Source organism: Haloarcula marina, from assembly GCF_024218775.1.
Lineage (GTDB): Archaea > Halobacteriota > Halobacteria > Halobacteriales > Haloarculaceae > Haloarcula > Haloarcula marina.
Map to the genome: position 1 here is coordinate 1 of NZ_CP100405.1, position 56918 is coordinate 56918.

Genomic DNA, 56918 nt, shown 5'->3' on the forward strand with positions numbered 1-56918 from the left:
ATCTGGCTGTACTTATTGGCTATACTGTTCAGCTATACTGTATAGCTGGACCGTCTGACTGAGTTTTATAGTCCGTCGGTACAACGAGATTGATATGCTGGCCTTCACGACGTACTCTGAAGCAGGCGGCGTCGGAAAATCGACACTGGCGGCGAACCTCGCCGTCGCCGACGCCCGAGACGGACGAGACGTTCTGGTCATCGACCTCGACCCGCAGGAAGCGTCGCTTTCGTACCTGCTGGACGTCGACGACGACCGGGACGACAGTTCCGCCGACTCGCTGGTCCGACATCTAGTCGAACGTCCGCGCGGAGCGTTCGACGACCTGATCGAAACGAGCGAAGGCGTCGACGTCATCCCGGCGCACAACAGTCTCTCGATGCTCGGGAAGCACCTCCAGCGCCGCGAGGAGGAGGCCAACGATTTCGGCGAGAACTGGAACCGGAACGTCCAACTACTGCGCGTTCTCCGCGAGAACGACGTGCAGGAGCGCTACGACACGCTCATCATCGACCCGCCTGCGACGGCCGACGTCAAACTGTACAACGCGATTCATGCGACCCGCTCGCTCGTGGTCCCCTTCGAACCCAGCGGGAAGGGGTTCAAAAGCGTCGACGGCCTCGAAGATCTGGTCCCCGGCCTCGAAGAGAACCTCGGCATCAACGTCGGCGTCCTGGCCATCGTTCCGAACAACTTCTCGGGGACGAACGACCAGCGAGATATGCTCCGAGAGATTCGGTCGAAGGGGTACGACGTGCCGGTAATACTGAATCAGCGTGGCTCGCTGTTCGAAGGCTGCTGGCGACAACAGTGCTCGGCGTTCACCTACATCGAAGAGCACCGGGACCGAGAGCGCGAGTACGAACTCGAAACGCTCGAAAAACTCCAGACGCTCGCGAAGGAACTCCGGACGACTGCGGAGGCGACGGCATGAAATCCGGAACGGGCGACGACCCCTTCGCCGACGACAGCGAGGACACTGCCGCAGACAACAACGCTCGTTCAAGCGATGGCGCGTCGGAGGCACTCCAGACGCCGACGGAGACGGCTAGCGAGGAACGTCGACGGCCCGACACCCAAATCTCGGAACTGCCGTATAAGTACCGCCGCGACAGTGTCAAAGAGGCGCGCACGCAGCAGCCGATGTTCCTGCAAGATTCCACGGAGGACCTCATCGAAGAGACGCTCGACGAGATGGAGGCCGAATTCGACGAGTCCGTCTACAAAACCGACGTGGTGGAAGCGATGCTCGTCGCCGGGGCCGAAGGAGCCTCGCCAGCCGCGGTGTTGCGCCGGTGGGGCTACGGGATGAAGAACCGGTAGGCCGCCGTCCGTTTTGTAGCCCTATCGGTCTATCCACGGTTCCGAAATGGCGGTTTTTGCCGGTCGACGTGATAACTATGCGCCAACGGAGAGTATCTGCGCACGAAATAGTCATCGAAGGGTAGGTTCGGAGTGAATTGAGCTTTTGAGGTACATGTGAGTTGAACCCGCAATTATAGCGATGAAAATCCAATTTCGAATACAAAGATCGATGTGTGGTTACCAATACGATGGCGATAGCGAGGACCGACGTATCGCTTGTCAGCGCTCGGCGGCAGAGGTACTGACTGTCGTGCTGTCGCGGCGGTGCAGTCAATCCTTATGCAGGATCATCGACGGACTTCTCTCGTTCCCGTCGATTAGGACGGTGCCGTGCAGGAATTATTACGATTTTTTATGCATATATTGTCTACATAAACACCTGTAATTATCCCCCTCTGTCGCTTTGGTGATGGGGTCCCAACGTCAGAGTGAAATGAGCATGAACGAATCGACAACCGAGACGCGCACCGAGACGACAGACATGAAGTTCTACCTCCCCGCAACAGCGCTGCCGCCGAACCTCGACCGCATCGAGGCAGTCGTCGAAGATCTCTTCGACTTCCACGGCGTCGTGCTGATTCCGGACAGTTACAACAAGTAGACTCCGTCCTACTCGTTCCGTTCTTGCGGTCGAGACCTCTATTTTGACCCCGTCGGCGAAAATCTGCGCAGTTTGCGGCCAAACGGAGCTACCGATTCCTGACCCGGCGACCCTGTGCCTTCAGCAACGCGACGAGGTAGCCGAGTCCCGCCCGTGCGTTCTTGGTCCGTAACGCCGAGACAGCACCCAACAACCCCATCGGCTCGCTCTTCCGCTGTGCCTCGCCGAGCGCGCCGAGTACCGTATTCATACCCTCGACAGCGTCGTCGTCCAGTTCGAGCGCCGAGAGCGCCTGTGCGGTGTCGACGAGTGCCGCGAGGTCGCCACCCCGCTGGAGTTCCAGCACCACGTCCAGCGCGTCGACGAGGTCGCTCCCGTTGTCCTCCAACATCGTCGCCAGTTCCTCGACCTCCTCCGACGAGAGCGATTCGGTGAACGCCGTCGCCACCGTGGCGAGGTCGTCGACGTGGCCCTCGCGCTGGAGGTCGACCACGGTTTCGAGCGACGCCGAGAGGTCGTCCGCGTCCTCGCCAAGTTGGGTCGCGAGCGCCGCCGCTTCCGCCGTCGAGAGGCCGTCAGCGGCTTCGACGAGATTCGCCGCGGAGTCGGTGACGTGCTGTACCTCGGCCTCGTCGGCGCTGGCGGCGACGAGAATCGCCGTCGTGAGCGCGTCGTCCAGTTCGTCGCTGCTCTGGACCAGCGCCGCCAGTTCGTCGCCGCGTTCGGCGAGGGCCTGCTCCAGCGCGGCCCGGCCCTCGTGGTCGGTGGCGTCCTCGCGCTCGCCGTTGGTGGCCGTCGTCGGGTAGGACTGCTGTGGCTTCGCCATCTCAGTCGTCCCCCGTGGTCGTCTCGGCGGCGGGTGTGGTCGGTTCCGCTTCGGGTCCGGCCGCCCGCAATCGGACGGCGGAGACCTTGAACTCTGGCGTCGCCGCAGACGGGTCGAGGCGTTCCTCGTCGGTGAGTCGGTTGACGGCGCTTTCGGCGAAGTGGATGGGGACGAAGACGTTATCGGGGCCGACGCGGTCGGTCACTTGGGCCGGGACGACCACTTCGCCCCGTCGGGATTCGACGGTGACGAGGTCACCGCTCTCGACGCCGAGCGACGCCGCAGTGTCGGGATGAATCTCGACGAAGTCGCTGGGCGTGTACTGCATGATACCCTCCTCGCGGTGCGTCATCGTCCCGGTGTGGTACTGATAGAGGACCCGTCCGGTGGTCAGGGTGAAGGGGAACTCGTCGTCGGGGGTCTCGGCGGGTTCGCTGTAGCCGATACCTTGGAGGTTGGCCTTCCCGTTATCGGTGTTGAACTCCTCAGCGTAGAGCCGTTCGGTCCCGGGATGCTCCTCGTCCCAGCAGGGCCACTGGAGGCCGCCGTTCGCCTCGACGCGGTCGTGGGAGACGCCGCCGTACAACGGCGTCAGCGAGTTCACCTCGTCCATTATCTCGGCCGTGTCGGCGTAGTTCCAGTCACGCCCCATCCGGTTGGCGAGGTCCTGCAGAATCTTCCAGTCCGGTCGGGAATCGCCTTTCGGCTCCATCACCTGCTTGACCATCTGGACGGTCCGGTCGGTGTTGGTGAACGTGCCCGTCTTCTCGACGAACGAGCAGGCCGGGAGCACCACGTCGGCGTACTGGGCCGTCTCGTTGACGAACAAGTCTTGCACGACGAGGAATTCGAGGTCTTCGAGCACGTCCTCGGCGTGGTTGACACCGGGTTCGGAGAGCGCGGCGTTCTCGCCGATGATGTACATCCCGCGGATGTCGTCGTCGTCGGCCGCGAGGAACATCTGGGTGGTGTAGTAGCCGTACTCGCCGGAGATGTCACAGTCCCACGCCTCCTCGAACTTCGCGCGAATCTCGTCGTCAGCGATATCCTGATACCCCGGGAAGTTGTCCGGGAGCGGTCCCATGTCGCCGCCCCCGCCCTGGACGTTGTTCTGGCCGCGGAACGGCGAGACGCCCGCGCCGGGCTTGCCGAGGTTGCCGGTGATGGCCGCGAGGTTCGCCATCGCCATGACGTTCTCCGTGCCGTGGGAGTGTTCGGTCAGGCCGAGCGTCCACCCGAAGACGCAGGCGTCGGCGTCGGCGATTGTCTCGGCGGCCGACGCGATTTCCTCGTGCGGGACGCCGGTGACTTCCTCGACGCGTTCGGGGGTGAACTCCTGCACGGACGCCTTCACGTCCTCGAACCCGGTCGTGCGTTCCGCGACGAACTGCTCGTCGTGGAGGTCGTTCTCGATGATGTACCGGGTGATGCCGTTAATCCAGACGGCGTCGTAGCCGGGCTTGACCTGACTGTACTGGGTCGCGTACTCGGCTATCTGTATCTCCCGCGGGTCGAAGACGAGGAGGTCCCCGCCGTCGCGGACGTTCTGCTTGATGCGGGTCGCCAGCACCGGATGGGCCTCCGTGGTGTTGGACCCCGTCAGGAGGATGCAGTCGGCGAGTTCGAGGTCCTCGGTACTGATGGACGCCGCGCCGTAGCCGTACGTTTGTGCGAGGCCCGCGACGGTCGAAGAGTGACAGAGGCGGTTGCAGTTGTCGACGCTGTTCGTGCCGAGTACCTGCCGGGCGAACTTGCCCATCAGGTAGTTCTCCTCGTTGGTCGCCTTCGAGGAGGCGATGAGCGAGAGCGCCTCGCCGCCGTACTCATCCTTGATGCTGCCCAAGCCCTCGGCCACGCGAGCGAGGGCCTCGTCCCACGTCGCCTCGCGGAACTCCCCGTTCTCGTCCCGCACCAGCGGCGACGTGAGGCGGTCGTCGGAGTTGACGAAATCGTAGCCGAACTTCCCCTTCACGCAGGTGGAGATGCCGTTGACCGGCGCGTCTTCCTCGGCGGTCGGGCGGGCGGCGAGAATCTCTTCGCCGTCCGAGTAGAGGTCGAACCGACACCCGACGGCGCAGTACCCGCAGGTCGTATCGGCGACGTTCAACTCTTCGAGGCGCTTATCGCCGATGGACTGGGCGATTTCGAACAGTTTGCCCTCCGAGAGGGTGTCGGCGGCGACGCCCTCCGCGACGTGTTCGACGTTCTGTAAGGCCTGTTCCTTGGCCTGTTGCATGTAGCCAGCGACGCCGTCTAGCTCGTCGCTCACGGCCACTCACCTCCCTCGAATCCCGCCCACCCGTCGTCGGCTACGTCTTCGGCGGCGGGCGCGTTCGGCGTCGATCCGTTCGCGCTCGGGTCGCCGGATTCGCACCGGTCGGCGTCGCGTTTCTTCGGCGTCATCGGTCCCTTCGACCGACCGCTGCTCTCGACGGATTTCCCGATACTGTTCTTCTGGGTGAAGCCCGGCAGTGGAATCGTGGTCGCGTCCTCGATGCCCTTCTCGACGAGCGACCCGGTCGGGCACACCGTCGCGCAGTGTCCGCACGAGACACAGGTCGAGTCCTCCATCGTCTCGGCGTCGCTCTGGAAGCCGATACGAGTGTCCTGTCCGGACCCCTCCATCCGGAGGACGCCCTCCACCTGCACGTCGTTGCAGGCATCGACGCAGCGGTTGCAGAGAATGCACTTGTTGCGGTCTATCTGAATGAACGACGACGTGTCGTCCAGCGGTTCGTACTCCTCGCGGTCGTCGAGGACGCCGTATCGCGGTTCCTCCACCTCCTCGTCGATGGCGGCGTCCTGCAGTTCACACCGACCGTTCTTGCCGCAGGTCGTACACCGGAGGTTGTGGTTCGACAGCACCAAATCGAGATTCACGTCCCGGGCCTCGGCGGCCGCCTCCGCGTCGGTGCTGACGGCCATCCCGTCCTCGGCGGGATGGCTACAGGCCGGGACGATGCCGTCCGCCTCTGTCTCGACCATACAGGTCCGGCACTCGCTTCGCGGGCCGATTTCCTGTCTGTCGTAGCTACACAGCGCCGGGACGGAGTCGGCTGTGTCGACGGCCTCGACAGCGTCGAGCAGCGTCGACCCGGCCGCGACGGTCACCTCGACGCCGTCGACGGTCACGGTCGCCCGGTCCGGCCCGCCGACCGCGGGGTCGGCCGCGGTACCCGGTGCGATGTCCTCTGTCAGCGGCGGCGCGTCCTCGTGTGCGTGGTCTGAACTCATATCATGTCACCTCGACTGTCTCCGGACAGCTATCGGTCGGACAGGTCCCGTCGGCGTGGGCCTGCAACTCCGCTTCGAACTCCGCGAGCGCGGTTCGGGCCGGTCGGCCCGCCTCGACGCCGAACGCGCAGATGCTCGATGTATCCATCACTCGGACCAGTTCCTCGATGTCCTCTGGGGCGTACGACCCGTCGTAGATGTCGCGCAGCAGTTCCGCGAGTTGGGTCGTCCCCTCCCGGCAGGGGACACAGCGACCGCAGTTCTCGTCGGCCGCGAACTGCGCGCGCTTCCCGACGAACTCCAGCACACAGCGGTCGGCGGCGAGAATCTGCACCGTCCCCTCCGTTCCGAGGTCTGCGTCGGTGAGCGGTTCCGGGGCGATGCTCACATCGAGGTCCCGCGTGAGACCGCCGAATCGGCCGCCGACACAGGCCGCTTTGAACTCGCCGTCGACAGCGACGGCGTCGACTGCGTCCGCCAGCGTGGCCGACGCCGCCAGTTCGACCGTCACTGGCGCGGCGACGTCGCCCTGTACGGTCACTGCGCGGGTCGCGTCGGCGTCGCCGTCCCGCAACGACGCCGATAGCTGTGCCAGCGTGCGCGGCGTGTGTAACACCGTCGGCTGACCGTGCAGACCGACCGACTCCGGCCCCGGCGGGCGGATACGGGCCTCCAATCGGTGATTACCTTCGACGGCTTCGAGGGCCATCGTCGGCTCTGCGGCCCGGTATTCGGCCGGACCGGCGACCACATCGATTGCTGGCGACCCCTCTGGATGCTCGGCGGCGGCCTCGCGGACCGTCTCGACAGCCCGTTCGTCGGCCGTCGACGCGTAGACGATGACCGCCTCGGCCCCGACGCAGTCGGCGACGGCCGTCGCACCGTCGAGCACGTCGTAGGGTGCGCTGGCCAGTAACAGGGCGTCCGCCGGGTTTCCGTGGCCGTTGACGACAACGGCGGGGTCACCACCCGTATCTCGGACAGTTTCCCACGTAGGTGTGAGTGGCGTGTCTTGACAGATATCTCCCCATCCGCGCCCGTGGATGGCCTCGCCCGCCGCCAGTACCGCGTCCGGGCCGGGGTCGCCGAATCCGCCCGCCGCCTCGTGGTCCGCGGGATTCGTGGGGCGTCGCCATCCGGCCCCGCCGAGCATTCGTCGTCTGTCACCGCCGAGTCCCGACAGGTCGACCGCCGGGAACCGCGCCGTGTCGGGGTCGTGTTCGGCGACGGCGTCAGGTTCGGCCGCTCGAACGTCGGACCCCGCCGCGACGCTGGCGACGATTGTGTCCATCTCGGCCGTCGAACACGCCGTGTGGAACGCCGTCTCGTCGCCGTCGGTCACCGTGACTAACGGTTCGAGCGCCGGGACACCGGTCGACCCGACCTCGACGGCCCGTACGTCGGCGTCAGCGGCCACCGACAGGAGGTCTGGGGACGACCCAGCGCCCGAGATTCGTATCGTCGGTCCCTCCGCTGCGATGATGGATGCCATTTGGTATCGTGTCTTTGAACGCGGTCTGTCAGCGGCTTAAATCATCGGGTCGTCCCCGTCTCGGCGGGTATCGAGCGGTTCCGAGTCGTCGTCGATGCGCCCGTTCGCTGTGGTGACTCGGAATCTCCCCACCTGGCTGTGCGACCACCGCCACAGCATGTCGGCGCAGTGAGTGGTTGTGTTCCGTTCCCGATGGTCGGCGGAGACGAGTCGGGGGCGCTGTCGTCGCTCGCGGCGACGGCGGCGCTGTCGAACACTGCTCGGTGACTGTGCCGTCGCGGTACGCAAAAGGGTGCCGTGGAGACACCATAACAGACGGGCCCCGCGGTATGGGCTACGACGCTCACGGGGGTCCACTGGGACAGACGCGGGACCGATACAAAAGCCCTCGTCGGGAGATGTGAACCGGTTTATCCGTCCACCGACGGACCGACTGGGACCGACCGGCGAACCCCGTCGGCCGCCCTCACTTAACGACACGGACCAACCCGCGCGACGTTTTATGATGGTCCGGCGAGTAGTTGTCAGCACGATGGAACGTTCAGGCCCCGCGAGCCATCAGTCTGTATCGACCGCACCACGACCGACGCAGTGTCCCGCCTGCGGTGCCGCACTGGAACACCGGGCCGGGACCGGCATCTGTACCGCCTGCAACTGGGTCCGGCGGTTTCCCGCCGACTGAGGCCCACACCGTCCGACGGTAACGCTCACCCGTTTCGCTTGCGCTCCTGGGTCGGGTGCTCGCTGACGTAGACCTGCGTGTCGTCCGGTACGTCGTCGGTGACCCACGAGTTCGCACCGATACTGACGTGGTCGCCGACGGAGATGGCCCCGAGGACCTTCGTCCCGGCCCCGATGACGACGTGGTCACCGATGTCGGGGTGGCGCTTGTACCCCTTCTTCAGCGCGTGTTCGTCGCCCTCGTCCTCCTCGAAGTGCAACGCCCCGAGAGTCACGTCCTGATAGATGCGGACCCAGTCGCCGACGGAAGTCGTCTCGCCGATGACGACGCCGGTGCCGTGGTCGACGAAGAAGTGGTCGCCGATTTCGGCCCCGGGGTGGATGTCGATGCCGGTCTGGGTCTTCGCGTACTCGGTCAGTTCGCGGGCGTACTCGCTCGCGTCGGCCTCGTAGAGCGCGTGCGCGACCCGCTGGACCAGAATCGCGAGGAAGCCGGGGTACGAGCGGATGATCTCCATGTAGGTCTTGGCCGCGGGGTCGCCCTTGTAGGCGGCTTCCACGTCCTTCTTCAGGGCCGTCCGGATGGCGGGCAACTGGTCGAGGACGGCCGCGACGGTGTCGGCCGGGTCGCCGTCGGCGTACGGGCGCATCCCCGCGTAGAACAGGCCACCGAGGTCGTCGAGACACTCGAGCACCGCCAGTTCGTCACGAACGAGGTCGACCGCGTTCCAGCACGTCGGGAAGAACACCTGTTGGAGCAGGTCTATCTCCGTCCGCCTGTGCTCGCGCCGGGGGAATTCCGTGGGGGACTGGGAGGGGAACGGCTCCTCGTCGGCTTCGTAGGCCTGGAACAGCCGTCGGTGCGCGTCGCCCGTGTAGGTGTACTTCATACTGATACTACCAGGCGAGCGGTCTTAGTTCGGCCGCCCGCCCCCGAGTGACACCGTGGCATAGTTATTTGTCGATCCGTGCCCACATTTCGGTCATGAACGGCGAGTGCTACTTCTGCCACGGGTTAGTCCTCGCTGGCGAGTCCGAGGACATCGTCCTCGACAGCCACGCCGACCACGACGTGTTCCTGCATCGACAGTGCGCGGTGGGCCACAACGTCGTCGAACAGCGGGCGGGTCCGTCCGGCGACCTCGAAATCCTCTGCCCGGAGTGCGGCGAGGTCGAAGTCCGCTAAGCGAGGTCGACCCCGACGCCCGACTGACGGCTCGCCGCCTTGACCGTGTTGTACAGCAACATCGCGATGGTGAGCGGCCCGACGCCGCCGGGGACCGGAGTAATGGCGCCCGCTTTCGCCTTGGCGCTCTCGAAGTCCACGTCGCCGACCAGTTCGTACCCTTTCTCCGTGTCGGCATCGACGCGGTTGATACCCACGTCGATGACCGTCGCGCCTTCTTTGACCATCTCGCCGTCGATCATCTCGGGGACGCCCGCGGCGGCGACGAGGATGTCGGCCTCCCGGGTCTTGGCCGCGAGGTCGTCGGTCCGGGAGTGACACACCGTCGTCGTGGCGTTCCCACCGTCGCCGTACTGGATGAACAAGTTCGCCATCGGCTTGCCGACGATGTCCGACCGACCGACCACGACGGCCTCTTTCCCCTCGGTCTCGATACCTTCGGCGGCCAGTATCTTCTGGACGCCATGGGGGGTGCAGGGCTTGTAGCGGGCGTTGCCCGCGACGAGACGGCCGACGTTTTCTGGGTGGAACCCGTCCACGTCCTTCTCGGGGTCGATGCGCTCTAAGACGGCGCGCTTCTCGACGTGGTCCGGGACGGGCATTTGGACCAAGATGCCGTGGACGCTCTCGTCGGCGTTCAGGTCGTCGATACGGTCGAACAAGTCGTCCGCGGGCGCGTCCGCGTCGATTTCGTGGTGGCGGCCGTCGATGCCAAGGTCGTCGCAGGCCTGCTGTTTCATCGAGACGTACGTCTCGCTGGCCCCGTCGTCGCTCATCAGGACCGTCGCCAGTCCGGGCTGAACCCCCGCATCACGCAGTGTCTCGACCGACGCCTGTACGTCCGCTTCGATATCGCTCGCTATCGCGTTGCCGTCGATTATCCGAGTCATTGTCTGGTGGGTCGGTGGCGCGAACGGGTCGCTCGCGACGCTCGCGTGCCGAGGGTCACCGCTGGTCGCACCACCGGACTGGTGCCCACCAACACACCCGCCGGTCATAGGTGCCGACAGGGAATAACAAACCCATTGAAGTGCCGGTGTGTGTTCGTCCCGGATTTCCGACTGTTCGTGCGACAATCACCGTCGTATCGGGCCATTTAGCAAACCTACGCAAGGTTTTTATCGATATCGACGCGAGAGTTTACACGACAGTTACCGGGACTTCTCGGTCCCGGGGGACACACCAACAGATGAACGACATCGCGGTCGTCACTGAGCGAGCATCGTTCGCCGACACGGCCGGGGCCGCCCCGCCCGACGCGCGGGTCCCCGTCGAAGTCCGCGTCACCGTCTCGGACCCGTTCGAGGCCTATCGCCGGGTCCGGAACCGCGAGGACGACGGCGTCTACTTCGAAACCACCGGCGGGCAGTCCGGGTGGGGGTACTTCGCCGTCGACCCCGTCGAGCGAGTGCGGGTCGGTCCGGACGCGACGGCGCGAGGCGACCACGGCCCCAGTATCGGTGAGATAGACGCCCTCCTCGACCGCGAGGAACTCGTCCGCGGCGACTGCGAGGTCCCCTACCCCTGCGGCGCGTTCGGCTGGCTCTCCTACGACGTGGCGCGGGAACTGGAGGACCTCCCCGACACGACGCGCTCTGACGGACTACCGCGCCTCCAACTCGGCGTCTTCGACTGCGTGGCCGCGTGGGAGGAACCACACGATGGCGACGTGACGCTCCGCGTCACCGCCTGTCCGGTCGTCGGGGAGGACCCCGAAGCGGCCTACGAGACAGGGGTGGAGCGGGCCACCGACCTCGCCGAGCGAGCGGTGGACGGCGACCGCGGCGTCCGCTGGGAGCCGACGGCGGCCCGACAGGCCACCTTCGAGAGCGAGTGCGGCGAAGCGGCCTACGCCGAGCGCGTCCGACGGGTCAAGGAGTACGTCCGAGACGGCGACACGTTCCAGACGAACATCTCTCATCGACTGGTCGCGCCAGCCTCGGTCCACCCGGTCGACACCTTCGCGGCGGTCCGTCGGGTCAACCCCGCGCCGTACTCCGCGCTGCTGGAGTTCCCGGGCGTCGACCTCGTCAGCGCCAGTCCGGAACTCCTGCTCGACGTGGACGGCGACCGCCTGCTCACCGAACCCATCGCTGGTACCCGCCCGCGCGGGGACACGCCCGAAGAAGACGACGCCCTCGAACGCGACCTGACCACCGACGAGAAAGAGCGGGCCGAACACGCGATGCTCGTCGACCTCGAACGCAACGACCTCGGGAAGGTCAGCGAGTACGGCACCGTCGACGTGGCCGAGTACCGCCGCGTCGACCGCTACTCCGAGGTGATGCACCTCGTCTCGCTGGTCGAGGGCCAGCGCCGGGCCGACGCCAGCATCGCCGACGCCGTCGCCGCCGTCTTCCCCGGCGGGACCATCACCGGAGCACCCAAGCCACGGACGATGGAGATAATCGACGAGGTGGAACGGACCCGCCGCGGCCCGTATACCGGTTCCATCGGCGTCTTCGGCTTCGACGACCGGGCGACGCTGAACATGACTATCCGCACGCTGGTCCACCACGACGGGGAGTACCGACTGCGGGTCGGCGGCGGCGTCGTCCACGACTCGACGCCGGAGCGCGAGTATCAGGAGACGCTGGATAAAGCCCGCGCCCTCGTCACCGCCGTCGACGAGGCGCTGGGAGAACAGGGCTCGTTCGCCGTCGAGCGTGCCGACTCCACGGAGGGCGTCCGATGATACTCATTATCGACAACTACGACTCGTTCGCGTACAACCTCGTCCAGTACGTGGGGACCATCGAAGACGTGGAAGTCCGCCGAAACGACGCCATCGACGTGGCGGGCATCCGCGAGATGGACCCGGACGGCATCGTCGTCTCCCCGGGACCGGGGACGCCTGCCGACGCGGGCGTCTCTATCGACGTGTTCGCCGAGACGGACTACCCCACACTCGGCGTCTGTCTCGGCCATCAGGCACTCTGTGCGGCCTACGGGTCGCCGGTGGGCCACGCACCCGACGTGGTGCACGGGAAGCCATCCGAGGTCCGTCACGAGGGGACACCGCTGTACGAGGGCGTCGACGACCCTTTCGAGGTCGGCCGCTACCACTCGCTGGCCGTCGAGCGCGCGGACCTGCCCGACGAACTCGTCGAGACGGCCCACACTAACGACGAGGCGGGCGTGGTCATGGGGGTCCGCCACGAGGACCGCCCGCAGTTCGGCGTCCAGTTCCACCCCGAGAGCATCCTCACCGACGCCGGGATGCGCATCGTCGAGAACTTCTGTCGGACCGCCGCCAGCGCGTAATCCCTTTCAGTCGTCCTTCTCGGGCGGGTCCACGTCGTGATGCGCCTGTATGGTCGGCAAGCGGTCGACGACGCGGGCGATTACTGAGGTGTGACCCCGCTCGTTCCGGTACCACGAGCGCGTCAGCCCGGCGATACCCACGAGAGAAATAATCGCGAACGGGCCGCCCGTGAGGACCGCGAGCGCCTGTAAGGTCTCCGCGCCGCCGACCAGCAGGACCGCGACGGCGACGCCGCCCTGAACGATTCCCCAGAAGACGATGCTCCCCGTGGAGGGTGCCAGCCCCCGTCGGGTCGCGAGGATGGCGACGACGAGCGTCGAGGTGTCGGCCGAGGTGGTCATGAACACGACGATGAGCGCCAGAAAGAGGAAGACCAGCAACTCGCTGAGCGGAAGCGCGGCGAACAGCGGGAACCCCGCGACGGCCTCCGAGCCACCGGGGGCGGCGATGGCCGCAAGCACGTCGGCCTGCCCGGACTGCTGGACGAACAGCGCGGTCCCCCCAAGCAAGAGGAACCACACGACAGTCGCCGCCGACGTGGCGACGACGGTGGTGAACACGACCGTTCGAACCCGGCGGCCCCGCGAGAGCGCGGCGACGAACAGGCCTGCGAACGGTGCCCACGAGAACCACCACGACCAGTTCCACACGGTCCACGAGGCCACCCACTCACCGCCGGTGTGTAGGCTCAGCGGGACGAAGTGAACGACGTACCGGCCCAGCGCCGCCGCGCCCCGGTCGACGGCGTACGAGCGCGGCCCGAGCGCGACCAACAGGAGCGCGAACAGGCCGAACAAGACGATGTTCAGGCCAGCGATGCGACGGATGCCCCGGTGGATGCCCGTCGCGCTGGAGAGGACGAAGATGAGCGTCAGGCCGCCGACGAACACCAGCGGTCCGGCGGTCCCGACAGTCACGTCCCACTTGAACGCGACGCCCGCGAGGAACTGCTGGCTGACCAGCGCGACGGAGGTGGCGATGCCGCCGATGGTGGCGAAGACGGCGAGCGTATCCACGAGGCGTCCCCAAACCGAATCCAGCCCGTCGACGCCAAGAAACGGGGTCAGCAGCGTCGACACCCGGAGCGGCGCGCCGCGTCGGTAGACGAAGTACGCGATTGGGACGCCGATGACGGCGTAGGCGCTCCAGGCCGAGATACCCCAATGAAACAGCGAGTAGACGAGCGCGTCGCTGGCGGCCGCGGCCGAACGGGGTTCGGCCCCGAAGTACGGCGGCGGCGTCCCGTAGTGAAACAGCGCCTCGGCGGGTCCCCAGAACACCAGCCCCGCGGCGATGCCCGCAGTGAAGACGAGCGTGAAGTACGTCGGGTACGTGTAGGTCGGTTCCGTCTCGGGGCCGCCGAGTTTGATGTCCCCCCACGGACCGAGCAAGAGGACAGCGCAGTAACACACCGCGAGCAGCATCGCAACGAGGAACAACGGGCCACCAACTCGAAGGATGGTCCCGGAGACAGCGGTGACCACGGCGCCGGTCCGGGTCGGGAACACCGCCTGCAACAGGAAGAAGGCGGCGAACACCGTCACCGGGAGGCCCATCGAGAGCGGGTCCTGACTGCGTGCGAACGCCCGGAGCGTCGTCGTCAGTCTCGTGTGCCGGACCCGCAGGAGGTAGTCTCCGCTCCCCTCGTCCTCGTCGCCGCCGTAGGGGAGGACGGCGAGGTAGCCCAACCCAGACCCGAAGAAGACCAGCGAGATGGCGACCCAGCCCTGCCCCGTCACCGCCTCGCCGACGAAGTCTCGGAAGAAGAAGCCGACGAAGACGATGGCCCCCGACGCGGCGGCCACCGGGACCAGTAGCTTCGCGACTAGCGCGTCGAGACCGCCCGCTTCGGAGGCCGCCATACTGTGTGGTACGGTAGCGTGTACGTAAAGTAGTGTCGTGCGGGCTACTCGTCCCCGTCGGTTTCCCTGTCAAGGTCGGCGAGAGTAGTATCGGGCGGCGTTCCCTCCAAGACCGAACGGCCCAACAGCGTGCCCCCGATGCTGCGGGGGTTGATAACCTCGTCTGCCCCGACGGAGCGGAACTTGTCGACATGTTTCGCCTCCGTGGCGGCGGCGACCACCCGCACATCCGGGTCCACGGACTTGGCCGCGAGGATGGCGAGAACGTCCCGAGCGTCGTCGTCGCTCCCGACGACCACGCCCCGTGCCGTCCCGACGCGGGCGTCGACCAACACCGACTCGTCGGTCGGGTCCCCTGTCAGGACGTTCACCCCCGCGTCGTCCAGCGCCGAGGCGGCCTCGGCGTCGTCGGTCACGACGATGAGGTCGGTCTCGTCGCCCAGTTCCTCCAGCAGCGAGTCGGTCACGTCCCCGTAGCCGAGGACGACGACATGGTCTTCGAGCAGTGTGAGTTCTGATGCAGTCATGATTCCGAATGCCGTTGCCATCCGCGATTCGATGACCGGGCCGACGAGCGCTCCCACCGCCACCGTGAACGCGCCGGTCCCGAACAGGATGATGGAGAGGGCGAACCACCGCGCCCGCGCCGTTGTCGGCGTGAAGTCGCCGTAGCCGACAGTGGCGATGGTGACGATGACGAAGTACACCGCGTCGCTCCAGGTCAACGGGTCGCCCGTGAACTCGTTTCGCAGGGCATAGGCCCCGACGGTCCCGTAGAGGCCGACCCCGCCGATGGCCGACAGCGAGGCGATTTGGAGCGGCGAGAGGTCCACCGACTGGTCGAAGCGGCCCCGGTTTCGCACCAACAGGGGGTACGTGACCAAAATGGCCAGCAACAGCGGCACGTCCGTCGTCTGGAGCGTCGTCAGCGGTAACACCGCGAGTGCAGGCAACAGCGCAAGCGCGGCCCGGAACGCGATTTCCTTGCGCCGCTGAAGGCCGACGGTCACGATACCCAGCACGAACGCGAACAGGACGCCGCCGAACTGGACGGCCACGGGAGGCAAGGACAGGAACGCCGCCAGCGGGCCGTCCATCGTCGGCGTCGACTGACTCAAGTTCGAGAGGCCGGTCAGGAACGAGAGGATGGTGACCGCACCGACGAGGAGCACCGTCGACTTGCCCCCGGTGAACGCGCTCCACTCGACGAACGGAACCCGGTCCGCCGGATAGAAGACCTCCTCCAGGGCCGGTTCCGTCGCCTCGTCGGGTGCGTCAACCACTACCACAGAATTGGCCGAGCGGATATAAAAAAGCTCGCGGCCGGTAGTGTCGTGACACTCAAGGCGAGAACCGGCGTAGACCCGGTCATGCCTGGGCTTCGAGTGACTACGAACGAGACGCAGGTTACGCCGAATCGCCATCAAGTGCGAGCGGAGGAGCCATGGTAAATACGACCACTATTCTGTTCGGACTGGGGACGATGGTCGCGTGGGGATTCTGGATTATCTTCGGCGACGTGGCCTCGAACACCATGGACCCGGAGACGGCGGCGTTCATCTCCTACGCCACCGCCGCCGTCGCCACGGGCCTCGTCGTCGTCGTCTCTGACGCTTCGCTTGCAGTCACGAACCGAGGCCTCGTGTTCGCCGGAGTCGCCGGCATCGCGGCCGCTCTCGGCGTCATCTCGACGTTCATCGGCGTTTCTGTCGGCTCTACGACCGTCGTCTCGACCATCGGCGGGATGTACTTCGTGACGGCGGCCCTCATCAGCATCGTCGCCTTCGACGAACCGCTATCGATGACGAAGGTGGCCGGCATCGGACTGGCGATAGCCGCAATCGTCGTCCTCAATCAGTAAGAACCCGTTCCATGACCTGTCGGGATGGTTATCAGATGTGGGGCGTCTCACTTGCCAACTGGGATTTATGTCGGGACCCGTCGAACGCCCGGACGTGAAGCGCACCATCAGCACCGACGACGCACCAGCGGCCGTGGGAGCGTACAGTCAGGCGACGACGAACGGGAGCATCCTCATCACGGCGGGACAGTTGCCCCTGACCGCCGACGGCGAACTACTCGACGACGAGTCCGTCGCCGAACAGACGCGCCAGTGCATGCGCAACGTCGAGGCCATCCTCGAATCCGAAGGCCAATCGCTCGACGATGTGCTGAAGACGACGGTGTTCCTCGACGACATCGACGACTTCGACGCGTTCAACGAGGCGTACAGCGAGTTCTTCGACGAGGCCCCACCGGCCCGTAGCGCCGTCGGTGCCGGTGCCGTCCCGAAGGGCGCCGCCGTCGAGATAGAGGCTATCGCCACCGTCGAGTAACACCGGAGCGGGCGTCTACGGTCGCTACCGGTCGAACGCCACAAAAAACAGCGATTTCGGTTCGCCTCAGAACAGGCCGGTGATGTCGCCGTCTTCGTCGATGTCCATGTCGGCGGCCGCCGGGCGGGCCGGCAGGCCGGGCATGGTCAGGGCGTCAGCCGTGAGCGCGACGATGAACCCGGCACCGGCCGACGGATAGACTTCGCTTATCTCCAGTTCCCAACCCTCGGGTGCCCCCTTCTTGCTCGCGTCGTCGCTGAAGGAGTGGAAGGTCTTGGACATACACACCGGGAAGTCGCCGAACCCGAGATTCTCCATGCGCTCGATATCGTCGAGCGCACCGCCGGTGAACTTCACGCCGTCGGCCCCGTAAATCTCGGTCGCGATGGTCTGTATCTTCTCCTTGATAGGGGCCTCGTCGTCGTAGAGGTGACGGAACTCGTCCTCGTCGCTCTCTGCGACGGCGTCGATGACGTGTTCGCCGAGGTCCTCGCCACCCTCGCTGCCCTTCTCGAACACTTCGGACTCGGCGACTCGCACGCCGAGGTCCTCGCGGCAGTGGTCCAGCACCGCCTGCACTTCTGCTTCGGTGTCGTCGGGGAAGCGGTTGAGCGCGACGACGACCGGGACGCCGAACTTCTGGAGGTTCCGGACGTGTTTATCGAGGTTCGCGAAGCCAGCCTCGACGGCGTCGACACCCGACTCGTCTATCTCGTCGAAGTCGACCGGCCACTGGTCGAGGCCGTGGTACTGCAAAGCCCGCACCGACGACACCAGCACGACGGCGTTGGGTGTCATGTCGCCGAGGCGGCAGACGATGTTCATGAACTTCTCGGCCCCGAGGTCCGACCCGAAGCCAGCCTCCGTGACGAGGTAGTCGCCCATGCCGAAGGCCGCCTTGTCAGCGATGAGGGAGTTGGTCCCGTGTGCGATGTTCGCGAACGGACCGCCGTGGACGAACGCTGGCGTCCCCTCGATAGTCTGGACGATGTTGGGCTTCAGGGCGTCGCGAAGGAGCATCGTCGCCGGACCGGTCGCCTCGATATCGTCGACGGTAATCGGCTCTCCATCGGTGTCGTAGGCGACGATGATTCGCGCGACGCGCTCCTTGAGGTCGCCGAGGTCCTCGGCGAGACAGAGGACCGCCATCAGTTCGGAGGCGGCGGTCAGTTTGAAGCCGTCCTCGCGGGGGGTGCCACCGGACTCGCCGCCGAGGCCGACGACGGTCTGTCGGAGCGCGCGGTCGTTCATGTCCAGCGACCGCTTCCACTCGACGTCGTTGATGTTGATGTCGAGGTCGTTGCCCTGTGAGAGGCGGGCGTCCAACATCGCGGCGATGAGGTTGTGCGCCGACGTGAGCGCGTGCATGTCGCCGGTGAAGTGGAGATTGATGTCCTCCATCGGCAACACCTGCGACCGGCCGCCACCGGCCGCGCCGCCCTTCACGCCGAACACCGGGCCGAGCGACGGTTCGCGGATGGCTATCATCGCGTCCTCGCCGAGGTGGTTGAGGGTCTGTCCGAGGCCGACGGTGGTCACCGTCTTGCCCTCGCCCTTCGGCGTCGGCGTCATCCCGGTCACGAGGACGAGGTTGTTCTCCTTGTCCTCGGCCTGCTCCCGGAGTCGGTCGATTGCGTGGTGCTTCACCTTCGCGGTGTACTCTCCGTGATACTGAAGGTCGTCTAAGCCCAGTCCCCACGGCTCTACGAGTTCCCAAATCGGCTCCATGTCCGTCGACTGCGCGATATCGTAGTCCGTTGGAATCGGCTCTTGGCTCTCGTCAGGTGAGGACATCTCACCCAGACGTTCCTAAGCTCGCCCCATGAAGGTTCGTGAATCTGACACCAGTCGAATACGATAAGTTTGCCGTCGCTCTCGGCTGGCGTCCTCGCTCGTCGTGACAGTCTGAGGAGAGTTCGTGCGCGATTCAGTCCGAGCGAAGGTAGTCGACGACCGTCTCGGGTGCGGCACCGAGGCCGCCGCCCTGCGCGAGCGTCGGTTGGCCGCCGCCGCCACCCCCGAACTCGTCGGTCACCTCGCCGATGACCTCGTTCGCGTCCGTCTCGCCGTCAGTCCCGACGACGACGAACGTCGACCCGTCGCGACCCGTGAGGACGACCACGTCCGCGTCCGGGTCGCGGTCCCTGAGGTGGTCAGACACCGTGTTCGGGCCGAGGTTCTCCACGGTGCCGACGAGCCATTCGTCGCCGTCGCGGGTGACCGTCTCCGCTTCGAGGGTCGAGAGACGGGCGTCCAACAGTTCCTTGCGGAGTTCGGCCAGTTCCGCTTTCAGGTCCTTGTTCTCCGTCAGCAGAGCCTCTGCCCGCTCGGGCAGTCCCTCGACGCTGGTGTCCAGCGTCTCGGCGGCACGGGTCGACGCCCGCGTCTCGTCGACCTGTCGTTCGATAGCCGTCGGGCCGACGGCGTACTCGACCCGGACGAGGTCCGCGCCGGGGTTCGACACGTCGAGCACCTTGATGGGGCCTATCTCGCTCGTCCGCGCGACGTGCGTGCCGCCGCAGGCCGAGATGTCCCAGCCGTCTATCTCGACGATTCGGACCGTCTCCGTGGGGTTGGCCCCCTCCCCGAGGTTGAACACGATATCGTCGTCGGCCTCGGCCGTCTCGATGTCCATCTCGTACCACTCGACCTCGCGGTCGTCCCAGACGGCCTCGTTGGCGAGGCGCTGGAAATCGAGCGCGTCCACCTCGTCGGCGTCCGCCTCAGTCGCGAAGTCGAGTCGGACGCGCTCCTCGCCGATGTCGAACCCGCCGTAGCCGTGGCCCCCGAACAGTTTCCGGCCAGCCCCGTAGACCACGTGGCTCGCGGTGTGGGCCCGCATACTGTAGGTCCGGTGCTCGTCGTCCACGTCGCCCGCGACGGTGTCGCCGGGCGCGAAGTCGGGTGCGTCGTCGAGCGTGTGGACCGTCACGCCGTCGCGCTTCTGCACGTCGACGACCTCATACCCGCCGAGCGTCCCGCGGTCCGCGGGTTGGCCGCCGCCCTCGGCGTAGAAGTACGTCTCGTCCAGCGTCACGTCCCGGTCGTCGACCGACCGCACCGTCGCTTCGAACTCGGTCACGTACGGCTCCGCCGCCGAGCGGTTCGTCGGAGTCTCTTCGGTCATGTGCGACGGGTGGCGGCGAGCCCCGATAAACCCCGCGCCGCCCGCAACCCGGGCGAGCGGCGATAGCTTAATCAGGTGGCCGCCGTCGATATGTGGTATGCAGTACCACGAGGCAGCCGACTATCTGGAGTCCCTACAGCGGCGTCGGCCCAAGTTGGGAACCGAGACGACGGCGCGGATGCTCGCGCACCTCGGCGACCCGCAGGCTGGCGTCGATTGCGTGCAGGTGGCCGGGTCGAACGGCAAGGGAAGTACCTCGCGGATGCTGGAACACGCGCTCCGGGCCGCCGGTCTCGACGTGGGCGTGTTCGTCTCGCCCGGTCTCACGGACTTCCGCGAGCAGGTGCAGGTCAACGGTACCTCGGTCCCGAAGGCCCGCGTGGCCGACTTCGTCGAGCGCATCGACCCCTGCTTGGAGCGCCTCGCGGCCGACGACGACATGCCCACCCACTTCGAGGTGCTGACCGCCCTCGCAATCGACCACTTCGGACGCGAAGACGTCGACGTGGCCGTCTTGGAGGTGGGCATCGGCGGCCGCTACGACGCCACCAGCGCCGTCGACCCGGTGGCAAGCGCCGTCACGAGCGTCAGCCTCGAACACACGGACTTGCTGGGCGACACCGTCGAGGAAATCGCCCGCGACAAGGCACAAGTCGCGCCGACAGACGGCCCGCTGGTGACCGGAACGAGCGGGGACGCGCTGGATGCCATCCGAACGGAGACGGATGTCGTTACCGTCGGCCCGGCCGACGCCGACGTGGTCGCCGTCGAGACGGGTATGCGGTGTGAAGTCGAGAGCGAAGTCGCAATCACCGGTCCCGACTGGGCGCTGGAGACGAATCTCCAGTTACTCGGCCAGCATCAGGCCACTAACGCCGGTGTTGCCGCGACGCTGGCCCGACAGGTCGCCGACGTGGACACCCGCGACATCGCGGCGGGCCTCCGACAGGCGACCCTTCCGGGGCGGTTCGAGATACTCGACAGCGACCCGACGACGGTGCTGGACGGGTCGCACAATCCCGGCGCGATGGCGACGCTCGGCACCACGCTGGAGCGCTTCGACTACGAGAACCTCCACGTCGTCTTCGGCGCGATGTCCGATAAGGACCACGCGGGGATGGTCGAACACCTCCCCCCAGTCGCGACGGCGTTCGTCACCGAACCGGGACTGGACCGCGCCGAAGATTCAGAGGTGCTGGCTGCCGCGTTCGAGGGGCACGCCGACGACATCGAGCGAATCGACTCCGTCCCCGAGGCGACCGAGCGAGCGCTTTCGAGGGCCGACGCCGACGACTTCGTGCTCGTCACGGGGTCGTTGTACGCCGTCAGCGAGGCCCGTGACCGCTGGACCCGCCTGCTGGTGCCGAAAGACCACGGCCGCGCACCCAGCGAACGGCGTGCGCTCGACGGGGCGGCCTTCCCCGAGGCGGGCGGCGACGACGTGGACGCGCACGTTCTGACCGGCTACCTCCGGCCCGAACAGGCCGACCGGGTCGCGGCCCGCCTCGACGCCATCGGCGGCGACTGCCACCGGTCCACGACGGGCGCGCCCGGGAAGTTCGTCGCGACTGTCCTGTGCGGGACAGAAGCCCAACTGACCGCGCTCGCCGACGCTATCGAGGCGGACGGCCTCGGTCTGTCACACGTCGCGGGCCGGATACGACGGACGCTCGACGGCCCGCCCGACCCCCTCGACACCGACGGCACGGCCGTGATGGGCATCCTGAACGTCACGCCCGACTCGTTCCACGACGGCGGCGAGTACGACGAGTTCGACGCCGCCCTCGACCGGGCCGAGGAGATGGTCGCGGCCGGTGCGGACGTGATAGACGTGGGCGGCGAGAGCACGCGTCCGGGGGCCGACCCGGTCTCCGTCGAAGACGAAATCGACCGCGTCGTCCCCGTCGTCGAGGCACTCGCTGACCTCGACGTACCGATTTCGGTCGACACACGCAAGGCGGCCGTCGCCGACGCCGCCCTCGACGCCGGGGCCGACATCGTCAACGACGTGTCCGGTCTCTCGGACCCCGAGATGCGCTTCGTCGTGGCCGACCACGACGCCGGACTCGTCCTCATGCACAGCCTCTCGGCCCCCGTCGACCCCGGCCGGACCCGGATCTACGACGACGTTGTCGACGACGTGCTCCGAGAGCTCTCCGAGCAGGTGTTGCTCGCCCAGCGGGCCGGTATCAGCCGCGAGCAAATCCTCGTGGACCCTGGCTGTGGCTTCGGGAAGGACGCCGACGAGTCGTTCGAACTGGTCGACCGCCTCCGCGAGTTCGAGGCGCTGGGCTGTGGCGTGCTGGTCGGCCACTCCCGAAAGTCCATGTTCGCCGATGCGGCCGAGGCGACTGACGACAGACTCCCGCCGACGCTGGCCGTGACGGCGATGGCGGCCGAACGCGGTGCCGACGCCGTCCGGGTCCACGACGTGGCCGAAAATGACGCGGTCGTCAGAACCGTCGCGGCGGCCCGCGACCGCTGAGACAACGATTTCCGTCCGGCCCCCGAAGGTGTGGTATGGACTCGCTTGCACTGCTCCAAATCGGCGGTCTCACCGAGGCGTTCTCACAGGTCGTCGTCGGTGCCGGTGCGGTCGTCCTGTTGCTCATGCTCGTCGCGCTCGGGGCCTTCGCATACAAGAGCCTGCGGGGCGGCGTCGATTGGCCCGACGAACGCGAGGACGAGGAGGACGCCGACGGCGTCAGGCGCGGCGGCAACGACGACGAGTGGGAGTTCTACTGAATTAGCCGCCGGTGACGGCCGCGACGGCGTCGGCGGCGTCGGCCTCAGCAGCCTCCAGACGGTTCCGTGCGTCGCGGACGAACGCTTCGTCGTCGAAGAAATCGAGGTTAACGCGGACGATGGTCGCCGCCGCCGAGACGGCGGCCCGTGCCAGCGACGCCCCGACGACCGCGTCGATTCGGGCGTTCGGCGTCCCTTCCTCGGCGACGACGACCGCGCCCTCGGCCACGCGACCGGCCGCCTCGGCGATTCGGAGCGGTACCTCCGTTGCCGTCCGAAGCGCCGATTGCGCGTTGTCGGCGTCGCTCGACGCTTCGAAGGCCGTCCGCACCTCGTCGACCGCCGCCCCGTCCTCGTCGACGAGTGCGAGCAAGCGTTGGCGCTCCTCGGCCAACGCCTCGTGAGCGGCGGCGAGTCGCGTTGTCGGGTCGCTCGTGTGGATACAGACCATCTCGCAGAGCGCCGCGGCCAGCGCCCCGGTGAGGGCCGTCGCGGCCCCGGCGCTGGGTGCGACCCGCGACGACGCCACTTCCGAGAGGAACCGCTCGACGGACTGCTCGGCGTAGGTCACGCTCGGTCACTCTCGCTCGCTCGTCGGCGCTCGGCGTCGTTGGGCAGGCCGCGACCTGTGGTCGGGCGGTCTGGTTCCGCGTCTCTCATGCGTGTCTCTCCCGGGGGCACGGTGTTAAACGGTTCCCTCAGACCACCGTCGCTACGACCCGGACTGCTCGACGAACCGCGTCTCCCGGAAGTAAATGACGAGGCTCGCACACAGAAAGCAGAAGCCAGCGGCCCGTAACTCACCCACCGTCATGGCGACCAGCGCCGTCCCGATGAGCGCAGTGGCGAGGACGGCTAGCGCAGTCGGAATCAGTTCGGCCATCGGTCGTCCGTGCGATTGTAGCCCACACCAAAGAATCTGTGCATCGCAGCGGCTCAGCCGTTGTACGAGTGGTCGAACTCCCAGTGGTACCGACACCGCTCGCAGGTGGCCCACTGCGGAACGTCGAACTGGTCCGGATGCCGTCGGCCTTGGACCATCCGCGTCCGGCAGACCGGACAGGTCATGTACAGTAGTTCGAGGTCACCGAACTCCTCGGAGTCGTACTCGGCGACACAGCGCGGGCAGTCGATGTCGTCGCGAGCGTTGTGCTGGAAGATTTCGCTGTCGCACCGCCGGCATTTCACCGTCGCTGGCGGCCGCTTCGCCCACCCAGTGTCCCCCTCGTAGGTGGTCGTGGCCGTGTCCATGCTCGACAACCGGAACTTGTTGGGTCCCTCGCCTCGCCTGAGCGGCGCTAAAACCTTCTCGCCCGCCCACTTGAGCTTCCCGATGAAGAATCCGAATCGCCCGGTCACGACCCGAGATACGGGCCGAACCCGGATAAAATACTCGCGCGTCTGTTCGCCAGGCGCACGCGCTCGGCGATAGCTTTTCCGGGGGGCCTGCGCAACACCGTGGCATGGCATCTCTCAGCAGACTGGTCGCCGCGTTGTCCGTCGTCGCCGTCCTTCCGAGCGTGGCCGCGGCACAATCGCTCGACCCCTCGGTAGTCGGGGACGCCTCCGGCCCAGTCCGAGCAGTTGCGTCGTTCGCGCTCGTCCTCGCGTCCGGCGGGGTGGTCCTCCTTCGGTCGGAGGACCGCGTCCACCGGGCCCTCGACGCGCTACTGGCCCGTCCGTCCCGAGCCGTTCCGTACGGCCTGCTGGCCTACGTTCTCGTCCTCGCCGTGGGTCTCTACGGCCTCAGTCAACTGATCAGGGTCGGCGTCGTGTCGACGGTGCTGGGCCGCGCCGCCGCCATCCTGTTGGTCGTCGCCGTCGTGTTCGTGACGGGATTCGGCTTCCTCGTCGTCGGGACGTTGCTCACCGACCTACAGGGTCGCCGTCGACCGCGATATGGTCTCCTGATAGGGGCCGCTCTGAGTGCCGCGTGCTGGGCGGTCCTGCCGCTGCTCGGCGGTGTGGTCGTCTCGGCCGTCGTCGCGTCGTTCGGTATCGGCGGGGCCACGCGGCGCTGGTTCCACGCCGAGCGGACGGTGGAACGCGAGCGCGCGAACTGACCGCTCGTCGGGCGCTGTCGCTAACGCGTCGGCGAGCGGAGAAAAGAGAGGCGTTCAGTCGCTGCTGCTCGCGGACTCGTCTCTGTCTGTGACGTCGGTCACCATCTCGTCACCGCTGGTGACCACGTCCACGTCGCCGCGCTCGGAGAGGTCCTGGATGGTCTCCGCGAACTCTTCGGATTCGAGAATCTGGTACTCGTTGCTGAGCCCCAGATAGACGGTGTAACACATCAACGTCAGGATGACCGCGAACGGCAATCCAGTGGTGATGGCCGCCGTCTGCAGGGCCGTCAGGCCACCGCCGAAGAGCAGGATGGACGCGACCAGTCCCTCGGTGAGCGCCCAGAAGATGCGCTGGGTCTTCGGCACGTCGTGCTTGCCGCCCGAGGTCAGGTGATCGACGACCAGCGACCCCGAGTCAGAGGACGTGACGAAGAACGTGACGACCAGCAGCGTCGCCAGCAGGCCCGACACGACGCCGAGCGGGTACTGGTTCAGCGTGATGAACATCCCGAGCGTCTCGAAGGCTCCGTAGCCCAATTCCGTGTACTGCTGCTGGACCGCACCGCCGCCGAGCGCGCTGTTCAGCGCGCTGCCGCCGAAGGTGGCCAGCCAGATGGTCGAGAACAGCGACGGGAGGAACAGCACACCGAGGACGAACTCTCGGATGGAGCGCCCCTTCGAGATGCGCGCGATGAACATCCCGACGAACGGCGACCACGCGATCCACCAACCCCAGTAGAACACCGTCCACGCCGTCGGCGTTCCGTTGCCCGCAGGCGCGAGCGTCCCGGTGAAGAACCCGAGACCGAGGATGTTCTGGAAGTACGCGCCGAGTCCTTCGACCCACGCGCTGAGGATGAACACGGTCGGGCCCACCAGCAGGAGGAACCCGAGCAGCGCGAACATCAGGTAGAGGTTGATGGTGCTCAGTCGCTTGACCCCGTTATCGAGCCCGGCGGCGACCGACGCGGTCGCGATGAGGGTAATGCCCGCGATGAGTAACACCTGCGGAATCGTCCCCGTGGGGATGTTGGCGACGCCCAGCATATTGCTACCGAGCACGTAGCTGAGGCCGCTGTTGACCTGTGCGACGCCCAGTCCGAGCGACGTCGACAGACCGAACAGCGTCGCGAACACCGTTACGAGGTCGATGACGTGTCCCGGCCAACCGTAGATACGGTCACCCAGCAGCGGCCAGAAGATGGACCGGAACGTCAGCGGAAGCCCGCGGTTGAACGAGAAGAACGCCAACCCGAGGCCGACGAGACCGTAGACGGCCCACGGATGGAAACCCCAGTGGAAGAACGTCTGGGCCATCGCGGCCGCGGCCGCGCCGCCCGTCGTTGCTTCAGCGCCGAAGAACGCCGGGGGACTGTTGAAGTAGTAAATCGGTTCGGTGACGCTGAAGAACATGAGCCCGATACCCATGCCAGCGCTGAACAGCATTGCCATCCACGCGAAGTCACTGAACTCTTTCTCCGCCTCGACGCCACCGATTTTTATCTTCCCGTACTTGCTGAACGCGAAGAACAGCAGTACGACGATGAAGACGTTCACCGCCAGCAGGTAGAACCAACCGAACGTGCTGCCGATGGTGTTGAAAAGCCACGTGTAGGCTTGCGAAGCGGTATCACCGAGCAAGAGGGTGGCCGCGATGAACAGTCCGATGACCACCAATGCCACCGGGAACACGACGGGGTGGACGTCGAACCCGTACCCCTGCCAGTTCGTGTCGCCTGGCTCTCTGTCGGATTCCGGATGGAACAACTCCACTTGCAGTCCGTCGGACATCTCGCCGGTACTCTCTTCAGTGTCTGACATACGGTGCCCCCATCATTTGGTAACGCTCTGTGTGTTCACGTCCGTTCATGGTCGTTGACGGCAATGCCATCGATTCGACCGACCCGTCTCGCGGGCCGTGGCGAACCGGTGTCGTTCGATAGCCTGTGCCTTTCAGTGACGAGGTTCCCCGTCAGTCTGTGTGGTCGGTACTTCGCCTCACTGGCGTGTTACACAACCTCAACCATAGCCTACGGGTCGACTATATTAAAGTTTACTCGGAATTCCGGCTGTAACCCCGAAAACTGACCGTCTCTCTCTGCAGCGCTGGTATAGTCAAATTTCAGAAGGGTCGTGTTTCGGGGCTGGCCCGCGCTCGTCGTCACTCGCCGTTGAGGTCCATGCGCTGGGAGATGACCGGCACCGGTGACGAGCGAACGACGCGGTCCGTGGTGCCGCCCAGCAGGTTCCCCAGTTTGCCGCGGTAGGCCGACCCCATCACGATGACGTCCATGTCCTCGTCCGTCGCGAAGTCGACGATTTCGTCGCTCGGCGACCCGGTTCGAATGTGCTGTTCGAACGCGACGCCCTTGCGCTCCGCGATTTCACCGAGGTTCGCTAACTCGCGCTCGCCGTACTCCCGGTACTCCTTGCGCACCGATTCCTCGTCGTCCCGCAGCGACATCGCCCGAGGGACACCGGGAAGGTCCATGATGTAGAGTCCGTGGACCGTCGACCCCAATTCCGCGGCGAGTTCGATTCCGTGCTTCGCTCCTTTCTTTGCTTCCTTGCTCCCGTCGTACGGAAGTAGCATGTGCTCGTACATGGCGAGACACGCTGAATTCAACGACTGTCGGCAAATAATTTTCCCACAGAACGAGTGTAGAACGCGAATCCGGCGCCGACGGGGTCAGTAGACCGTCCGGGCGATGTCGTCGACGGGGTAGTCGGCGGCCCGGATGGCGTCGACGATAGCCTGTGCGTGTTCGGCCCCGCTGGTCTCGACGTTGAACACGAGGTAGGCCTCCCCGATTTCGAGGTCGTCGACCGAACGCTCGTGGCGAACGTCGTGGATGTTCGCCCCCTGGTCGGCGATGACGCCGGAGATGTCCTCCATCACGCCGGGGTGGTCGTCGATGCGCACCCGTAACTGCAGGAGTTGCTGACGCTCGGTCATCGCGTGGATGAGTACTTCTCGGAGTTGTGTCATGTCGAGGTTGCCGCCGCAGAGCAGCGGCATCACTACCTCGTCGGTCACGTCGAGGTCGTCACTGAGGATGGCGGCCACGGACGCCGCGCCCGCCCCCTCGACGACCTGCTTCGCTCGCTCCATCAAGAGGAGGATGGCCCGCGCTATCTCGGTGTCCGTGACGGTCACCACTTCGTCGACGTTCGCCTCCATGATGCGCAGCGTCGTCTCGGAGATGCCGCCGGTGGCGATGCCGTCGGCGATGGTGTTGACCTCGTCCAGTGTCACCGGCATCCCCTTATCGAGGCTCTCGTGGACGGTTTCCGCGCCCGTAGCCTGTACGCCGACGATGCGAGTCTCCGGCGAGAGGTGCTTGATAGCGGTCGAGACGCCGCTCATCAGGCCGCCGCCGCCGATGGGGACGACGACGGTGTCCACGTCGGGGTTGTCGTGGTACATCTCCGTGCCGAGGGTCCCCTGTCCGGCGATGATGTCGAGGTCGTCGTACGCGTGAACGAACTCGGCGTCCGTGCCCTCGACCGCCTTCTTCGCGCGGGCCATCGTCTCCTGAAAGTCCTTGCCGACGAGTTCGACGGTCGCGCCGTAGCCACGGGTGGCCTCGACCTTCGCTTGGGGCGCGTTCTCCGGCATGAAGATGGTCGACTCCGCGCCGCATTTCGAGGCCGCCAGCGCGACGCCCTGCGCGTGGTTCCCGGCGCTCGCGGCGACGAACGCCTCGACGCCGCGGTCCACGTCCTGCCGTATCTTGTTGTACGCCCCTCTGGTCTTGAACGACCCCGTCCACTGGAGGTGTTCCATCTTGAGGTACACCTCGCCACCGACGAACTCGTCGAGCGACGAACTCCGCTCGACGGGTGTCTGCTTGACGACTGTCTCGTCGTCCAATCGTTCGCGGGCGCGTTCGATGTCGGCGTACGTGACGGGGAGGTCGTCCGATTCGGTCGTTGTCATTGGTCTGGTGAAGTCGCCGCGATAGTCAGCCGCGCGGACGGCTCATCTGATGATCTTGTCTCGGCCGGGGTCGAACAGCGGTTCGTCGCGAATCGTCGCGTCGTACGTCTCGCCCTCGCATTGGACCTGCACCGACGTTCCGGCCTCGGCGTACTCGCTGGGGACGTACGTGTAGGCGATGGACTCGCCGATGGAGTAGCCGAAGTCACCGGCCTGCACGTAGCCGATGGCCTCCCCGTCCTTGAGGACCGGACGGCCGCTCAGCATGATGTCCGTCGAGTCATCGAGCGTCAGCGGCGTGATGCGGTTGTCGATGCCGTCGGCCTTCGCCGATTCGAGCGCGTCCTTCCCGATGAAGTCGGTGTCCATGTCGACGGCGAAGGGAAGCCCCGCTTCGAGGGGGTTCGAGTCCGTGTCGATGTCGGTCCCCCAGAGCCGATAGCCCTTCTCTAAGCGCATCGAACTCAGCGCGCCGCCGCCCATCGGCCGCACGTCGAGGTCCTGCCCTTCTTCCCAGAGGGTCTCCCAGAGCTTCTGTCCGTACTCGACGGGCGTCCATAGCTCCCAGCCGAGTTCGCCGACGTAGGAGACGCGCAGCGCGATGACGGGCACTTCGCCGACGTACATCTGCTTGGCCCGGAAGTACGGGAAGCCATCGTTGGTCACGTCGGCGTCCGTACACCGCTGGAGCAGGAGTCGGGACTTCGGTCCCCAGAGGCCGATGGTCGACTTCGCGCCCTCCTCGACGGTCACCGAGACGGTTTCGGGGGCGTGGTCCTTCAGCCAGTTCCCGTGAATCTGTGGGGAGTTGCCCCCGCCGGTAGTGACCATGTACTCGTCGTCGTCCAGTCGGACCACGGTCACGTCTGCGAGGATGCCGCCGCCCTCGTTCAACAGCAGCGAGTAGCGCACCTGTCCCACGTCTATCTCCACGTCGTTGCTACACACCCGCTGGAGGAAGGATTCGGCGTCGCTCCCCTCGACCATGATAGAGGCGAAGGAGGTCATGTCGAACATCGACACGTGCTCGCGAGTGTGGAGGTGTTCGGCGGCCTCGATGGGCGAGCGGTTGATGCCCTGCCAGCCGTCCTGCTCGGGAATCTGGTCCTCGTACCGCTCGACGAGGTCCGCGTTGGACTCGTAGTACTGCGGGGACTCCCACCCGCCGCTCTGGTAGAACTCCGCGCCGAGTTCCTTCTGCTGGTGGTAGAACGGACTCGTGCGGAGGCCGCGGTGGTCGTCGGGTTGCCAGCGCGGTTCGACGATGCTGTACACTTGCTCGTAGCGTTTCGCGCCGCGGTCGACGAAGTAGTCTTTCTCGCCGGTGTGTGGCTCGAACCGTTGGACGTGGATACCGCCGGTGTCGACCGGCCCCGACGGAAGCCGCGGGACGCCGTTCTCCATCCACTCGGCGAGGATGCGACCGTAGCCGCCCGAGTGGGTCCACCAAATCGCCAGTCCGCTCCAGAGACCGTCGACGGCCGCCGTCGGCCCGACGGCGGGCATCCCGTCGGGCGTGAACACGAAGATGCCGTTCTCAGTGACGGCGTACTCGGCGTCCTCGGTGGCCGGGAGCAGTTCGTCGAAGGCCTGCTTGGCCGATTTGTCGCGGTTGCGGTGGGTCGGCGTCGTCCAGTGTTCCTCGGTGAACCCCCGGACGGAGGCCTGTCGCTCCTCGCTGTTCTCGCCCATGTCTTCGGGGTCGACAGACAGCGTCTCGTGGTTGTACGACCCCATGCCGAGGGCGTCGCCGTGGTTGCGGAAGTACAGGGAGTTGTCCTGGTCGCGGCCGACGGGGATGGTCGGTCCCTCACTCATGTACTCGGCGATGTCGCGGTCGCCGGGCACGTCCAGTCCGGTGGTGTTGTCGCCGACGGAAGTCTCCTCGTCGGCCAGTTCGTCCATCGGTTCAGTGACGACGTACTGGTGTTCGACCGGCGCGATAGGGAGGTCTAACCCCGCGAGTTGGCCCGTCTGGTAGCCCCAGTTGTTCGTCGCCATCACGCAGCGGTCGCACTCGATGCGACCGCGGTTGGTGACGACGGCCTGAATCTCGCCGCCCTCGACCTCGATATCCGAGACCTGTGTGTTGCCGTAGAAATCCGCCGACGATTCGGACATGTACCACTGGAGCGCCCCGATGCCGTCGACGCGGCCGTCGGTCGGCGAGTAGTAGCCGCCGAGAATCTCGTCCTCGTCGACCATCGGGAGGTGGTCGGTCACCTCCTCCGGCGAGAGCAACTGCGGCTCCGGCAGGCCGTAGGAGGTGGCCCACTCGACCCGACGACGGAGGAAGTCCATCCGCTCCTCGCTCCGGGCGACTTCGATGCCACCCACCTCGTCGTAGACGCCAGCGTCCGAAAGCAGGCGACTCGTGTAGTAGGCCGTCTTCGCCTGTATCTTCGACGGCGAGGTCTGGAACATGATGCCCGGCGCGTGGACCGACGACCCGCCTGTGACCGGGAGCGGTCCCTGGTCGATGACGGTCACATCCTCGGCTCCGAGTTCCGTCAGGTGGTAGGCGACGCTGCACCCGACGGCTCCGGCCCCGATGACGACCGTCTCCGCCCGTGCTGGTGGCTCACTCGTGCTCATATCTCTCGTTTCGGAGTGCTTCTGTCACAATCTTAAATACATCGGTGGGGTGAACGACCGTCGGTCGGAACGGCCACCTCAGCCCTTCTAAAGCAGTATTAGGGAGTGAGTCGCGTGTGAACCGCTCGGCGCGATGGCGGCCGCGCACGAACCTCAGAGTGACAGGAACGCTATACGACAGGGCGGCGGCTCAGCGAAGCGGTTCCTCGCGGACAGTCGCCGCGTACCGCTCGCCCTCGAACAGCACTTCCACGTCGGTTCCCGGTTCGGCGTACTCCGGCGGGAGGTAGGTGTAGGCGACGCAGGCCCCGACCGAGTAGCCGTACTCCGCGCTGTGGACGTACCCCAGCGTCTCGTCTTCGCCCGGCGCGAACACCGGTCGGTCGTCGAGGATGGTGACATCCGGGTCGTCGAGCGTCAGGCAAGCGACCTCGTGGCGGATGTTGTCGCCGTTGGCCGCCGCCGCGACGGCCTCCTTGCCGATGAACTCCGTGTCGAGGTCGACGGCCCACCCCAGTCCGGCCTCGTAGGGGTTGTGCTCGGTGTGGAGGTCCACGCCCCACAGGCGGAACCCCTTCTCGATTCGCAGCGAGTCCAGCGCGCCGTTGCCGTACGGCCGGATGTCGTACTCCGCACCGGCTTCCATGACGTGTTCCCAGAGGCGTTCGCCGTATTCGGAGGGGGTGTACAGCTCCCAGCCGAGTTCGCCCGCGTAGGACACCCGCAGGGCCGTCACCGGGATGTTCTTCACGAAGAACTGCTGGCTCGTGAAGAACGGGAAGGCGTCGTCCGAGAGGTCAACGTCGGTCACTTTCGAGAGGACGTTCCGGGCGTCTGGACCGGTACACACCATCGCCGCGAGGCTGGAGGTCACGTCGTTGACGACGACGCCCTCGGGGGACTGGTGGCGGACCCACGCGACGTGGTTGTTCCCCACCTCCCGACCGGTCGTCAGCAGGAGGTACCGGTCCTCGCTAGTTCGCGTGACGGTGATGTCCGCGCGGACCCCGCCGCCCTCGTTGCACATCAGGGTGTAGCGCACGTCGCCCACGTCGAGGTCCATGTCGTTGGTACAGAGCCGTTGGACGAACTGGTCAGCCTCAGCACCCACGACCTCCATCTTGTTGAACGGGGTCATGTCGTGAAGGCCGACCTTGTTGCGGACGTGGAGCGCCTCCGCGCCTTCGAGGGGCGACCAGTAGACGCCCTCCCAGCCGTCGCGGTCGGGAATCTGGTCTTCGTACGCCGCCAAGAGGTCGGCGTTGGACTCGAACCACTGTGGGGCCTCCCAGCCAGCCTCCGCCCACATCTCGGCGTCGTACTCTTTGTGGGTGTGGTACATCGGCGTCCGCCGGATGTCCCGTTGTTTGTCTTCCCACACCCACTTGGGGTGCATGATGTTGTAGACGATGCGGTACTCCTCGGCACCGATGTCCCGCGCGAAGTCCCACGACCCCTCGTGTTCGTCGAAGCGGTTGACGTTGCAGTGAGACACGTCCATGGGACCGTCGTCCAGTTTGGGGATGCCGTTCTCCATCCACTCGGCCATGGCCTTCATCGCGCCGCCAGCGTGCGTGACCCAGATAGCCGCCGCCGTCCAGAGCCCCTCCAGGTCACGGACGGGACCCATGACCGGAAGGCCGTTGGGCGACTCGGCGAACATCCCGTTGTACTTGTGTTCGAGTTCCGCACCTTCTGTCGCCGGGACCAGTTCGTTACTGGCCTGCCGCGGGGCCTTGTGCGGACGGTCCGGGTGGGTCGCGTTGTCCATGTGGAAGTCCGTGAACTCGTGGACGGAGCCCTGCTCGCCGTCGGGGTCGTTCCCCCCGAGTTCCTGCGGGTCGGGGACGATTGGCTCGTGATTGTACGAGCCGATGCCGTAGGCGTCCCCGTGGGTCCGGTAGTACATCGCATTGTCTTGGTCCCGAAGAATCGGGCGGTCCGGCCCGACGAGCAGCCGTTTGGCCTTCTCTCCGGAGACGTTCTCGTAGTTCTCGAACAGCGGGTGGTCGGTGATGTCCACGGCGCTGTCGGCCATCTCCGAGAGCGACTCGGTCATCGTGTACTGGTGCTCGACTGGCGTCACCGGGAGGTGGACGCCGAGTTTCTCGCCGAGTTGTCGCGCCCAGATGTTCGTCGCCACCACGACCTCCTCGCACTCGATGGTGCCGTTCTCGGTGACGACTGCCTGCACGGAATCGCCCTCGGTCTCGATGTCCTCCGTGCGCGTATGCGGGACGAACTCCGCGCCCCGTTCCATCGCTTCGCGGGCCAGCGCGTCGCAGGCGACGACCCCCGAAACCTGCCCGTCGGTCGGCGAGTAGTAGCCACCGAGAATCTGGCTCTCGTCGACCAACGGGAGGTGGTCGGTCACCTCCTCGGGCGAAAGTATCTGCGGGTCCTCGATACCCCACGCCTTGGCGTGTTCGACCCGCCGCTGGAGGAACGCCATCCGCTCTTCGCTCCGGGCGACTTCGATGCCGCCCACCTCGTTGTACGCTTGCTGACCGTCTGCCCCCTCCAGTTCCGAGTAGAGCTTTCGACTGTAGTCCGCGAACTGGCTGAGTTCCTTCGGTTCGGCCGTCTGGAACATGATGCCCGGCGCGTGGGTCGAGGACCCGCCCGTTGTCGGCATCGGCCCTTGGTCGACGACCACCACGTCCTCGCGCCCGAGTTGGGTCAACTGGTACGCGAGGTTGCAGCCGACGATCCCTGCGCCGACGATGACTGTATCGGCCTGAGTCGGCACGCTATCGGTTGTCTCCATGAGTATGAAACGAACTGGCTGTGGCGGCCGCATATAGTTATCCCCTGTGCCGACGTGACTCCACAACACATCTACCAAATGTCACGTAGAGGGATGAATAACAACGGTAGCGTTGTGAGAGAGTCCGATATTCGCCCGATTTATGGCGATTGTGACAGTTTCGGTAGTGTCTCGTGACTTGTTGGTAAGAAGTCATATGCGCCTGTCACGCAACTTCCCGACCGCATGGTTCAGTCAATCCAACTCGAAACAGCAACGGAACTCATCGCCGCCGCCGAGTCCAGAGCCGAAGAGATAGAGAACCCGATGGTCATCGCCATCGCCAACAGCGAGGGGAACCTCGTCGCTCAGCACCGCATGGACGGGGCGTGGCTGGCGTCGGTCAGCATCTCGCGTAACAAGGCCTACACGGCCGCCGCGCTAGAGATGCCGACGCACGAACTCGCCGAACCGTCCGAACCCGGCAACTCCCTGTACGGTCTCCAGTCCACAGACGAGGGCCGTCTCGTCATCTTCGGCGGGGGCTATCCCCTCGAACGCGACGGGGAAATCGTCGGCACCATCGGCGTCTCGGGCGGCGCGGTCGAACAGGACCGCGACGTGGCCGAGGCGGGCGTCGACCGCTGGGAGGAACTGACCAAGTAGCTACGTCGCTCGGGGGCCGGGGTCACGCTCGGCGACGGCGTCCAGTAAATCGACCAGTGCGGCGGCCGCGTCGTCGAGCAGTTCCGCGCCCAGTTCGGCGCTCCCCTCGCGTGGGTCGCCGACGACGCCGTTCTCGGTGAACTCGTGGGAGTCGAACGCGAGGTTCACTCGCCCCTGCCAGTCGCCCCAGCGGTCGCTCCCGCCCGCGGCGGCCTCCTCCAGTCGGTCCTCGCGAACCGTCTCGGGGTTGGCGTGCTGGAGGAGTGCGGTCTCTAGCGGGCCGCCGTGGCCCATGTTCACCTCGGCGTCGACCTCGTCGAACCACGTGAAGGGGACCGCGTAGGCGTCGTCGTGGCGGACGATGCGGCCGCAGACCTCGCCGAGTGCGGAGACGTTGCCGCCGTGGCCGTTCACGAGGACGACCCGGTCCCAACCGTGGGCCGCGAGGCTCCCGACGATGTCGCGCACGTATGCTCGAAACGTCGACTCGGACGTCCACAGCGTCCCGGTGAACGCTCTGTGTTCCTCCGCGACCGCCACCGGGACTGCCGGGGCAACGACGACGGGGGCCTCGTAGCGCTCGGCGGCCGCGTCGGCGACGGCTTCGGCGTTGAGCGTATCGGTACCGAGCGGCGCATGCGGGCCGTGTTGCTCCGTGCTTCCGACCGGGAGCAGAGCGAGGTCGGTGTCGACCTCGTCCATCTCCGTCCACGTCGACCGTGTGAGGTGCATGTCCGGTGGGTCGCCGTGGACCCCGATAAAGCTCCCTCCCGAGTTTTTTCAAGGGCGCGCGCGGGGAGGGCGTATGGAGTACGAACCGGTCACACACGCGACGACCGACCGCACGCTCGGCCGCCTGCCCTCGGGTGCCGAAGTGACGGTCACGGTTCACCGGTACACCGGCGGCCCGGGGCCGACCGTGTACGTGCAGGCCGCCCAGCACGGTATCGAACTGAACGGCCCGGCCGCGCTCCGACGCCTCCACGGTCGGCTTACCGAGGCCGTCCTCGCCGGAACCGTGGTCGTCGTTCCGGTGGTGAACCCGCTGGCTTTCGACCACCGCTCGTACATGACCCCGTCAGAGTACGACGTTCTGAACCCGAACTTCAACCGGGTTTGGCCGGGCGACGACGACGGGAGTCTCCAGGAGCGACTGGCCGCTCGACTCTGGGACATCGTCAGCGAGGCCGACGCGGCCGTCGACCTTCACACGGGGACGGCGGACATGCTCGAGCACGTCCGGGTCTGCAGGGACCACCCCGAAGCCCGACGCCTCGGCGAGGCGTTCGGCACGGCGTACCTCCTGACCGACGAACTCGAAACGACCGGCGAGGACTCGTTCAGCGGGACGTTCCGGGCCGCGGCGGCGCACGAAGGCATCCCGGCGGTCACGGCGGAACTCGCCAACAGCCGTCGGGTCGCGCACGCGGCAGTCGAGACGGGTACCGACGGGGTCCAAAACGTGCTCCGGACGGTCGGCGTCCTCCCCGACGAACCCACGGATTCACCGGACCAGACACTGCTTCACGACGAACCGGACGCGACTCGGGCGTCGGCGTCGGGGCTGTTCGAGCCACGGCCCGAGGTGCGCGTCGGCGACCACGTCGAGGCCGGTGCGGAGTTGGGCGACATCTACTGCCCGGCGTCTTTCGAGCGGCTCCAGACCGTCACCGCAGAGTGCGGCGGCGTCGTCTACTCGCTCCCCCGCGGGGCGGCCGTTGTCGCGGGCGAACGCCTCGCGAGCGTCGCCCGTCCGGTCTGAGTGTGTTTGTCCTGTATCCTCTCCGCTTTTGAATGGGTTGAGTATTCCGCATGTAAGTCTATGACACACAATGTGTCATAGATAAACAACCTCATGGGCCTCCAAGAATCGTTCGATGTCCTCACTCGCGTGGTCGAGCAGTTCGAATCCCGTGGCCGGTCAGTCCGAAACGTGGAGGTCACGACAGACACAGAACACGCCGGTGCGCTCGCCGTCGAGTTGACCGTCCCGGTGTCCCTCTGTGCGGCATCAAGCGGGACGCTCGATACGTCGCTCACACCGGAGCAGGCGTCGCTGACGGGGAACGGCGGCCTCTCTATCACGTTTTCCGTGTCGGACTTCCTCCCGGAACCAACCGACCCCGACACGGTGGTCGCAACCGACGAGCGGGCGGTCCACGTCGACGACGGCGAACTCATCATGACAGTCGGATTTCGTATCGAGTCCGTCGACGGGAGCGGGTCGGACGGCCCGACAGACGAGACGGCCACCCGGAGCGCGGACGGCGATGTGACCGCCGAGGAGGCACAGACGGAGACGACTGCGACCACCGAGAATGCGGACGGCGACGACCCGCTGGGTGCCCGACTCGCGGCGGCCCGCTCCGCGGACGTGCCCGCCTACGACGACACCGACTACCTCCGCGTCCTCTACGAGTCCTGCGAGACGTTCACCGAGATGAGCGACCGCATCGAGATGGACGTCGCGGCCGAGACAGTGCGACGGTACATGATCGAAGCGGACATCCACGACCCGACCACTTACGACACGACCGAGCACGCGTCCGACGACGAGGAGACGGAGTCGCCAGCCGTCGAAGACGCCGACACCGCGACGTCGGCGGTCGCGGTCGAACCCGTTCCGGACGAGCAGTTCGTCACCGACGGCATCGGTCTCCCGGAGGGCGTCACCGTCGAGGACATCGTCGACGCCGTGGTCAATTCGACGGCCGTCTACGAGGTCCAGCGAACCCTCGACGTCGACCACGACCGGACCCGGGACCTCCTCAGACAACTCAACGTCTTGGACCTCGTGGTCCACCGCATCGACGGTCCGGAGCGACCCGCCTCGAAGAACGAAGTGGTAAAACGCATCCGGCAGTGCGCTGTCAGCAAGCCTGCCTCACCCGGTACATAAACGGGTTGGTAACAGCACCCACAAGCAAAAGTGACTCCACCGCTACTTTCAGACAAGAAATGGCTCTGAAATCCCGCGTCTCCGGAACGCAGGAAGGTGTCGAGACGCTCCTCGCGAACGCGCGATTCGAACTGATGCCGTTCGAGAGTTTCGACGAGGAGATACAACACCTCCCATCGGGGGCCACTATCGCCATCACCACCTCGCCGCAGTTGGGCATCGACCGGACCATCGAGAAGACGGAACTGGCCGTCGAAAAGGGGTTCGAGGTTGTCCCGCACATCGCCGCCCGCTACGTCGAGGACCGTGACCACCTCGCGGACATCGCCCAGCGCCTCGTCGACGCTGGCGTCACGGATATCTTCGTCCCCGGCGGCGACCGGGAGGAACCCGCGGGCGACTTCGAGTCCGCCTACGACCTGCTATCGACGCTCGACGGGATGGACTACGAGTTCGACGAGGTCGGCATCACGGGCTATCCCGAGGGCCACGATTTCCTCGACGACGAGACGCTCGCCGAGGCCATGCAGAAGAAAGAACCGTACGCCACCTACATCGTCACACAGCTCTGTTACGACCCCGACACCGTACTGGCGTGGATAGAGGACATCCGTGACCGCGGCGTCGAACTCCCCGTCGAAATCGGCATCCCCGGCGTGATGAAGTACCAACGGCTGATGCAGATTTCCCAGAAGGTCGGTGTCGGCGACTCCATCAAGTTCCTCAAGAAGACGACCGGCATCCTCGGGTTCGTCAAGCAACTGGTCGGCTCGCGGGGGACGTACGAACCCGACGCCCTCGTCGACGGCCTGGGCCCGTACGTCGACGACGACGCGTACGGCATCCGCGGCATCCACATCTACACCTTCAACCAGACGCCCGACACCGAGGACTGGCGACACGGTCGGCTCTCGTAGTCCCCGGCGAAACGCAACCCGTTTTTGAACGGTGGGGAACTCGCTACCGCAGTCGACGGCTCCGCGGGTGGAAGTCCGCCGAATGTCTGCTCTACGACCGAGCGTGGCCGTTAGACTTCCAAAACGAGCAAAGTCGCCTCGCAGAGTCGATACCCCCAAGTTGTAGGAGAGGTAATAATACCATTCGGGTTGAAGTTACTGGGGAGATGTACCGAATACTGGTTCCAGTCGATAGAAACGCGGACCGAGCGATGCAGCAGGCGAGATACGTTTCCGCCCTCGACGGAGACAGTGGAGCAGTCGAGGCAACGGTCCTATACGTGTTCCCGCCTGGTAGAGCCAGTCGAGCGGGCGAACTGAGGTTCGACGAGATCGATTCGGCCGTCGACGCGGCCGACTATCTCGAATCGAACGGCGTCGACGTGACCCGGCGTGTCGAGACCGGTGGTGCCGCTCAAGAGATTATCGATACCGTCGAGAAACGGGATAGCCACGAAATCGTCATGGGCGGTCGAAAACGCTCGGGTGTCGCGGCGGTGTTACTAGGGAGCGTCGTGCAGGACGTGTTCCTCTCTGCGGAGCGTCCGGTCACGATTACTGGGTCAGAGATGAGGTTCAGCAACGGACGGCGCAACGTGGTCGTGCCCGTCGACCGTGACCGCGAACGCGCCCGGCGGCAGGCCGAATACGTCGCCGGGTTGCCGCTGGCGACCGAGAACGTTCACGCGACGGTGCTGTACGTGTTCCCACATCAGGACTACACCGGCGCGCCGAAACACGAGTTCGGCGAGATTCGCGCCGCAGTCGACACGGCCGAGTTCCTCGAAGAACGAGGTGTCGCGGTCGAGCGGACGGCTATCGGCGGCGAAGTCGAACGGAAGATACTCGCCGTCGCGAACGACCGAGACGCAGACAGCATCGTCATGGGCGGGCGAAAGCGGAGCGGCGTACAAAAAGTAATCATGGGCAGCACCGCACAGGACATCCTCCTGTCGGCAAATCAACCCGTCACGATTACCGGGTAGGCCCGTCGCCGGAACAGTCCGGAGAACGGGGTGCTGGGCCGACCGCCCGAATCAGTCGTCGGTACTCTCGGCTTCCGCGCGGGCGTTGAGTTTCGCCTGCTCGCGCGCACTCGGGTTGACCGACTCTTTGAACGGCACTTTCGCCACCGTCGCGAACACCGGTTCGCCGGGTTCCTCGGCGTACTCGTCGGGGAGATGGACTTGGAACTCGAGGTTCAGGTCCTCCTCGTAAATCTCGTCGTTGAGCGGCGTGTCCGTGACTTCCTGCAGTTTGTCGGCGGGAACGAAGCCCATGCCGATGTTGGTCTCCAGGTCCGGGTTCCACCACGGCGAGGTGAGGTAGCCACACTCTTCGCCGGTATCGGGGTCGGAGATAATCCAGAAGTCAGGCGCGTAGTCGCGGATGGGTTCGCCAGCCATCTTGAGGCCGATGAGTTTGTGTTCGAACGGGAACTCGCCGTTCTCGATGAGTTCCGCCTGGCGTTCGAGTTCCTCCTTGCCGATGTAGTCGGCCTCCTTGTCGTCGGGCACCTGATATCCGAGGTTGACCTGGAACGGGGAAGTCTCGTGGTCGAGGTCTTGGCCCCAGGACATGATACCGGCCGCGATGCGGCGGTGGTGCCCCGGCGCAATCTGGCGGCCGCCGTGGTCCTTGACGCTCGCCATGACTGGGTCCCAGACGCGCTCGGCGTACTTCGAGGCATCCTTCACGTAGACCTCGAAACCTTCCTCGCCGGAGAAGCCAGTCTGACTGATGAGGACGTCGACGCCGTCGATTTCGGCGTCCATGAGGCCGTAGTAGGGGATGTCTTTGACTTCCTCGCCGACGACGTCGACCATCACGTCGAGGGCCTTCGGGCCCTGGATCTGCATCGGTGCGACGTCGATCTCGTCGATTTCGACGTCGAAGTCGTTGTCGACGTTGACACCCTGGAGCCACTGCATCAGCGTCGAGTCGGAGATGGAGAACCAGAACTCGTCCTCCTCGGGGCGCAGCAGGACCGGGTCGTTGAGTACGCCGCCGTCCTCGTTACAGAGGATGACGTACTTCCCGTCCATCGCGTCCATGGTCGTCACGTCTCGGGTGACGACGTAGTTTGTCAGCGCTTCCGCGTCGGGCCCCTTCACGCGAATCTGGCGCTCCACGGCGACGTCCCAGAGCGTAACGTCGTTGGTCAGCGCGTCGTACTCCTTCATCACACCGCCGTCCTCGTCCTCGATGAGACCGCGGGGGTGATAGAGTCGGTTGTAGACGGTGGCACGCCACGCCCCCTCCTCGTTGAAGGACTTATGGAAGAACGGTGATTTCCGGACGCGAGTCGAGACAAGCATCTCGATGCCGGGGTCGCCAGTCTGACGCAGGTTCCGTGGAACCGTCCGGTCGGACTGGTCGATACTCGGGTGGTTTGGGTGTTCCTCGTTACCGGACATGCTTGTAGAACATATCTGCAATTGCTAATAAAAGATAGCCCGGATAACAACATCCATTTTTATACGCGGTACCGGCTGACCGACGGCCCAATCCACCGCAACGAGATTGGCTACATCGACGAGCGAGCGTAGGTTACGATGTCGAACGACTCGTGCCGGTCACGGTCGACCGCCCGCCAGCGTTCCCAGTCGACAGACGGGAACGTCGTATCGCCCTCGTATGCATCGTCGAGTTCCGTCAGGACGAGTTCGTCGGCGACCGGGAGGAACTGTCGGTACACCGACCCGCCGCCGACCACGTAGGCGGTGTCAGCGTGGTGACGCCGGACCGCATCGCGGGCGGCGGGAACGGACTCCACCGCAGTCACGCCGTCCGGCAGGCACTCCGGACGCGTCGTCAACACGACGTTGTCCCGGTCGGGAAGCGGTCCGCCAACGGCATCGACTATCGTCTCGAACGTCCGTCGACCCATGACCACCGGATGACCGATGGTCGTCTCCCGGAAGTGTGTCAGGTCTTCGGGGAAATGCCACGGAACGCCACCATCCGCACCGATGACACCGTTAGCGGCCACGGCGGCCACGAGCGATATTTTCATCGGCATGAACCTAGGGCTCCCTCCGAGTTAGTTTTTCGACCCGCGCTGGACGCCGCCTGGTCTCCGAACTGTCACCGTTCGGACTCATATATGACAGAACTAAGCGTATATCGGCCGGACTGTGTGAGTGTACCACGCAAATATGAACATAAGTATCCAGATATAACGATTAAATGAGAGTGAAGTGCGCGAAAGTAGCGGCGAATTCGGTCCACTTATCGCTATCCACGGCGTAATAGATGTATGGAACCGACCCTCACGTCACCCGGGCCCGACGCCGCCCACGCCTTCAGCCTCGGGCTGAAAGCTGGCGCGATAGTCGGTCTCGTCACAATCGGGGCACTGTACTGGTTCGGCATCATCGAATTGCTGTTCGCGGGATACGCGCTCCTCTGTCTGTTTCCCGTCTACCTCATCTTCGTCGCCGCCGGGCTGAGCGTCTGGCTGGGGTACGACAAAGACGCGACGGCACTTCGCCCGGTGTATCGACAACAGTAGCCGTTACTCCTCTTCGACGTCGATGATAGTCGCGCCCACGAGATTGCGCATTCCCCGGCGGAGCCGCCCGCTCATCGCCGTCGAGGAGAGGTCCATCTCCGCCGCCACCTCGTCCAACGAAATCTCTCGTGGTTCGCCGAAATACCCCTTCCGGTAGGCCGTCTTCAGCGCCGCCATCTGCTCGTCGGTCAGGCCGTAGGAGGTATCGGTTCCGGCGTCATCGTTGCCGTAAATCTCGATTATCTCGAAGGACATGTCGTTGTCCGTGGCGAACTCCCAAATGGTGTTGAGCGCCGCCCTGTTCGGAAGCAATAGGCGCGCGAGCCACCCGTTGCCCTTCGTCTCCGTGTTGACCAGGAAGCCGTTGACTTCCGTAACGGGGGTACTGATGAGCAACGTCTCCGACGTGTGGGCGATGTAGTAGATACCGGTGTCGTCTGTCCAGTCGACGAGTTCGTACCCCTCGACGGTCGGGTCGTCGTCGAGATGTGATTCGAGTTCCGCCCGGTCGTGATACTCGATGAGGAACGGGAAATTGGTCGCCCCGGGTGCGGTGGTCCCTTCCGTGATGACCCGGATATTGACGTCGCTCAGCGTCCGTAACGTCGGGACCAGAGCGAGGTTTTCGTGCTCGATGTGTATCTTCGCTGTGACAGACATAGCGGACTTCCGTGTTCGTGGCGGAGCACCCCGTCGCTGCCCCGCGATTCCTTACGAACGGTAGATGGTGGCCGTATAATAGTGTTTACCATTTGCTAGGCGTTGTCAAATCTGTGACAGCCGGTCCAGTCGAACACGCACCTCGACCTATCGCCGCTCGTACTTGCTGAGCGTCTGTCCAGTCATGCAGAAGAACTCGGTCGCACCGACGGCGTCACCGGCCGCGACGGCGTCGGCGACGCCGTGGGTGAACACCTGTTCACCGCTCTCGGCGTCCAACTGTCCGATGGTCGCGGCCTCAGTACCTGTCCAGAGGGCCTCTCCATCGCGAACCAACACGTTGACCGCCCCGTCGAGTTGCGTGCGCCACCGTCGTGACCCGTCGGCGGTATCGACGGCGTACACGGCGTTGTCCTCTGCACCGACAAACAGGGTCCCGGGGGCATACTGGTACCGCGACGGGCTATCGAACGGTTCGAACCGCCAGCGCTTCGTCCCGTCGGGGGCGAGGGCGGTGATACCGTCGCGTGTCGGAGCGTACACGCCGTTCTCGTCGGCGAACATTCGCCTTGCGCGATACGGCGTGCGACTGATGTTTTCCCACTGAACGTCGTGCGGGCCGACGCGCCACGTCCGGGTTCCGTCCGATAGCGAGTGGGCTTCGATGCGGTTGTACGTCCGCAGATAGAGGCGGTCGTCGTGGACAGCGACGGCCGACACCGGGTCCCCGTTCGCCGTTTCGATTGACCAGACTTCGGTACCCGTCATATCCAGCGCGTACAGATACGTCGGATCGTACTCCGATTCGCCGACGGCCCCGACCGTCCTGCCGCCGGTCTCTCCAGCACCGACGATGAGGCGGTCGCGTTCCGTCACAGCGAGCGGAACCGTCGTCAGACCCGTCTCTGCTTCGAACGTCCATCGCGTCGACCCGTCCGACTGCGAGAGGGCATAGAGCGTGCCGTCATCGCCGGGCGCATAGACCGTCGACGCGGTCACCGCGGGGAGCGTGAACAGCATTGAGGTGTCAGTCGTCCACGCCACCGTGCCATCGGCCGCCGACACCGCACTGATGCCCTCTAGCCCGCCGACGATGACGGTGTCCCCGTCGGGTGCCACTCGAACGACGTTGGTCCGCCCCGACAGGTCCGTCGCCCACGCTTCCCCGAGTCCGCTGGGCGTGTCCGTGTCCGCGTTCGTCGCCGCGTTCTCGTCGATGGCTGTCGCCGCTGCAGCCTCCGTCGTTCCCGGCGGCGCGTCGGTTCCGCTCGCGGTCGGCGTCGCGTCGCCGGTCCCCGTGCGGAGACAGCCAGCGGAGACGGCACCTGCGAGCAGGCTGGCGAAACCGCGTCGCGTCCAGCGATGGGGTTCGGACCGAGCCTCTGATTCCTTCCCAGTCATGGCAGTGAGAGTGCGTGGATGCGCGCGTCGCTAGTCGTCACGAACGCCGTCTCGCCGACGACAGCCAGTCCGCCGTCGCGGTCTCCGACTTGTGTCCCGTCGAGTGCAAGGTCGCCCACTGTCGCCGCCTCGCCGCTGTCGATGTCGAATCGGTAGAGGGTCGTCCCCGAGAGGAACCAGAACGTCCCGTCGCCGAGGTGCGTGGCGTCGGGGGTCCCCGGACCGACCGTGGTCCGTACACGTGTCTTTCCCGTCTGGCCGTCGATAGCTTCGAATTTCCCACCGCGGCTGACGACGATATCGTCGTCCGTGCTACCGTAGAGCCGTCCGATTCGCGAATCCGTGACCTCCCGACGCACCTCGCCGGACCGTGCGTCGATGACCATGTGGTGTGACCCACCGTTGTACGCGAGACACGTCCCACCAGCGACGGCGACGCTCGGGTTGGCGTTCGCGTCCTCGATATTGCGCTCGACGTACCACAGTTCCTCGCCCGTGGCGGCGTCGAAACCAGCGAAGGCCCACGGTGGTGCCCCGTGATGGCCGGTCGGGTGGAGCCCCACGCACACCGTGTCACCGTCGTGGTCGACCACGACGCGCGGTTCCTCGCTCGTCGCCAGCCACCGACGGTCACCGGTGACCGGGTCGAGGGACCTGAGGCCGCCCTGTATTCCACACTGATACACTGTGTCGGCTGCGGCGGCCTGTTCACGGGTCCCGTTCTCGAATCCGGACTTCCGGTACGTTACCGAACCATCGTTGATAGCGACCCCCAACTGTTCCTCGACTCCCGCCGCGACGGCGACGCCGTCGACGACAGTCAGGCCCTTGTCTAGTTCCGTCTCGCTGTTGGCGGACCACTGCTGTCGGCCGGTCGTCGCGTCGAATCCGTACACGTGCCGGTCGAGACTGGTCGCAACGACGGTCCCGTCAGCGACGACTGGCCCGGCGACGAACGGTGCGTTCGCGCTCGCACGCCACGCCGCCCCAGACGACTGGTTCGCAGTCGAGGTGTTCGTTCGCGCCGCCTCGGTTTCTGTTGTCGTCTCGTCGCTGGCTCCGCCTGACTGCGCCGTCTCCCGTTGCTCGTCGGTGGCAGTCGTCGCCGGTTCGGTGAACTGTAGACAGCCACCCGTGCTGACCGCGGCCGCGAGCGCAGTGAGATAGCGGCGTCGACTCGTCGGCGGAGCGGAGTCGGTGCGTCGCACGAAATTAATCCGCCCGTTTGGCACCTGCCTGAACGGCCGCGTAGACGGTTTCTGGGTCGTTCACGCTTTCTAACCGGAGGGTACCCAACCCTCGGTTCATCGAAATCGTCCCGTAGCCCAGCACCGACTGGATTCGGTTTTGCGTCAGTTCGTGGCTCCGCAGTTTGTCGAATCTGACGCCCTTCGAGTGGGTCCGAAACAGGAGTTCGTACCGTTGTTCGACGTGATCATCGGTGACAACGTACGTCGTTCGGACGAGGACGAGCGTCCGAATCAGGAACCGGACCGTCAGTATCAGCCCGAGGAGCAGGACGACGATCGCCCCCGTATTCGTGATGTCCGGCGATCCGAGTGCTTCTGGGTTGAGTTGGAGGTAGCCGAACACCCCGAGAGTGAGCAAGAGGACGACGCCGAGGCGAATCAGGGTGGGTTTCGTCGTCGGGTTCGTTCTGAGCACCACGGTGTCTTCGGTGGTCGATTTGGCCGTTGCGTCCGGGGTCTGTGGGTCTTGTCGTGACATGTCAAGCGAATCCGAATGTGTACGCGAGGATAGAGCCGGTGACGTAGACGAGCGGCGAGAGCGCGACGGCGACCACAGCGATAGCGGCGTTGCTCCGCGTCGCGCGGTGGTTTATTCGCGCGCCGAGGTACAGCGAGAACAGGTAGTACAAGAGCGTAATCACGAGTATCGCCAGTATCCACTCCCCTTCGGTCGAGAGCGTGTTCACGCCGAGCGACTCAGGTCGACCTGCGGGCAGTTCCAGTCCCGCCCCGACCGCGTCGATAATAGCGTAGACGAACGCGGCCTGCAGGTTCCGAACGAGTTCGCGAGCGCCGCTCACGCCCGCCTGATTCGTGAGGTACCACACTGCCGAAAACGTCGCAACGAGATACGCGCTCGTGGTGTAGACCACCGTGTGCATGCTCTGGACGATACCCTGCGAATCGCGGACGATGAGCACACCGGCGTGAAACGTGACTAGCGTGATGAGCGTCGCAATCGAGATGTACAGGCTGTTCTGAACGAACGCCGACAGCACCCGCCAACTGGCCGTCGGGTCGATACCGTACGCGCTGACGAGGTTCCCGAAGTTGCTCGGCGCGGATTGCGTCGACTGGATACCGATACCAGCCAGCGTCAGCGGAATGGCGTACGCGATTAAGTTGACGAAATACACGGCGAGGAGCGACCCCAACTGGCGAATCACGCCGAGTCGAGAGGCCCCGTACGAGTCCGTCTGAAACTCGACGAATCGGTGTGGGCGGAACACCGCGTCAAACGCACCCCGCAATATCGCGCCGACCCCTCTAACAGCCATACGGTATCCATTCTTATCGTAGGTGTATACCTTATGGTTTCGTTGTAAATTTTGAATGGTCTGTTTTTAGTATCGACAATTACACTGTTCGGATATGACTTCGCGCGCCGGGAAACTACCACTCCTCGTAACGGTGACTGTGTCGCTCTGGACCGCAGGCCTCGTTCTCGCGTTCCTGCTCGATATCGTGCCGCTACTCAATCTCGTCTGGGTCTGCTGGGGTGCTTCGCTGGTCCTGTTACCCATTATCGTCGTCGACGGGCGGCGCACGGGGGCGTTTTCCTGGCCAGTCGTCGTCGGCCTGCTTCTTCCGGGCCTCAACCTGCTGACCGGGACTGCCTACGCCCTCTCACAATTTCGTCGACGACACGGCCGGGCCGGTGACCGGCACGGACTGGTGTTCTTCGTCGGCGTCTTTTCGGCCGTTCTCGCCGTCGTCGTCGCACCGTACCTGTTCGGCATCGTCGCTCTCGCCTCTGGCTATCTGGTTCGCCAGCGCTACAGCGCCCGCGAAGGGGCCCTCTTGCTCACAGCCGCGGGCGTCACCACGTTAGTCGGCTTAGCGGTGAACGTGGTCGTGTTCTCGTTCCTGCGCCCCGGTCCGGTCCTCTAGACCGGCCCTCGCGAATCGTGCCAAGCACGACAACACCTGTCCAACCGTTTTGCGTGGTCCGACCGTCGACCGTCTATAGAGGTCGGTAGCCGCGGTGTTCTCCGCGACGTGGTCAGGCGTCGTGGAGCCGGGGATGACGGTCGTCACAGCCTCGAAATCGAGGATCCACCGGAGGGTGAACTGCGCCATCGTAACGTCGTCGGCAAACGAGTCGCCGGAGGTCGGCAACGGCGTCCAGGCCAGCCTCGAACGGCACTCCAGCGACCGTCTCGCCACCTTCGCCCCCGACGCCAGCGGTCACACCTTCCTCAGCGGCCGTCCGCCGGTAGTCGTCGGGGTCGAAGTCTTCGACCCCGTCGAAGGCGTCGGTGGGCAGCCCCGATGCGAGAGGTACACGGACGATAATCCCGACGTCTTCGGCGACGGCCCGCTCGAAAAAGTGCTCGGCGGGACGCTGACGGAACGGATTGAAGATACTCTGGACCGATTCGATCACGTCGTATTCGATCGCCTTCATTGCCCACTCGACCTTTTCGACACTGAGGCCAGCGTGGGCTATCTCGCCCCATGGAAACGCGGTCTGTCTCGTCTGGGAACAGACGCCAGCTAGCCACGGCAAGGAACCTCGCGCGGCCTGTCCGGTGCCAGTCATCGCGACCATCGTGGATACCACTCCACGAGATCGACGGCCCAGCGCACGTCCGGATCAGCCAGGCATGAATCTTCACCGCCTGCGCGCGCCACCAAGGCCAGTCGCACGCGGGCGGCGTAGGTCAGCACAAACTACGGCGAAGACGGAGGCTCGAATAGACTGCTAGATAACAACCCAAAGCGTCAGAGATGAACGTGGGACGGGACCATCCACGGGTCAGCGCTCCGTTCGAGTTCGAAGCCAACCTTGTTTTCGAGGTGGTTCCCCACATATCGGGAGTTATGTTTAGATATTTAGTTACTTTCCGTTTATTCCCATCTATATTAGACCTGAATGTGGTCAATAGAGAAAGTCTGAATTTATAATTACCTGTATCTGGACAGTATTGGCCTATTTGGCTCTGTAATGAGTGGGTAGGTGCTTCCCTACGGCCGGGACGCGCCCTTCTGAGCTGACGGACCTAGGTCGAGCTCGTCCACGTGCTCGTCGTACTGGCTTTAGTGTATATTAAATCATAGTTCGAATGATCGGACGAGAAGGATGCACTGGTGTCAGAATGAGACAGTGTTATCCGTCGCTTCTCGATGTATTGATAGGGGTCGGTATCACGCTCGGCGACATCAACCCGTTGGTCGAGACCACGACTCAAGAGTACGATCGTATCGATCTCTTCGTGAACTACGCCGACTGCATACCTCTTACCCATATTGTAGAGGCAGGCCGATAGGTGTTCCAGACGACGATTGGTTTGAACCTCAGCGGCCTCATCAAACGGACCACATAACTGGACTTTCCAAATAGCGTTGAACTATAGTAGCTTTTGACCGTAGTCAGAACGGGCCATGAACGTTACCAACATGCCATCCGCAGCGAGGAAAGAATCTGATCATCCAGTGCAGGTTGGGTCACCTTCCGACCGGGAGAGCGAACCAAGTTCCACGCCCACGCCGAGATCCAAATCCTCTACGTCACCGAGGGCACCGGTATAGTCGGCAATCGCGATGAAGAGTTCGAGGTATCGGCGGGCAATCTGGTGGTCTTCGAACCAGGCGAAGAGCACTGGCACGGCACCGCCGAAGGCGCAGACGACCACTTCAGTCATCTCTATTTCCTCGCCGAACCAGACGACAGCGAACTAGACATTCAGGAGGCCCCCTGAATGGAGTACACGACACTTGGCTCGACCGGCCTGGAGGTCTCGAAAATCTGTCTCGGGTGCATGAGCTTCGGTTCCTCGGAGTACCGTGACTGGCCACTCGACGAGGACGAGAGCACTGAGATTATCGAACGGGCAATCGACCTCGGTATCAATTTCTTCGGCATCGCCAACGTCTACTCGGAGGGCAACAGCGAACGCGTCCTCGGTAACGTCCTCTCGGAGTACGACCGCGACGAGCAAGTCGTCGCAACCAAGGTGTTCTTCTCGCCACTGTTTTTCGCGGACGACGAGGAGTCCCATCCAAACGCGTCGGGACTCTCTCGGAAAACTATCGAGCAGGAACTCCAGAACTCGCTGAACAGGCTTGGAATGGACACAGTAGACCTATACCAGTACTACTTTGTCTACCACGGCGTTCGACCCACACATGGGCGGAACCGAGAGTCAGGGTAAAGCCAGGAGTTCGATTTGGGGTCGTTTCTCTGCGGTCGGCTTCCACTGTCTTATCTGGTCTCTCGTGTTCGTCGTGCTCCTGCCGATCAGTTGGCCATTGCTGTTATCTTTACACGCAGTCCCATCCACGACTATCCTCGACCGTGGCGTCACGTGGTGGCTCCGGGGGATCCAGTTCGATGCCTTCGCAGTAACGGTGTTTCACACACCGTTCCTCCGACTGCTTTCCAACAGCGTAATTGTTTCCACCGCAGCAGCGTTCCTCAGCACTGCCCTCGCGGTGACCAGTGCCTACGGGATCAATCGCTTCGATTTCGCCGGGCGTCGATTCTTCGCAGGTTCGCTTCTGGTACAACTAATGGTCCCAAATATCGTGATCGCTATCCCGCTGTTACTCATTTTCAGGACTATCGGCTTGTTCAACAGCCATCTCGGCCTCGTGATCGCGTACGTCGCTTTCACACTCCCGTTCATGACGTGGCTGCTCCTCCCTATATTCTCGAATATCCCGACCTGGCTCGAAGACGCCGCACGAATCGACGGTTGTTCGCGCCTCGGTGCGTTCCTCTGGGCGTTCCTCCCGGCTGCTAAACCCGCCCTCGCGGCCGCGTTTACGTTCGCCTGGGTTATCTCGTACAACGAACTGCTCTTTGCAGTGATCTTACTCAACGATCCCGCAAAGCGCACCCTTCCTGTCGGATACAGTTATGGCGTTGGCGATATCGGTGTTGCGTCGCTGCTCGCTTCATTCCCGGCCCTCCTGATCTTCGCGGTTCTGTGGCGCTACTTTTTACAGGGTGACCTAAGACGACTTGCCGGCTGAAGGTCATGGAATCCATCGATAAGGGCTGCTTTCGACAACTGGCATCCTTGCCGGAGTCACTCGACAGAGGTCTCTCTGCGTGTACAAGTAGTAGTCTCCGAGACACCCGACCGAGAGACCAAAGCCCTCCGGGCGGCTGTCTCTATCCGATGCCGCGAGACGGACTCCCACCACTCGGTCTGGGGACATACTCCGACGACAACCGAGAACAGTGGCGTGACAACGTCCGGATCGCTCTCGATGTTGGCTTCTATCCTCGGTAACTCCTCATTGATGCCGCTTTTTCCGCTGCGAAGTTTCGAACTCGCTGTTTGATATTGTCGATATCGACGGGTGCATAATAATCTCCCGGCGGTCATCGCTACGGGTAACAGTCTGGCATGCTTCATTCGTTTCCAAAAAGGAGGCAAAGAGGTCTGCAACGTCGGGATTATCGAGATAGCTCTCGAGACTGAATGACACCTTCTACAGAGGAGACACAATTCAGGGTTCGGAACCGGCCGTAACTTTGTGGAGGCGGGGTATCGGTAGTCACGGCTCTTCTGGACGGTCGAGATCTCCCATTAAATGGTGGGAAGTGGGTGGTGGTCACGTCGGTGACTGAAGAGATTGACAAGATCTCTCACCACGACTGACACGGTAGAACCAAGCAACCGATAGACTGTGTGTCGTTCGTGGTATGAGCACGGTTACATCGCCAGAGTTTAGCTGAGGGTTGGGCATGTCAGACAATCCACAGCGAAACGACTGCTTACTTCTACCAACTGAATCGTCATTTTGTTAGTTAAAATAAGTTCCGGTTCTGCTCGGAGACTAAGCGCGCATCTGTGACGTTGAATGCGACCGGTTTCCTCGAATTTTATCTCACAGACTAAACCACCAGTAGGCTTTTGTTGACGGCCAGCGGCCAATTTATCATGGAGTACACGACGTTAGGAGAGACTGGTACAGAAGTCAGTCGCATCTGCTTAGGATGTATGAGTTTCGGTAGCGAGGAACCGTGGATGCTTGATGAAGACGAGTCCCAGGAAATCATTGACCGCGCTGTGGAGCTGGGTATCAATTTCTTCGACACGGCCAACGCCTACTCGGCGGGGGAGAGCGAGGAGACCCTTGGTCGTGCACTAGACGAGCGTGACCGAGCCGAACAGGTCGTCGCGACGAAGACGTTCTTCCCTGTCGACGAGGATGGCCCCAACCGGAGTGGGCTCTCGCGGAAAGCCATCGAACAGGAATTGGCGGCGTCGCTGGACCGACTCGGGATGGATACTGTCGATCTCCTGCAGATACACCGCTGGGACGACGAGACCCCTATCGAAGAGACGATGCGGACGCTTGACGACGCCGTCCGCCGTGGTGATGTGCGCTATCTTGGTGCCTCCTCGATGTTCGCTTACCAACTCGCCGCCGCGCAAGAGACTTCGCGGAGTCAGGGACTGGAGCATTTTGTCGCGATGCAGAACCACTACCATCTGGCGTACCGTGAAGAAGAACGTGAGGTACTGCCCCTCTGCCAGGAGGAAGGTATCGGCGTCATCCCGTGGGGTCCGCTGGGACAGGGCTTCCTCACCCGCCCACTCGAAGAATTGCAGGCGACCACCCGTGGCGACCCGGAGAATCATCACAACCCAACACCAGAGTACGGGGCCGGTGGCGGCCAAGAGATCAACGAGCGCGTCCAAGAACTGGCCGCCGACTACGGTGTCTCGATGGCGCAGTTGTCGCTGGCATGGCTACTGCACAAGGAGTGGGTGACCTCGCCTATCGTCGGGACGACGAGCATCGAGCATCTGGAGGAGGCTGTAGAGGCAGTGGAGATAGATCTCTCCGATGCTGATATCGACTATCTCGAAGAACCATACGAACCGCTGGCGATCATCGGCCATGAGTAACGGGTACTCCGCACGAGGACCTCACAACTATACTCTCGCAGTTCGAGAGAATCGCTAATGCAGGTACTCATTATCGGCGGTACGGGCCTCATCAGCACGGGAATCACCCGACAAGCAGCCGCTGCCGGTCACGACGTTACAGTATTCACCCGCGGAGAGACCGAAGCGGTTCTCCCGGCGTCAGTCGAACATATCACCGGTGACCGGACCGACCGCGACGCGCTGGAACGGGCCCGAGACGCAGTCCCGCTCGGCTGTGTGATAGACATGGTCGGCTTCGATCCAGCCGACATCGAGACGGCTATCGACGTATTCCGCGGACACATCGATCAGTACGTCTTCTGTAGCACGGTCGACGTGTACCACCGCCCGGTCGAGACGATGCCGATTCAGGAGCGTGCCGCCCGCGAACCACCAGTCAGCGAGTACGGTGGGAACAAGGCGACCTGTGAGGACCGCCTGTTCGAAGCTTACCGGAAAGACGGGTTCCCGGCGACAGTCATCCGACCATGGCACACCTACGGGGGTGATCGCGGCCTCCTCGATACGCTATCGAGCGACGCGTATGTCGACCGTCTCCGACGAGGAAAGCCCATCGTCGTTCACGGGGACGGGACCTCCGTGTGGGCACCGTGTCACCGCGACGACGTGGCCGCCGCGTTCGTCACTGCAATCGGAAATCACGAGACGATCGGCGAGGCCTACCACACGACTGCAACCGAGCCGATGACGTGGAATCAGTACCACCAGCGGGCGGCGGCAGCGCTGGACGCTCCGGAGCCGGAACTGGTTCACGTGCCAACTGACGCGCTTTGTGAGGGGGCTCCCGACCGGGTGGCACCGCTGCTGAATCACTATCAGTTCTCGACAGTGTTCGACATGAGCAAAGCCGAACGGGACCTCGGATTCCAGCAGACCGTCTCGTGGGAAGACGGTGTCGAGCGAACAGTCACCCGCCTCGCGGAGGACGACGCTATCGACGACTGGGACAGCGACCCTGAGTACGACGCTATCGTTTCGGCGTGGCGTGATGCGACTGATTCGTTCGCCGCCTCGCTCCACTAGCTCGGCTGCTGGCCGGACACAGAGCCCAGTGGGCGGACCATGCGACCACGCTACAGAGTCTTGCCAATCAGAGCGCTCATTCCCGGTGGTTCTGAGCTGGAATATTCGTCTCGATGTGGCTTAGAATGCGTTATCTGAGAATCTGCCGTCAACGGTCACGGTCTCACCGGTGACGTAGGAACTCGCGTCGCTGGCCAGATAGATCGCTGCACCGACGATCTCTTCGCGCTCGGCCACGCGACCCAGCGTCGTGCGTTCGTCGATGCGCCGTCGCTCCTCGGTTCCCTCGGCATAGGTGTCTGCGTTCTGCAGCGTGATGACGAACTCAGTTGACACACCGATTGTTCATTGATTCTCGTTCATTACAGGGCCACTGGGCACTACGTTCACCAATACTGAAACTATTGTAATCTTCATTTCAAGGTTATCGGCCGAGATAGGACAAACTATCGAAAGTACATCTGTTATTGGTCGTTTCAGTAATAGTGTGTGTTTTCCCACTTCAGGAGAATTCTGTCCAGAGTATCCGAACAATTTATCCAGCCACGTTGGCACGCTAATGAGCCTCATCGCTGTACCTTCCAAGTGCACGGGCAATCCCACTAACCAACAACGACGACGGCCGCCTCAGTCTAAGGGGATCGGTTCCAAGTCGGAGATCGCGTCGATTCGAAGGGCTATCATGACTGTGACGGCGGTCGCAATCGCTGCCACTGCCCCTACAGCAAAGAACGCTGCCTGAACGCCGAACTGGTCGATGAGATACCCGAACACTGGCGGTGCAATCGTGCTCCCCAGCATGATTCCGATGGTGACGACGGCAAAGCTCTTTCCGACCGTTCCGTCTCCTGAAAGTCGCTCTGTGAGGGTGTCTCTGGCGGGACCTTCGAGGCTCCGAACCGCACCGACGGCGAGGAATAGGCCGATGGCGACGATTGCGGGAGCGAGACTCGACGCGATGACGCCGACGAGTACGGTGAGTCCGACGAAACTCACCAACATGACCGGAGCGGGAGAGAACCGGTCAGTCAATGACCCACTTGCGAGCACGCCGACGGAGCCGGTTAAAAAGAGACCAGTCAGGGTGAGGTTCGCTTGTTCGAGGGGAATCTCGTAGGTCTCGGTGAGGAACACGACGGTGTATGACGAAAGCGCCCAGTTGGCTGTCGCGGCGACGAGGGCGAGGACTGCGACGATGAGGATCTCGGAATCGGCAACGAGTGACCGAAGTTCCGCTCGAACGCGGTCGAGGATGCCATCTGCCTGGTCCGTGTCAGTGACGTTCGGGCCGGTGATTTCTCGACCGAGTGAACGGGCGAAGACTGCTGTGACCACTACTGCGTACACAATCCCGACGATGCCTACTGTCCCGATTGCGTGGCGCCACGTCAGATCAGGGAATGTGATAATCGCAGTGATGATGACCGGTGGTGCGGCGAAGCCGAGCATCCCGCCGAAGTTGTAAACCGAGAACGCACGACCGCGGATCGAATCAGGAGTCGCATCCGTCAACAGCGGATAGTGTGCGGGGTGATGTCCCGCGACGCCGATTCCGATGATCGCTTGTCCGACGACCAACCAGCCGAACGAGGGCGAGATAGCGACGACCAGTACGCCGATTGCCCCCAAGAAGGACGAGACTGCGAGGGCGATCGTGCGATCGTAGTGGTCTGCGAGATACCCGAACGGGAGCTGGAAGACGGTATTGGTCAACGCTTGCACGCCCAGGGCGATGCCCAAGAGTGCGAGCGATACCTCGAACTCGTCAGAGAGAATCGTCAGTATCGGCGGCAACAAGACGAGATACATGTGATTGACGAACTGCGACCCGCTGATCAGCCCGACTACTATGGCGACCTCCCTGGGCAGGCGACGGACGTCGCCAAGCGTAGTACCGACCATTACCAGTACTTCCCGAAGCAACGACTAAAATTGTATCTTTCTGGCACCAGTCTTTCCCCTCTCCGCATCAACCGAGCTGTCGGTTTCACCACACAGCAGCCAGCGGGAGAGGCCTCAGCCTGCCACACCAAGTCCGTCAGCTCGCTGTCTCACTCGATTCGAACGGCACCGACAAGCATTGTCGACCCGCCATCCACCTACTCGATGAACGCGGAGAGCCCAGTCTCGAGCGCTTGCTCCCACGCGACGATGAGTTCGTCGTCGTGAGAGGATTCCGCGGGGTCGATCTCGTCCTGTTCATCGAGCCACGAGACGGTTCTACGGAACCCATCTGCCCATGATATCTCCGGTTGGAAGCCCAGCGCCTCACGTGCCTTGCTCGAATCGTACGCCAAACTGTACTTCAGGTCACGGGTGAGGAGCTCGGACTGGTCGGGTAGTGCCGCGGCGATGAACTCGGTCGGGACGTGGACCAGTTCCGGTTCTGGAGCGTCGATCGCTCGCGCGGCCCTCCTGAGGTAGTTGTCCCATGCATGGGAGGTCTCAGTCGCGACCTGGTAATGCTCGCCCGTTTCACCATTGTCGAGTGCGGCGACGAACGCGGCGGCCACGTCGTCGCGGTGGCACGATGCCCACAGCGATGTGCCACTGTCGTGGACGACAATCGGTAGTCCACGTCGGAGCCGGTCGATGAACGCAGTTTGTTCCCAACCCAGGGAATAACAGAGGCCGCCGCGGTTGCCGCCCTCTCCGTAGGTGTGGCCCGGCCTGAGCGTGACGACGGGGAACCCTGTCTCCTCGTGAGCTCTGTCGAAGATTCGCTCGCATTCGGCCTTTGCTTCGCCGTAGTTCTCGCCAGCGCGCTTTCGTTCGGCGGTTTCGGTAATCGGGTACGAGTCGACAGGATGATCGTAGGCCGCGACGGTGCTACAGAACACGTAGCGTTCGACCTCGGGGAAGGCTCGAATGGCGCTTCGGGCCTCAGCGGGAGTGAAACAGCGCATATCGACCACTGCTGTCGGGGCGAGCGCTTCCATGTCGAGTTCGAACTGATCGAGTGCCTCGCGGTCACCTCGCACCAGTTCGACCTTGCTCGGGACTGCAACGTCCGTTTTCCCCCGGTTGTACAAGGTGACGTCGTGGTCGGCGTCCACCAACTGTTCGGTGATACCGGTGCTGATGATGCCGGTCCCACCGATAACGAGTACGTCCATACGGGTACAACGTATGCTGGTCGTATAACTCCCGACGGTTCGGTCGACGACCCAGTGAGAACTCGCACTCTGTTCACCACCTCCCCACTCCATCAGTCGCCGCCCGTGGTCGGATATCGGCTGTCGTACTTCCAACGGGCTATCGAGACCTGTTCAACGTTGACGCAGAGTTCGTGCGCGTGTTGGCCCGAGACAGATTTGACGTCTACTCACGATGAAAGTGGTGAGCGTTCTCCGTGAGCGCTGTACTATCGAGGTCAGTACGTCAATCGACCCTCGACTGTGGATTACCAGAACGTACGATTCTCTCAGCGATGACACCTACACTGCGGGTGAAAATAGCACTGCAACGACGAGGGCGTTGTCTGCTGGCTCGAACAGTCACGCTAGTGCGATTGCGGCAACGGTCGACGCACCTAGTTCCACAGCCAGGGTGTTATCAGACTCACCGGTTG

The 56918-nt window shown here is 64.2% G+C and carries 50 protein-coding genes and 4 pseudogenes; 24 read left to right on the top strand and 30 right to left on the bottom strand.

Annotated elements, in window-relative coordinates; translation table 11 throughout:
* Positions 1-94: 94 nt before the first annotated feature.
* The 3 genes from NJQ44_RS17615 (at position 95) to NJQ44_RS17625 (ending at position 1966) form a co-directional block, all read left to right on the top strand.
* Entirely contained in the window at positions 95-934 is an 840-nt protein-coding gene (locus NJQ44_RS17615) for a ParA family protein (RefSeq protein ID WP_254274525.1), read from the top strand.
* A complete protein-coding gene (locus NJQ44_RS17620) occupies positions 931-1323 on the top strand; it encodes a DUF7970 domain-containing protein (RefSeq protein WP_254274526.1) in 393 nt (130 codons plus the stop codon). Before NJQ44_RS17615 ends, NJQ44_RS17620 begins: the two co-directional genes overlap by 4 nt.
* Before the next feature lie 481 nt (positions 1324-1804).
* Positions 1805-1966 carry a hypothetical protein gene (locus NJQ44_RS17625; RefSeq protein WP_254274527.1) on the top strand — a complete coding sequence of 54 codons (162 nt, stop codon included), beginning with the start codon at positions 1805-1807 and terminating at the stop codon, positions 1964-1966.
* A gap of 88 nt (positions 1967-2054) precedes the next feature.
* Here NJQ44_RS17625 and NJQ44_RS17630 read toward each other — a convergent pair whose 3' ends face one another.
* The 5 genes from NJQ44_RS17630 to epsC all read right to left on the bottom strand — a co-directional run bounded on the left by NJQ44_RS17630 (position 2055) and on the right by epsC (position 9089).
* A complete protein-coding gene (locus tag NJQ44_RS17630; RefSeq protein ID WP_254274528.1) occupies positions 2055-2792 on the bottom strand; it encodes a helical membrane plugin domain-containing protein in 738 nt (245 codons plus the stop codon).
* A gap of 1 nt (position 2793) precedes the next feature.
* Positions 2794-5028: a formate dehydrogenase subunit alpha gene (gene fdhF / locus NJQ44_RS17635; RefSeq protein ID WP_254274677.1), complete on the bottom strand. Its 2235-nt coding sequence runs from the start codon at positions 5026-5028 to the stop codon at positions 2794-2796.
* Positions 5029-5057: 29 nt separating this feature from the next.
* A complete protein-coding gene (locus NJQ44_RS17640; RefSeq protein ID WP_254274529.1) occupies positions 5058-6026 on the bottom strand; it encodes a 2Fe-2S iron-sulfur cluster-binding protein in 969 nt (322 codons plus the stop codon).
* A gap of 1 nt (position 6027) precedes the next feature.
* Positions 6028-7518 carry an NADH-ubiquinone oxidoreductase-F iron-sulfur binding region domain-containing protein gene (locus NJQ44_RS17645; RefSeq protein ID WP_254274530.1) on the bottom strand — a complete coding sequence of 497 codons (1491 nt, stop codon included), beginning with the start codon at positions 7516-7518 and terminating at the stop codon, positions 6028-6030.
* A gap of 707 nt (positions 7519-8225) precedes the next feature.
* On the bottom strand, positions 8226-9089 hold the full coding sequence (epsC, locus tag NJQ44_RS17650) for a serine O-acetyltransferase EpsC (protein WP_254274531.1): 864 nt from the start codon (positions 9087-9089) through the stop codon (positions 8226-8228).
* Positions 9090-9184: 95 nt separating this feature from the next.
* Between epsC and NJQ44_RS17655 the strand changes: the two genes are divergently transcribed.
* Positions 9185-9385, top strand: coding sequence for a hypothetical protein (locus tag NJQ44_RS17655; protein ID WP_254274532.1), 201 nt, complete (start codon positions 9185-9187; stop codon positions 9383-9385).
* Here the strand turns inward: NJQ44_RS17655 and NJQ44_RS17660 are convergent.
* Positions 9382-10275: a bifunctional methylenetetrahydrofolate dehydrogenase/methenyltetrahydrofolate cyclohydrolase gene (locus tag NJQ44_RS17660; protein WP_254274533.1), complete on the bottom strand. Its 894-nt coding sequence runs from the start codon at positions 10273-10275 to the stop codon at positions 9382-9384. The genes NJQ44_RS17655 and NJQ44_RS17660 overlap by 4 nt on opposite strands.
* A gap of 299 nt (positions 10276-10574) precedes the next feature.
* Here NJQ44_RS17660 and NJQ44_RS17665 point away from each other — a divergent pair, with 299 nt between their 5' ends.
* Both NJQ44_RS17665 and NJQ44_RS17670 read left to right on the top strand, forming a co-directional pair.
* Entirely contained in the window at positions 10575-12080 is a 1506-nt protein-coding gene (locus NJQ44_RS17665) for an anthranilate synthase component I family protein (RefSeq protein ID WP_254274534.1), read from the top strand.
* Positions 12077-12649 carry an anthranilate synthase component II gene (locus NJQ44_RS17670; RefSeq protein ID WP_254274535.1) on the top strand — a complete coding sequence of 191 codons (573 nt, stop codon included), beginning with the start codon at positions 12077-12079 and terminating at the stop codon, positions 12647-12649. Before NJQ44_RS17665 ends, NJQ44_RS17670 begins: the two co-directional genes overlap by 4 nt.
* A 6-nt stretch (positions 12650-12655) precedes the next feature.
* On the opposite strand, the gene NJQ44_RS17675 is transcribed toward NJQ44_RS17670, so the two are convergent.
* Entirely contained in the window at positions 12656-14512 is a 1857-nt protein-coding gene (locus NJQ44_RS17675; RefSeq protein WP_254274536.1) for a BCCT family transporter, read from the bottom strand.
* A gap of 44 nt (positions 14513-14556) precedes the next feature.
* Positions 14557-15795, bottom strand: coding sequence for an NAD-binding protein (locus NJQ44_RS17680; protein ID WP_254274537.1), 1239 nt, complete (start codon positions 15793-15795; stop codon positions 14557-14559).
* Between the two features lie 161 nt (positions 15796-15956).
* Here NJQ44_RS17680 and NJQ44_RS17685 point away from each other — a divergent pair, with 161 nt between their 5' ends.
* Together NJQ44_RS17685 and NJQ44_RS17690 are read left to right on the top strand one after the other, a co-directional pair.
* On the top strand, positions 15957-16373 hold the full coding sequence (locus tag NJQ44_RS17685) for an EamA family transporter (protein WP_254274538.1): 417 nt from the start codon (positions 15957-15959) through the stop codon (positions 16371-16373).
* 94 nt (positions 16374-16467) lie between these two features.
* Positions 16468-16848, top strand: a complete 381-nt coding sequence (locus NJQ44_RS17690; protein WP_254274678.1) for a Rid family detoxifying hydrolase — start codon at positions 16468-16470, stop codon at positions 16846-16848.
* Between the two features lie 66 nt (positions 16849-16914).
* Here NJQ44_RS17690 and NJQ44_RS17695 read toward each other — a convergent pair whose 3' ends face one another.
* Positions 16915-18642, bottom strand: coding sequence for a formate--tetrahydrofolate ligase (locus tag NJQ44_RS17695; protein ID WP_254274539.1), 1728 nt, complete (start codon positions 18640-18642; stop codon positions 16915-16917).
* 133 nt (positions 18643-18775) lie between these two features.
* Positions 18776-19975, bottom strand: coding sequence for an alanyl-tRNA editing protein (locus tag NJQ44_RS17700; protein ID WP_254274540.1), 1200 nt, complete (start codon positions 19973-19975; stop codon positions 18776-18778).
* A gap of 97 nt (positions 19976-20072) precedes the next feature.
* On the opposite strand from NJQ44_RS17700, the gene folP reads away from it, so the two are divergent.
* Both folP and NJQ44_RS17710 read left to right on the top strand, forming a co-directional pair.
* Positions 20073-22460, top strand: coding sequence for a dihydropteroate synthase (gene folP / locus NJQ44_RS17705; RefSeq protein WP_254274541.1), 2388 nt, complete (start codon positions 20073-20075; stop codon positions 22458-22460).
* Positions 22461-22495: 35 nt separating this feature from the next.
* Positions 22496-22720 carry a hypothetical protein gene (locus NJQ44_RS17710; RefSeq protein WP_254274542.1) on the top strand — a complete coding sequence of 75 codons (225 nt, stop codon included), beginning with the start codon at positions 22496-22498 and terminating at the stop codon, positions 22718-22720.
* 1 nt (position 22721) lies between these two features.
* Here NJQ44_RS17710 and NJQ44_RS17715 read toward each other — a convergent pair whose 3' ends face one another.
* The 3 genes from NJQ44_RS17715 to NJQ44_RS17725 all read right to left on the bottom strand — a co-directional run bounded on the left by NJQ44_RS17715 (position 22722) and on the right by NJQ44_RS17725 (position 24079).
* Positions 22722-23291, bottom strand: a complete 570-nt coding sequence (locus NJQ44_RS17715; RefSeq protein ID WP_254274543.1) for a cyclodeaminase/cyclohydrolase family protein — start codon at positions 23289-23291, stop codon at positions 22722-22724.
* 141 nt (positions 23292-23432) lie between these two features.
* Positions 23433-23603: a hypothetical protein gene (locus NJQ44_RS17720; RefSeq protein ID WP_254274544.1), complete on the bottom strand. Its 171-nt coding sequence runs from the start codon at positions 23601-23603 to the stop codon at positions 23433-23435.
* Positions 23604-23656: 53 nt separating this feature from the next.
* Positions 23657-24079, bottom strand: a complete 423-nt coding sequence (locus NJQ44_RS17725; RefSeq protein WP_254274545.1) for a TFIIB-type zinc ribbon-containing protein — start codon at positions 24077-24079, stop codon at positions 23657-23659.
* Between the two features lie 104 nt (positions 24080-24183).
* Between NJQ44_RS17725 and NJQ44_RS17730 the strand changes: the two genes are divergently transcribed.
* Positions 24184-24783 (top strand): hypothetical protein, encoded by a 600-nt coding sequence (locus NJQ44_RS17730; protein WP_254274546.1) that lies wholly within the window; start codon positions 24184-24186, stop codon positions 24781-24783.
* A gap of 54 nt (positions 24784-24837) precedes the next feature.
* Here the strand turns inward: NJQ44_RS17730 and NJQ44_RS17735 are convergent, their stop codons facing one another.
* The 5 genes from NJQ44_RS17735 to NJQ44_RS17755 form a co-directional block, all read right to left on the bottom strand.
* Positions 24838-26607 carry a BCCT family transporter gene (locus tag NJQ44_RS17735; protein ID WP_254274547.1) on the bottom strand — a complete coding sequence of 590 codons (1770 nt, stop codon included), beginning with the start codon at positions 26605-26607 and terminating at the stop codon, positions 24838-24840.
* Positions 26608-26947: 340 nt separating this feature from the next.
* Positions 26948-27391, bottom strand: a complete 444-nt coding sequence (locus NJQ44_RS17740) for a universal stress protein (protein WP_254274548.1) — start codon at positions 27389-27391, stop codon at positions 26948-26950.
* A gap of 84 nt (positions 27392-27475) precedes the next feature.
* Positions 27476-28726: a threonine ammonia-lyase gene (ilvA, locus tag NJQ44_RS17745; RefSeq protein WP_254274549.1), complete on the bottom strand. Its 1251-nt coding sequence runs from the start codon at positions 28724-28726 to the stop codon at positions 27476-27478.
* A gap of 42 nt (positions 28727-28768) precedes the next feature.
* Positions 28769-31321 carry a GcvT family protein gene (locus NJQ44_RS17750; RefSeq protein WP_254274550.1) on the bottom strand — a complete coding sequence of 851 codons (2553 nt, stop codon included), beginning with the start codon at positions 31319-31321 and terminating at the stop codon, positions 28769-28771.
* 190 nt (positions 31322-31511) lie between these two features.
* Positions 31512-34088 carry a GcvT family protein gene (locus tag NJQ44_RS17755; protein ID WP_254274551.1) on the bottom strand — a complete coding sequence of 859 codons (2577 nt, stop codon included), beginning with the start codon at positions 34086-34088 and terminating at the stop codon, positions 31512-31514.
* A gap of 225 nt (positions 34089-34313) precedes the next feature.
* Between NJQ44_RS17755 and NJQ44_RS17760 the strand changes: the two genes are divergently transcribed.
* On the top strand, positions 34314-34733 hold the full coding sequence (locus NJQ44_RS17760; RefSeq protein ID WP_254274552.1) for a GlcG/HbpS family heme-binding protein: 420 nt from the start codon (positions 34314-34316) through the stop codon (positions 34731-34733).
* Here NJQ44_RS17760 and NJQ44_RS17765 read toward each other — a convergent pair whose 3' ends face one another.
* Positions 34734-35465 carry a creatininase family protein gene (locus tag NJQ44_RS17765; protein ID WP_254274553.1) on the bottom strand — a complete coding sequence of 244 codons (732 nt, stop codon included), beginning with the start codon at positions 35463-35465 and terminating at the stop codon, positions 34734-34736.
* A gap of 73 nt (positions 35466-35538) precedes the next feature.
* On the opposite strand from NJQ44_RS17765, the gene NJQ44_RS17770 reads away from it, so the two are divergent.
* The 4 genes from NJQ44_RS17770 (at position 35539) to NJQ44_RS17785 (ending at position 39574) form a co-directional block, all read left to right on the top strand.
* On the top strand, positions 35539-36495 hold the full coding sequence (locus NJQ44_RS17770) for a succinylglutamate desuccinylase/aspartoacylase family protein (RefSeq protein ID WP_254274554.1): 957 nt from the start codon (positions 35539-35541) through the stop codon (positions 36493-36495).
* A 93-nt stretch (positions 36496-36588) separates the two neighbouring features.
* Positions 36589-37632: a DUF8073 domain-containing protein gene (locus NJQ44_RS17775; RefSeq protein ID WP_489146251.1), complete on the top strand. Its 1044-nt coding sequence runs from the start codon at positions 36589-36591 to the stop codon at positions 37630-37632.
* Positions 37633-37691: 59 nt separating this feature from the next.
* The gene (locus NJQ44_RS17780) at positions 37692-38549 is read left to right on the top strand and encodes a methylenetetrahydrofolate reductase (protein ID WP_254274556.1); all 858 of its coding nucleotides are present in this window, start codon (positions 37692-37694) and stop codon (positions 38547-38549) included.
* A gap of 206 nt (positions 38550-38755) precedes the next feature.
* The gene (locus tag NJQ44_RS17785) at positions 38756-39574 is read left to right on the top strand and encodes a universal stress protein (RefSeq protein WP_256557228.1); all 819 of its coding nucleotides are present in this window, start codon (positions 38756-38758) and stop codon (positions 39572-39574) included.
* A 51-nt stretch (positions 39575-39625) separates the two neighbouring features.
* On the opposite strand, the gene NJQ44_RS17790 is transcribed toward NJQ44_RS17785, so the two are convergent.
* Both NJQ44_RS17790 and NJQ44_RS17795 read right to left on the bottom strand, forming a co-directional pair.
* Positions 39626-41005 carry an aminomethyltransferase family protein gene (locus tag NJQ44_RS17790; protein ID WP_254274557.1) on the bottom strand — a complete coding sequence of 460 codons (1380 nt, stop codon included), beginning with the start codon at positions 41003-41005 and terminating at the stop codon, positions 39626-39628.
* Between the two features lie 110 nt (positions 41006-41115).
* Entirely contained in the window at positions 41116-41604 is a 489-nt protein-coding gene (locus NJQ44_RS17795; RefSeq protein ID WP_254274680.1) for a dihydrofolate reductase, read from the bottom strand.
* A gap of 243 nt (positions 41605-41847) precedes the next feature.
* On the opposite strand from NJQ44_RS17795, the gene NJQ44_RS17800 reads away from it, so the two are divergent.
* Positions 41848-42102, top strand: a complete 255-nt coding sequence (locus NJQ44_RS17800) for a hypothetical protein (protein WP_254274558.1) — start codon at positions 41848-41850, stop codon at positions 42100-42102.
* A 3-nt stretch (positions 42103-42105) separates the two neighbouring features.
* Here NJQ44_RS17800 and NJQ44_RS17805 read toward each other — a convergent pair whose 3' ends face one another.
* The 5 genes from NJQ44_RS17805 to NJQ44_RS17825 form a co-directional block, all read right to left on the bottom strand.
* Positions 42106-42762, bottom strand: coding sequence for a helix-turn-helix domain-containing protein (locus NJQ44_RS17805; RefSeq protein WP_254274559.1), 657 nt, complete (start codon positions 42760-42762; stop codon positions 42106-42108).
* Positions 42763-42909: 147 nt separating this feature from the next.
* On the bottom strand, positions 42910-44163 hold the full coding sequence (locus NJQ44_RS17810; protein ID WP_254274560.1) for an outer membrane protein assembly factor BamB family protein: 1254 nt from the start codon (positions 44161-44163) through the stop codon (positions 42910-42912).
* On the bottom strand, positions 44160-45371 hold the full coding sequence (locus NJQ44_RS17815) for an outer membrane protein assembly factor BamB family protein (RefSeq protein WP_254274561.1): 1212 nt from the start codon (positions 45369-45371) through the stop codon (positions 44160-44162). The genes NJQ44_RS17810 and NJQ44_RS17815 overlap by 4 nt, the downstream gene beginning before the upstream one ends.
* Positions 45372-45375: 4 nt before the next feature.
* Entirely contained in the window at positions 45376-45891 is a 516-nt protein-coding gene (locus NJQ44_RS17820; protein ID WP_254274562.1) for a PH domain-containing protein, read from the bottom strand.
* Position 45892: 1 nt separating this feature from the next.
* Complete coding sequence (locus NJQ44_RS17825) at positions 45893-46690, bottom strand: hypothetical protein (protein ID WP_254274563.1); 798 nt, start codon at positions 46688-46690, stop codon at positions 45893-45895.
* 94 nt (positions 46691-46784) lie between these two features.
* Here NJQ44_RS17825 and NJQ44_RS17830 point away from each other — a divergent pair, with 94 nt between their 5' ends.
* On the top strand, positions 46785-47303 hold the full coding sequence (locus tag NJQ44_RS17830; protein WP_254274564.1) for a hypothetical protein: 519 nt from the start codon (positions 46785-46787) through the stop codon (positions 47301-47303).
* Between the two features lie 78 nt (positions 47304-47381).
* Here NJQ44_RS17830 and NJQ44_RS17835 read toward each other — a convergent pair.
* Positions 47382-47868, bottom strand: a pseudogene (locus NJQ44_RS17835) (aldo/keto reductase); the annotation flags it as partial.
* Positions 47869-48913: 1045 nt separating this feature from the next.
* Here NJQ44_RS17835 and NJQ44_RS17840 point away from each other — a divergent pair.
* The 6 genes and pseudogenes from NJQ44_RS17840 (at position 48914) to NJQ44_RS17865 (ending at position 53347) form a co-directional block, all read left to right on the top strand.
* The gene (locus NJQ44_RS17840; protein ID WP_254274681.1) at positions 48914-49114 is read left to right on the top strand and encodes a cupin domain-containing protein; all 201 of its coding nucleotides are present in this window, start codon (positions 48914-48916) and stop codon (positions 49112-49114) included.
* A pseudogene (locus tag NJQ44_RS17845) lies at positions 49115-49513 on the top strand (aldo/keto reductase); the annotation flags it as partial.
* Between the two features lie 28 nt (positions 49514-49541).
* Positions 49542-50390, top strand: coding sequence for a carbohydrate ABC transporter permease (locus NJQ44_RS17850; RefSeq protein WP_254274566.1), 849 nt, complete (start codon positions 49542-49544; stop codon positions 50388-50390).
* A 149-nt stretch (positions 50391-50539) separates the two neighbouring features.
* Positions 50540-50641, top strand: a pseudogene (locus tag NJQ44_RS17855) (aldo/keto reductase); the annotation flags it as partial.
* 666 nt (positions 50642-51307) lie between these two features.
* A complete protein-coding gene (locus tag NJQ44_RS17860) occupies positions 51308-52282 on the top strand; it encodes an aldo/keto reductase (RefSeq protein WP_254274567.1) in 975 nt (324 codons plus the stop codon).
* A gap of 57 nt (positions 52283-52339) precedes the next feature.
* Complete coding sequence (locus NJQ44_RS17865) at positions 52340-53347, top strand: NAD-dependent epimerase/dehydratase family protein (protein ID WP_254274568.1); 1008 nt, start codon at positions 52340-52342, stop codon at positions 53345-53347.
* A 120-nt stretch (positions 53348-53467) separates the two neighbouring features.
* On the opposite strand, the pseudogene NJQ44_RS17870 reads toward NJQ44_RS17865, so the two are convergent.
* The 3 genes and pseudogenes from NJQ44_RS17870 to NJQ44_RS17880 form a co-directional block, all read right to left on the bottom strand.
* Positions 53468-53683 (bottom strand): annotated as a pseudogene (locus NJQ44_RS17870) (SDR family oxidoreductase); the annotation flags it as partial.
* A 291-nt stretch (positions 53684-53974) separates the two neighbouring features.
* Positions 53975-55249: an MFS transporter gene (locus NJQ44_RS17875; RefSeq protein ID WP_254274569.1), complete on the bottom strand. Its 1275-nt coding sequence runs from the start codon at positions 55247-55249 to the stop codon at positions 53975-53977.
* A gap of 197 nt (positions 55250-55446) precedes the next feature.
* A complete protein-coding gene (locus tag NJQ44_RS17880) occupies positions 55447-56463 on the bottom strand; it encodes an NAD-dependent epimerase/dehydratase family protein (RefSeq protein ID WP_254274570.1) in 1017 nt (338 codons plus the stop codon).
* Positions 56464-56918 lie beyond the last annotated feature (455 nt).

Bases quoted from the DNA above. Each gene is read 5' to 3' on its own strand.
- NJQ44_RS17780 (WP_254274556.1), top strand. From the start codon at position 37,692: ATGGCTCTGAAATCCCGCGTCTCCGGAACGCAGGAAGGTGTCGAGACG.
- NJQ44_RS17750 (WP_254274550.1), bottom strand. From the start codon at position 31,321: ATGAGCACGAGTGAGCCACCAGCACGGGCGGAGACGGTCGTCATCGGG.
- NJQ44_RS17700 (WP_254274540.1), bottom strand. From the start codon at position 19,975: ATGACCGAAGAGACTCCGACGAACCGCTCGGCGGCGGAGCCGTACGTG.
- NJQ44_RS17795 (WP_254274680.1), bottom strand. From the start codon at position 41,604: ATGAAAATATCGCTCGTGGCCGCCGTGGCCGCTAACGGTGTCATCGGT.
- NJQ44_RS17820 (WP_254274562.1), bottom strand. From the start codon at position 45,891: ATGTCACGACAAGACCCACAGACCCCGGACGCAACGGCCAAATCGACC.
- NJQ44_RS17785 (WP_256557228.1), top strand. From the start codon at position 38,756: ATGTACCGAATACTGGTTCCAGTCGATAGAAACGCGGACCGAGCGATG.
- NJQ44_RS17790 (WP_254274557.1), bottom strand. From the start codon at position 41,005: ATGTCCGGTAACGAGGAACACCCAAACCACCCGAGTATCGACCAGTCC.
- NJQ44_RS17710 (WP_254274542.1), top strand. From the start codon at position 22,496: ATGGACTCGCTTGCACTGCTCCAAATCGGCGGTCTCACCGAGGCGTTC.
- NJQ44_RS17625 (WP_254274527.1), top strand. From the start codon at position 1,805: ATGAACGAATCGACAACCGAGACGCGCACCGAGACGACAGACATGAAG.
- NJQ44_RS17655 (WP_254274532.1), top strand. From the start codon at position 9,185: ATGAACGGCGAGTGCTACTTCTGCCACGGGTTAGTCCTCGCTGGCGAG.
- NJQ44_RS17880 (WP_254274570.1), bottom strand. From the start codon at position 56,463: ATGGACGTACTCGTTATCGGTGGGACCGGCATCATCAGCACCGGTATC.
- NJQ44_RS17865 (WP_254274568.1), top strand. From the start codon at position 52,340: ATGCAGGTACTCATTATCGGCGGTACGGGCCTCATCAGCACGGGAATC.
- NJQ44_RS17640 (WP_254274529.1), bottom strand. From the start codon at position 6,026: ATGAGTTCAGACCACGCACACGAGGACGCGCCGCCGCTGACAGAGGAC.
- fdhF (WP_254274677.1), bottom strand. From the start codon at position 5,028: ATGCAACAGGCCAAGGAACAGGCCTTACAGAACGTCGAACACGTCGCG.
- NJQ44_RS17800 (WP_254274558.1), top strand. From the start codon at position 41,848: ATGGAACCGACCCTCACGTCACCCGGGCCCGACGCCGCCCACGCCTTC.
- NJQ44_RS17675 (WP_254274536.1), bottom strand. From the start codon at position 14,512: ATGGCGGCCTCCGAAGCGGGCGGTCTCGACGCGCTAGTCGCGAAGCTA.
- NJQ44_RS17685 (WP_254274538.1), top strand. From the start codon at position 15,957: ATGGTAAATACGACCACTATTCTGTTCGGACTGGGGACGATGGTCGCG.
- NJQ44_RS17755 (WP_254274551.1), bottom strand. From the start codon at position 34,088: ATGGAGACAACCGATAGCGTGCCGACTCAGGCCGATACAGTCATCGTC.
- NJQ44_RS17730 (WP_254274546.1), top strand. From the start codon at position 24,184: ATGGCATCTCTCAGCAGACTGGTCGCCGCGTTGTCCGTCGTCGCCGTC.
- folP (WP_254274541.1), top strand. From the start codon at position 20,073: ATGCAGTACCACGAGGCAGCCGACTATCTGGAGTCCCTACAGCGGCGT.
- ilvA (WP_254274549.1), bottom strand. From the start codon at position 28,726: ATGACAACGACCGAATCGGACGACCTCCCCGTCACGTACGCCGACATC.
- NJQ44_RS17665 (WP_254274534.1), top strand. From the start codon at position 10,575: ATGAACGACATCGCGGTCGTCACTGAGCGAGCATCGTTCGCCGACACG.
- NJQ44_RS17720 (WP_254274544.1), bottom strand. From the start codon at position 23,603: ATGGCCGAACTGATTCCGACTGCGCTAGCCGTCCTCGCCACTGCGCTC.
- NJQ44_RS17615 (WP_254274525.1), top strand. From the start codon at position 95: ATGCTGGCCTTCACGACGTACTCTGAAGCAGGCGGCGTCGGAAAATCG.
- NJQ44_RS17660 (WP_254274533.1), bottom strand. From the start codon at position 10,275: ATGACTCGGATAATCGACGGCAACGCGATAGCGAGCGATATCGAAGCG.
- NJQ44_RS17695 (WP_254274539.1), bottom strand. From the start codon at position 18,642: ATGTCCTCACCTGACGAGAGCCAAGAGCCGATTCCAACGGACTACGAT.
- NJQ44_RS17850 (WP_254274566.1), top strand. From the start codon at position 49,542: ATGGGCGGAACCGAGAGTCAGGGTAAAGCCAGGAGTTCGATTTGGGGT.
- NJQ44_RS17805 (WP_254274559.1), bottom strand. From the start codon at position 42,762: ATGTCTGTCACAGCGAAGATACACATCGAGCACGAAAACCTCGCTCTG.
- epsC (WP_254274531.1), bottom strand. From the start codon at position 9,089: ATGAAGTACACCTACACGGGCGACGCGCACCGACGGCTGTTCCAGGCC.
- NJQ44_RS17860 (WP_254274567.1), top strand. From the start codon at position 51,308: ATGGAGTACACGACGTTAGGAGAGACTGGTACAGAAGTCAGTCGCATC.
- NJQ44_RS17770 (WP_254274554.1), top strand. From the start codon at position 35,539: ATGGAGTACGAACCGGTCACACACGCGACGACCGACCGCACGCTCGGC.
- NJQ44_RS17645 (WP_254274530.1), bottom strand. From the start codon at position 7,518: ATGGCATCCATCATCGCAGCGGAGGGACCGACGATACGAATCTCGGGC.
- NJQ44_RS17830 (WP_254274564.1), top strand. From the start codon at position 46,785: ATGACTTCGCGCGCCGGGAAACTACCACTCCTCGTAACGGTGACTGTG.
- NJQ44_RS17765 (WP_254274553.1), bottom strand. From the start codon at position 35,465: ATGCACCTCACACGGTCGACGTGGACGGAGATGGACGAGGTCGACACC.
- NJQ44_RS17760 (WP_254274552.1), top strand. From the start codon at position 34,314: ATGGTTCAGTCAATCCAACTCGAAACAGCAACGGAACTCATCGCCGCC.
- NJQ44_RS17875 (WP_254274569.1), bottom strand. From the start codon at position 55,249: ATGGTCGGTACTACGCTTGGCGACGTCCGTCGCCTGCCCAGGGAGGTC.
- NJQ44_RS17620 (WP_254274526.1), top strand. From the start codon at position 931: ATGAAATCCGGAACGGGCGACGACCCCTTCGCCGACGACAGCGAGGAC.
- NJQ44_RS17735 (WP_254274547.1), bottom strand. From the start codon at position 26,607: ATGTCAGACACTGAAGAGAGTACCGGCGAGATGTCCGACGGACTGCAA.
- NJQ44_RS17670 (WP_254274535.1), top strand. From the start codon at position 12,077: ATGATACTCATTATCGACAACTACGACTCGTTCGCGTACAACCTCGTC.
- NJQ44_RS17775 (WP_489146251.1), top strand. From the start codon at position 36,589: ATGGGCCTCCAAGAATCGTTCGATGTCCTCACTCGCGTGGTCGAGCAG.
- NJQ44_RS17740 (WP_254274548.1), bottom strand. From the start codon at position 27,391: ATGTACGAGCACATGCTACTTCCGTACGACGGGAGCAAGGAAGCAAAG.
- NJQ44_RS17630 (WP_254274528.1), bottom strand. From the start codon at position 2,792: ATGGCGAAGCCACAGCAGTCCTACCCGACGACGGCCACCAACGGCGAG.
- NJQ44_RS17825 (WP_254274563.1), bottom strand. From the start codon at position 46,690: ATGGCTGTTAGAGGGGTCGGCGCGATATTGCGGGGTGCGTTTGACGCG.
- NJQ44_RS17810 (WP_254274560.1), bottom strand. From the start codon at position 44,163: ATGACTGGGAAGGAATCAGAGGCTCGGTCCGAACCCCATCGCTGGACG.